Source organism: Janthinobacterium psychrotolerans (assembly GCF_001677885.1).
GTDB classification, from domain to species: Bacteria; Pseudomonadota; Gammaproteobacteria; order Burkholderiales; family Burkholderiaceae_D; genus Janthinobacterium; species Janthinobacterium psychrotolerans.
On the sequence record NZ_LOCQ01000054.1, the window covers coordinates 57,000 to 111,668 of the forward strand.

Here is a 54,669-nt window from a genome sequence, read left to right on the forward strand (position 1 = left end):
TGTTTTTTATCCAAAGACGAAACAGCCAGAACCGAATCCGCGTCCGGCACTGACGCGGGGCGTAGCGGGGAATTCGCCCCGCATGCGGGGTGCCCGCGCAGCGACGTTGCGCTGCAGCGCAACGGCTCCCCGATTCTTCTGACCAGGTTTAGGCAGCAGGCCGCGCTTCGAAAATCATCTAATGCTCAGGCCGTGCCTGAATGGCGGACCTGACCCCGGCCGCGTGCTAAAAACCGGCGCATTCCTTAACTTGGGAAAATTGGCTCGCAAGCGGGCGGGCTCCGATTAATCGCAGGTGATTTCGCTACAGGGATAACCGACGCCAAACCAATCAATGTCAGATCAGGTTGCGACTACTATAGGTAATACTATTCATGGAAAACTACTACATGTTGGGTGTGGCAGTTAAAAACTTGGCTCCGCTTTCTTCTTACGCTGAGCCAAGAAAGCTTGAATATGTGGCGCGTGGATGCGAACCTGAACACTTGGGCGTGCTGGTGCGTTTTGGACGATCAAGGTCTGTTGACGTACAGAAGCACCCCGTCGCTCAGCAGCGACTGCCTCTGCATCCATTCGCATCATTTCACGGATAGCTCGACCAGATGCTGGCGCCAAAAATTGGCCTCCTACTGAAATTCGTCTCATTTACCCCTCCTAGTTCAAACTTTAGCAACAAGACGTGTCATCGACCAACCGTCGAAATCGCTCACGTCAAACTCCATGATACACCCACTTCCATCGCGCTCCCAAAGATCGTAGCGACCACCGTCCAAAAGCGTGGAAATGCGCATTGGCTGGGTCAAGTCAAATCTCCCATCCGCCAACAGGTCAGGCATCATTTTATCAAGGATGTCGTCAGGTATCTCTGCGTCATATCCTAGTTTAGGCCAAACTTTCCACCCTATTGCTGGATCATTTGCGGCTGTAGCAACAATCATCGCAAATCCAAGCTCGTTCGCAGCTAGCGCCTCCGTAAGTAAAGAGTAGCTCGCGATCCCTTGCCCACGATAATTTTCTTTTATGTAAAAAGCAACATTGTCAATGATGGTTACAGACCCGTCTTCATCTTGACGCTCAAGTATCTTTCGCTCCATACGACGCTCAAGTATTTCTGGAGCATCGACTTCCAAAACAAGAGCATCGACGATACCAAACTCAGTACTGGTTTTCTTCCTCTTGACAAAGATCGTAGAGCCATCAAATGCCCCTGCAAGTTTCCAGATCCAATCTGAAATGTCGCGGCCATCGACTACCGGAGGGTTTGTCCCCGCCGCATACTGAATTGTTACTTTCCCGGTAAAACTTACCACAAAACCTCTCCCCAATGGATACAAGAACAGCATCCCAAGAAAATGGCTTTTCGTAAGCGCAACGTCAGTACCGTCATTGCTTTTCCGCCTGCCATTAGCCTAGCCTGCCGGCACACGAGCGCCAGATTATAAATCGATGATTTTCCGCAGCAGTGCCGGCGACACGCGCCATTGCTCGCCATCGCACAACAGGGAGCAGGTCTTGGTGTTGATGCGCACGATGTTGCCGACGCGTTCGCGCAGGTGCTTGTCGGTGAAGGCAACGGTATCGCCGAGTTTGAATTCAGGCAGGTCCGGTGCTCGCGGCCGCAGCGGTGGCGCTGCCGGTTCGCCATGCTGCGCGGGATCGGCCACGATGGCCACATAGGGCAGCTTCCATTGGGTACGCGTGATGTCATCCTGTACTGTCGCCTGCGTCGGCAGCAACTGCAGCACGCGGCCCGGCGCTAGGGTACCCCGGCGGTGATCGAAGTACATCACGTGTGCGCCCAGATGCAAATGGCGGCGCACTTCAAGAATGCGTTTCGGGTCAGTGATCATCTGGTTGATGGCCAGGCTGAGTTCGTACAAGTCAAGGCTGGGCGCATTGCGCAGCGCGTCAAGAAGGCGGTTATCCATGGCGTCAGTGTAGCGCAAATGCCACCGTCTTACCCAGCTGGCAGGCTCAGCTTGGAGCCGTCTCCGGGTTTTTCAGACCTGCCCCCGCTTTTTTTGACCACTGCCTTTTTGACACAACGCAACCGCCTGCCAAGATGCCCAACAGATACTGATCCTGTTTATCAAAAAGATAAACCAGCAACATCTCGATCAACACATCTGTTCAACAGTCCGCGCCATGCCCCTTGAACTCCAACCAAAAGATCATCGTGGATATTTCATCCTGCCTCAAGCGCCAGAAGGCGCAGGCTATTACGTCTATGGAAACCTCAACCACATGCCGAATTCCGGGCATCTGGCTCAACATGCGCATCCCAACATGCTGTCCTTGATTTTCCATATCGAACATCAATGGCAAGCAATCGACGACCGCAAGTTTGGAATAGGGAATATCAGCATCGCGGAAGGCGTAGCCTATGACAAGCACAAAAGCCACCAGAAGGGTATTGAAATGGATATCCGCCCGGTGCGAAAAGACAAGCTCACGGGCCAGGCTGCGCGCGTGTCGCGCTTTGATGAGGTGTATGACCGTGATGCCACGATCAAATTGATACGCCTGTTTCTGCGGCATCCTGGCGTAACCAAGGTATTTTTCAACGACGCAACGATTCAAAAGGAAATAGGCAGTGGGCGGGTGCGTTTTTTAATGGGCCACGACGACCATCTTCATATTGAAATCCGGGAGCATTGATGAACCTCCGTTTGCTTGTCCTTGCAGCCTTCTTGCTCCACATCGTCTCCGTCATGGCGGCCGATACGTCGCCACCAAGCACACCCAAGCCCTTGCGCGGCGATTATCAAATCTATGGCGGCACCTTGTCGGAAATGCTGCCGCCCACGCCCAGCGACAAGAAGGTGGCGTTCATGGTGACGGGACCAGCGGCGAAAGACCTGTTCCTGCAGATTGGGCCGAATATCGCCAAGGAAAATGCCTGCAGCGAGGCAAAGGACTACCGGGAGCGCCGCCGCGGGGACTTATCGTGCGTGCACATGAAAGGCGAAGGCTACAGCTGCTATTTCGGACTCGACCTCAAGACGGGAAAAGGCATGCATGGCGCCATCTGCTAATCAACAGCAGCTCAATTCGCCATCAAATACACAATCGCCCTGCGATACTTCCCCACCCGCTCCAGATCCTTCTGCGATGGTTCCGCAATCCTCGACAAATCACTATTCTCCATCAGATCCGCCAGCTTGACCGCCTTCCCCACCGGATCGAGCGCCGCGCGCGCCACGAAATCCTCGTACGATTCCCCTTCAATCTTGGTCACGGCGCGCAAGCCCTTGACCACCTCGGCCGAAAACCCTTCCCGCTCCAGGTCTTCAAACGTGACCTCGCTATCCTCGACCACATCATGCAGCACGGCCACAATCTGCTGCGCCCCCGGCGCCACGCGCAGCATCACGCGCAAGGGGTGCAAAATATACGGCGCGCCACCCTTGTCGAGCTGGCCGGCATGCGTCCTGGCGGCAATCTCGATCGCACGTTCCAGCGTTCCCTGCCTGATCTCCAGATTCATTTTCACTCCTTGACGAGCACAGCCTTGCGCCAGCCACGGCGCTGCAGATGGCAGACGCTGGTGCACAGTACGGCGGGCAATAATAAATTCAGTACCGGCACCAGCATCAGCAGGCACAGCATCAGCCCCAGGGCAAAGATGGCCGGGCCTTGCAGGCGGCTCAGCGCCTGCCGCTGTTCGCCGTCGAGTACGCCATCGGCCGCCGCGCCATACACCAGCCGCACGTTCCAGGCCAGCAGCCACGCGATCAGCACGAACATGGCCCACAGCGGTATCAGCAAGGACAACAACAGCAGGATGCGCTTGCCCCACGACGGCTTGGAAACAACAGCGGATAGGTCCGCTGGCGGCTGCCACCCCGGATAGCGGCGCGCCACCACCTCGCGGGCGCGCCCGAGCAGGAGCGAGCGCAGCGGCAAACGGGCGGTGCTGATGGCGCCGACGATAAACACCAGCACATAGAAAAAGGTGGCCAGCGCCAGCAGGGCCAGCGCGATCTGGCCGATCGACAGCAGCGATTTGACCAGGCTGCCCAGGCCGCCGGTGATATTGCCCATCTGCGAGATGGTGGCCGGCCCGCTGGCCAAGGTTCCCACGCCATCGAGCACGCCCACGCCCAGGAGGCCGGTGACGGACACCAGCGCCAGCATGCCGCTCAGCTCAAGAAAGAACTGGCCGAAATAGATATACAGGCCCAGCCAAATCAGCACCGCCGCCATGCATAGCAAACCGGAGCGCCCCCATAGTCCCGCATGGCGCGTATCGCGCAAGCCGAGGCCGATGCAGGCAGACGCTTCCCGGAAAGCCTGGGACCAAGTGTGCAGTGTGTTTTTCAAGGCAGGCAAGCTCCGCAATCAAGGGACGGATACAGCGATCCGCATGTTGCTGATTGTACATGGACGAGTCCGGCGCACGGCTGGGCAGCCGGACATGCTGTCCCCTGCTTCAAGCGAAGAGAGAGCCGCATTCAAATCGACGGGGGCGCAGCGAACGATCCTGGCGCCATACCGGAGCGGCCCCGAGACGGGAAAAGCAGCGCCCTTCCCCGCAACACGGGGAAAGGTACTACACCATCAAAAATCCACATTCGCCGACAACCACAGCCTGCGCCCATCCATATTGTTCACATAGCGGCTGGCGTAGGTCAGTGCCGGCCCGGATGTTGCGCGGTACGGCTGGTAGTCGATAAAGTTCTTGTTGAGCAGATTGTACACGGCGGCATTCAGCGTCACTTTCGGCGTCACCTGATAGCTGGCGCCCAGGTGCAGCATGGTGTAACCCTTGTAGTCGCCCAGCGCGGCCTTGGCGGCGCGGGTCGAGGCCGAGGTGCCGGGGTCGCGGAAGCGGTCGCTGCGGTATTCTGCGCGCAGCCAGCTCTTCCATTCACGCGTGATATCCCAGGTCAGGCGCGCGTTGACGGCGTGCTTGGGCGTGTCGCCCAGCGGCTGGCCGGCGTTGCTGCCGCTCTTCTGCTCGCTTTCCGTATAGGTGTAGTTGGCGGTGGCGGCCACCGTCTTGCCCAGCGGGAAGCGGGTATTCATTTCCACCCCGCGCGTGACGGCCTCATCGACGTTGATCGACTGGCCGAAGGCGTCGACCCTGGGCCAGTTGCCGAAGTTCACGCAGCCAGGGCGGTTCGGCGATGGGCTGTAGCTGCAGTTGACCAGGCCGGTGCCGGTGGTGATCTTGTCCTTGAACTCGTTATTGAACACGGAAAAGCTGGCGGTCCAGCCGGCCAGGTTATCAAAATAGGCGCCCAGTTCGGTGGTGGTGCTGGTTTCCGGTTTCAGGCCGGGGCTGCCGACCAGCGGGATCGTGCCCTGGCCGCCGAAGCCGTTGATGCCGGGCGACAGTTGCTCGACGCGCGGCGTCTTGTAGCCTTTGCTGAGGCCGCCCTTGACGGTCCAGTTCGGCGTAGCGTTCCAGACAGCGTAGCCGCGCGGGCTGGTCTGGCCGCCGAAGATGCTGTGATCGTCATAGCGCGCGCCCAGGGTCAGCGCGAAACTTTCCAGCAAGCGCCATTCGTCTTCCGCGAACAGGGCTTTTTGGGTGAATTCAAACATCTTCGGCGCCACGCCGTCGGTCATCTCGGCCTTCCACCACTGCGCGCCGATGGTCGACATGTGATTGCCCCACGGCAGCACCAGCTTGGTGTCGAAAACACGGCTTTCCACTTCCAGGGTGCGGGCGCTGCCGGCCGCGGCGCTAGGTGTGCCCGGCGGTATGGTGCGGCCCAGAGTTTCCGTCTTGTTCACCATATAGCTGCTGTCCAGGGTGCCGAAACCGAGGCGGCCCGTGTGCGACAGGGTCCACTGGTCGCGGTTGTATTTCTGCTCGGGGCCGTAGCCGCCCTGCACTGTCTTTGTACCCAGCTGGCTGTTCGAGTTGTCATAGGTCTGGCGGCCCGCTTCGGCGTCCAGGGTGAAGGTATGAAAACGGTTGGGCGTGAACGCCAGGCGGCCGCCAAAGTTTTCCACGTCCGAACGCACGGGGTTGGCGCCCATTCTTGCGGGCTCTTCCGCGCCGGCCTGCGTTGGTTGGTGGATATTGGCCGCGTCACGGCGCTGCTTGCTGCCGCGCAGCGACAGGCCCAGGGTATCGGCAACAAGCGGTCCGCTCAGGTAAAACTTGCCCGCCTTGACGTCGCCGAACGACGATTCCTGCTGCACGGTGTAATCGGCGCCGACCGAGCCGATCCACTTCTTGCCCACCTTGCGCGTGATGATGTTGATCACGCCGCCCATGGCGTCGGAACCGTACAGGGTCGACATCGGGCCACGGATGATCTCGATGCGCTCGATGGCCGCCAGGGGCGGCATGAAGCTCGTCTGCGTGCCGCCAAAGCCGTTCGGCGTGACATTGCCGGCCGCGTTCTGGCGCCGGCCGTCAATCAGGATCAGGGTGTAGTCGCTGGGCATGCCGCGGATGCTGATGTTCATGCCGCCGGTCTTGTCGCCGGCCGCGCCGACGTCGATGCCTTCCACGCTTTCGAGCGCCTGGGTCAGATTGCCGAAGCGCTCGCGCGACAGCTCTTCGCGCGTCAGCACGGTGATCGAGGCAGGCGCCTGCTTGATGTCCTGCTCGAAGCCGGCGGCCGAGACCACCACTTCAGGCATGGTGTCGGCGGCGATCACTTCGGCGAAGGCGGTGCCGGACAGCGCGGCCAGGCTCAGGGCAAGGATGGTGCGGCGCGGCAGGCGGGGGGTGCGATGAAACATTCAATCTCCAGGGTAACGGTTTTTTCAATTCAAGAATAGGAATCATTTACAATTGATGGTGCAAAGAAGTTCTTAAGAGCTTCTTAACTAGTTGCAACCAAGACACAAGGTAGTGAAAACACCAACACCATGCGCATATTGCTGACAGAAGACGACCCGCAACTGGGCCGCGCCACCCAGATCGGCCTGGAACAAGGCGGCCACGCGGTCGACTGGGTCACCTCGGCCGAACAGGCGCACACGGCGGTGCGGCTGCATGACTACGGCTGCATCCTGCTCGACCTGGGCCTGCCCGGCCAGGACGGCATGGCGGCGCTGTCCATGCTGCGCACGCGCGGCTACCAGGGCGCAATTTTGATCGTCACGGCGCGCGACAATGTGGCCGGACGCATCGCCGGGCTGGATGCGGGCGCCGACGACTTTATCGCCAAGCCATTCGACCTCGACGAGCTGGCAGCACGCATCCGTAGCGCCTGCCGGCGCGCCGCTGGCCGCGTGCGCGAACACCTGGTCCATGGCGACCTGGTGCTCGATATCGCCGAACGGCAAGTGACGCAGGCGGGCACACCCGTGGCGCTGACCCTGAAGGAATTTCGCATCCTGCAGATGCTGGTGGAACAAAGCGGGCGTATCCTGAGCCGCGAACAGCTGGAAAAAAATCTTTATAGCTGGGGCGAGGAAGTGGAAAGCAATGCGATCCAGGTGCATATCCATCACCTGCGCAAGAAACTGGGACGTGGCCTGATCCGCACCGTGCATGCGGTCGGCTATTGCAGCGACAAGCCCGCAGCGACAATCGCCGCGTGATGACCAGACCAAGCTGGTCGCTGCGGCGCACCCTGCTGGCGGGCCTGCTGGGGCTCACCGTCCTGCTGTGGGGCAGCAGCGCGGCCATCATCTACGTGGAGGCGCAGCAGGAAAGCGCCGAACTGTTCGACCAGTCGCTGGTGGAAACCGGGCATCTGCTGCTGTCGCTGGTGGAGAACGACCTGCGCAACCGGGGCGGCAAGGCCACCATCGACCTGCCGCTGCGCGGCTATCCGAACCCGCACCACTACCTGCGCTTCAAGGTACGCGACGCGCAGCAAAACGTGCTGTACCGCAATGACGGCGCCCTGAACACCTCGCTGTCGCGCAGCGCGCCCGATGGCCTGTCGTGGACTACCATCGACGGCCAGCAATGGCGCTTGTTCGTGCTGTGGGACGCGCCGCGCCAGCTGCAGCTGCTGGTTCTTGAACCGACCAGCCACCGCGACGACATCAGCAGCCGCTTCTTCTACAAGATCGCCGTGTTCGGCGCGCTGCTGGTGGCCCTGGCGACGTTGGTCATCTGGTGGAGCATCAACCGCGTGTTTCGCGCGCTGCGCGATTCGGCCCTGGAAGTGGCCGCGCGCACGCCGAACGACCTGGGCGACGTCAGCCTGCACGGCGTGCCCAGCGAAGTGCACCCCTTGCTGCTGGCGATCAACCGCCTGTTCGGCCGGGTGCGCCATACGATGGAATACGAGCAGCGTTTTACGGCCGACGCCGCGCACGAACTGCGCACGCCGCTGGCGGCCATCAAGACCAATCTGCAGGTGCTGCAGCGCGCGCGCAGCCCATTTGAACGCGATGAATTTATCGTCGGCTTGGGCATCAGCGTGGAGCGCGCCAGCCGGCTGGTCGACCAGCTGCTAACCCTGGCGCGGCTCGACCCGCAAGCGGGACCGGCCACCGTTTTGCGGCAAATCGACCTGGCCGGCCTGCTGGCGGAACAGGTCGAGTCATGGCAGGAACAATGCGCGCAGCGTGGTCTCGCGTTGAAGGTCGACCTGCGGCCGGCGCCGTGTCTGCTGGAGCCGGACAGCCTGCGCATGCTGGTGCGTAACCTGGCCGATAACGCGATGCGCTATACGCCGGCGCCGGGACGCATCACGATCAGCTGCGGCCAGCACGACGGTGCGTCTTACCTGCGCGTGACGGATACGGGGCCGGGCATTGCGGCAGCGATGCGCGAGCGCGTCTTCGAGCGCTTCGTGCGCCTGGCCGGCGCGCATATGCATGGCAGCGGACTGGGACTGTCGATCGTGCGGCGCATCGCCGACAGCCATCAGGCCAGCATCACGCTGGCTGCGGGAGAAGAAAATCGGGGACTGGCGGTGACGGTGAGGTTCCCGCCAGCCTGAAGGTCTTCAGGAGATATTCTGCCGCCGCGCCAGCGGCACATATTCGCCGGGCAGGCCGGCCGTTTCCAGCGCGTCGGCAAACGCCAGCAGGAACTTGGCCGGACCGTGTTCCGTGACCAGCAGGGAGGCGCCCTTGTGCCGCAGCAGCTTCAACACTTCCTGTTGGTGCGCCTGGTATTCGGGCGAATGGCCATAAAAGGTCTGGTACATTTCCAGCGTTTCCATGGCCTTGGCGGCCAGGATGAATTCGGGTTTGTCCATGATATCTCCTCGTGGTGAGTGGAAAAAAACCGTACAAAAAGCTGTGACTGTCGATGCCATCATACGCCTGAATGCGGCGCTTGCGGTGCACGCTCAGGTAACATGACCACCTTCGCCTCACAGGACCGCCCATGCCTTATTCATTTAATGCCCTGCCCTGGCTGCGGGCGTTCGCTCTTGCCCTGCCGCTTGCCTCGCTCACGGCCTGCGCCAGCCCGCCCGCGCCCGAGACTTTGTTCGTGGCCAGCGCGCTGACGGCGCCGCACTCGTTCACCAAGGGCATCGAAGGCCCGGCCGTCGATGGTGACGGCAATATCTACGCCGTCAATTTCGCGCGCCAGCAGACCATCGGCAAGGTCACGCCCGATGGCCAAGGCGAGGTGTTCCTCACCCTGCCCGGCGCCAGCATCGCCAACGGCATCCGCTTCGGCAGCCGCGGCCAGATGTACCTGGCCGACTATATCGAGCACACGATCTACGTGGTGGACCCGGTCACGCGCGCCATCGCCATTCATGCACGCGACGCGCGCATGACGCAGCCCAACGATATCGCCATCACGCAGGACGACGTGCTATATGCGAGCGATCCGAACTGGAAGGAAAACACGGGCCGCGTGTGGCGCATCGCGCGCGACGGCACGGTCACGCTGGCCTTGGATACCATGGGCACGGCCAATGGCATCGAGGTCAGTCCCGATGGCAAGATCCTGTATGTGAACGAAAGCGTGCAGCGCAATATCTGGGCCTACGATATCGGCGCCGACGGGGCCTTGAGCGGCAAGCGACTGTTCCGGCGCTTCGACGATTTCGGCATGGACGGCATGCGGGTCGACGTGGACGGCAACCTGTACGTGACGCGCTACAGCAAGGGTACGGTGGTCAAGCTGTCACCGCAAGGCAAGCTGCTGCGCGAGATCAGCGTGCCGGGCGCAAAGCCCAGCAACATCAGCTTCGGCGGCCCGGACGGACGCACGGCGTATGTGACGGAAGTGGTGCAAGGCCGGCTGCTGCAGTTCCGGGTGGACCGGCCGGGGCTGGAGTGGCAGCGGGGGCAGGAGCGGAAGGTGTATCCGCTGGCAGTGCCGGCGATAAAGTAACGCCGGCCGGGTGGACGCAGGTAGGATTACGCGCTACGCGCTAATCCGACCTACGCGACCTGTCTGCGCCCTTTTAAGACGGAATCACCCGCTCTTCCTTCAACCGGTCAAACAAGGTGAAAAAAGCCTCCGGCGTATCCTGGTAATCGAGAAAACCCGCCTTGCGGCTCTTGCCCATGTCGGTCATCACTTCCATCGGCCGGCCAAGGTCGGCGTCGGTATGCCACCATGACGCGAGGCGGCTCACGTCCGCTTCCACCAGCCCGTGCTGCTGCGCGATGGCGCGCCACTGTTCTGCCGCGCCGTCCATGCGCCCGGCCAGCGGCGAGATGGTATCGGGCAGCTCGGCCGCTTCAATGCCGAAGTAGGCGGCCAGGCGCGGCCACAGCCACTTCCAGCGGAACACGTCGCCATTGACGATATTGAAGTCCTGGTTGGCCGCGGCCGGGCTGTCGGCGGCCCAGGCCAGCTGGCGCGCGATCTGGCCGGCGTCGGTCATGTCGGAAATGCCGTTCCACTGCGCGGAAGAACCGGGAAACACGAACGGCTGGCCGCTGGCCTTGCACAGGGTCGCGTAGACGGCCAGGGTCAGGCCCATGTTCATGGCGTTGCCCAGTGCATAGCCGATGATGGTGTGCGGACGGTGCACGCTCCAAGTGAAGCCGTATTCTTCGGCCGCTTCGAACAGGCGGTCTTCCTGCTCGTAATAGAAATTCTCGACATCCTGGCGGCCCTGCTCTTCACGGAACGGCGTGACCGGCACCGAGCCCTTGCCGTAGGCGTCGAACGGTCCCAGGTAGTGCTTCAGGCCCGTCACCAGCGCCGCGTGGCGCAGGTTCCCATTCGGCCCAAGGGCGGCCAGTACATTGGCGACCATGGCGCCGTTGACGCGGATATTTTCTTTTTCAGTTTGCTGGCGCGCCCAGGCCGTGAAGAACACATGGCTGGCGTCGATATTGGCCAGTGCCGCAGCCACGGCCGCGCCATCGGTGGCGTCCAGCTGCAACGCGGTGCAGCCGGCCGGCACGGGGGTGCGTCCGCGCGACACGCCTGTCACTTTCCAGCCCTGCGCCAGCAAGTGGGTGGCCAGGTTGCTGCCGATAACGCCGCTGGCGCCGATAATCAATGCGTGCCTGTTCATAAGCCCTCCAGAATAAACAACCATCATATAACGGACATGAATTCTTATCCGCGATACTATTTCAGCTTATTCATGAAAAAAATTCGCTCATCATGTCCGACCATCTGAAAGGCATCGCCCCTTTTCTCGCCACCGCCGACGCCGGCAGCTTTACCAGGGCGGCCGAACGGCTGCACCTGACCAGTTCCGCCGTCAGCAAGAGCGTGGCGCGCCTGGAACAGCGCCTGGGGGTGCTGCTGTTCGAGCGCAGCACGCGGCGCTTGAAACTGAGCAGCGCCGGCCAGGCCTATTACGCCACCTGCAAGCGCGTGCTGCAGGAACTCGCCGACGCGGAAAACGTGCTGGCCGAGCAGGAAGGCGAACTGGCGGGCGCGGTGCGCATCGGCGTGCCGGCGTCCTACGGGCGCATGCGCGTGATGCCGGCGCTGATCGCCTTGTGCGAAAAATATCCGCGGCTGCAGCCATCGATCGCCTTCAGCGACCGCTTTGTCGACCTGTTCGAAGAGCGCATCGATATCGCCGTGCGCATCGGCGCGCCGGGCCAGTGGCCGGCCACGCTGGGACAACTGCATCTCGGTGAAGAACGTTTGATCTTTTGCGCGGCGCCCGCCTACCTGGCGCGGCGCGGCACGCCTGCCGCGATCGAGGAACTGGAACGGCACGATTGCATCGCCTATGGCCGTGGCGATGGCACGGCCTCGCCGTGGCTGTTTGAACATGATGTAGGAGTGGAGCGGCGCGTGGTGACGCCGCGCTTGATCGTGGGTGACGCCGAAGCGCAGACGGCCGCCGTGCTGGCCGGCCTCGGTATCGCGCAGCAGGCGACGTGGCTGGTACGGGAGCACCTGGCGGCCGGCGCCATCGTGGAAGTGCTGCCAGACTACGCCACGCCAGGCTTGCCGCTGTACCTGGCGTGGCCGCTGGCGCGCCAGCTGACCACCAAGACGGGGACGCTGCTGCAGGAACTGAAGCAGCGCCTGTCGATTGGCGATTAATTCGTCAACAATTAATACAGCACGTTCTTCGCTTCCGGCAGGTCGACATTGGCCTTGGTAACGATCACCACGCCGGTGTTGACGAAAGGCGCGACCTTCTTGCCTTCGATCAGGCTGACGATGGTTTTCACGCCCAGCGCGCCCATCGAGTAGGAGCCCTGCACGGCGGTCGCGTACAGGGTGCCGTCCTTGACGAAGTTTTTCAGGTCTTCATTGCCGTCAAAGCCGACGCCGATCACCTTGCCGGCCTTGCCTGCCTGCGCAAGCGCGCGGCCCATGCCGACGGCCGTCGGCTCGTTGGCGCCGAAGATGCCTTTCAGGTCAGGGTTCGAGGCCAGCACGTCGGTGGTCTGGTTCAGGGCGGTGGCCATCTGCGACTGCGAGTAATAGGTGCCGACGATCTGCAGCTGCGAGTTCTTTTCGATATAGCGCTTGAAGCCGCCCACGCGGCCCGTCTCGGAACCGGCGCCGGCCACATACGACATCACGGCGATCTTGCCGGTCTTGCCGACTTGCGAAATCAAGGCCTTGGCGCTGGCTTCGCCGGCCGCTTCATTGTCGGTCGACAGGAAGGACTGGTAATAGCGCTTGCCGCTGTCGGCCACCAGGGAATCGATCAGCACCACGGGGATCTTCGCTTCCCAGGCTTTTTTCAGGGCCGGCACCAATGCATCCGGGTCCGAGGCGGCCAGCACGATGCCCGCCACCTTGCGGGTGACGGCGTTTTCCACCATGCTGACCTGGTCGGCAATGGCCGACTCCGAAGCCGGTCCCTGGAACGTCATGTTGTACCCCTTGGCCTCGGCAGCGCTGGCAGTGGCGCCCTTTTTCACGTTCTGCCAGTAGTTCGAGTTGGTCGTCTTGACGATCACGGCGATCTCTTTGGGCGCGGCGACTGCGGCGCTGGTGCTCAGTGCAAATGCTGCGGTCGTCAAGCCGAGCAAGATGGTGTTGAAGGTTTTCATTGTCGTCCTCGTTTAATTATAGATTTAATGGATATGACTTCAGGTCTCACTAACTCACTAACAGTGCTGCTTCAGGCGCGGTTGCGCTTCTGATCGATCCAGACGGTCAGCAGAATGACCAGTCCGATAATGATTTGCTGGATAAAACTCGATACGCCGTTCATGTTCAGGCCATTGCGCAGAATGCCGATCACGAACGAACCGATGACGGTGCCCGAAATGGTGCCGATGCCGCCGATCAGGGAAGCGCCGCCGATCACGGCGCTGGCGATCGCATCGAGTTCATACATCACGCCTTCGTTCGGCTGCGCCGTCACCAGGCGCGACATCAGCACGCAGCCGGTCAGGCCCGACAGGGCGCCGGACAAGGTGTACACCAGCAGCGTGACGCGGCCCACTTTTACCCCAGACAGGCGCGCCGCTTCGGCGTTCGAGCCGACGGCATAGATATGGCGGCCAAAGGTGGTGCGGCTGAGCATGACGGACACGGCCACGGCGATCACCACCATCAGCACCACCGGATACGGAATGCCGGGGAAGACCACTTCGGGGAAAGTGCCGCCCGTGTCGCGCTCGATGCGCCACAGCACGCCGTTACCGAGTTCGCCGAACGATTCGCCCAGGCCCGAAATGGCGCGCGCACCGGTCACCTGCAAGGCCAGGCCGCGGGCGATCAGCATCATGCCCAGGGTGGCGATAAAGGGCGGCAGTTTGAGTTGCGTGATGCAGAAACCGTTGACGGCGCCGCACATGGCGCCCACCACGATGCCGCCCAACATGGCGACCGGCACCGGAATACCGCTCTTGACCAGCATGGCGGCGGCCACGCCGGCCAGCGCCAGCACCGAGCCGGAACTGAGGTCGATGCCGCCGGTGATGATGACGCAGGTGGCGGCGATGCCCAGATAGGCAATCGACGTCACCTGCAGCGCCACGCTCATGCCATTGCTGACCGAGAAAAACGCGTCGCTGGTCAGCGAAAACACCAGCAGCAGCAGGGACAGACTGCCCAGCGCGGCAAATTTTTGGATCAGTTCTTTATTCATTTTCTTGTGGCTTTCTGATGTTAATGCATTGCTGCCTGGCGGCCCGATGCGAGATGCATGATTTCCTCCTGCGACGACTCGCGCGTGTTGACGATGCCGCTGATGCGCCCTTCGTGGAACACGGCCACCCGGTCCGTCATGCCCATGATCTCGGGCAGCTCGGAGGTGATCAGCACCACGCCGATGCCCTCCGAAGCCAGCTTGTCGAGCAGTTGATAAATGGCGAACTTGGCACCCACGTCGATGCCGCGCGTGGGCTCGTCGAAGAAGATGATTTTCGATTCGCGGTACAACCACTTGCTGATGACGATCTTCTGCTGGTTGCCGCCCGACAGATTGCGGGCGATCTGCTTCGAGGTCGGCGTCTTGATGCCCAGCGCGGCGATGTACTGCTTGGCCACCGCCTCTTCTTTCGCAAAGTCGATAAAGCCGAAACGGTTGGACAGCGCCGACACATTGGTGAGCGTCAGGTTGGCCGCCACCGACATGCGGATCGCCAGGCCATGGCTCTTGCGGTCTTCGGACAGGTAGGCGATGCCGTGGTCGATGGCGTCGATGGGCGAATCGATCACCACTTCCGTGTCGCCCAGGTGGATGGCGCCGCTGGTGAGCGGATCGGCGCCGAAAATGGCGCGCGCCACTTCCGTGCGCCCTGCCCCCATCAGGCCGGAAAAGCCGAGGATTTCGCCGCGTTTCAGGTCAAAGCTGAGCGGGCCGAACACGTCCTTGCGGCACAAATCGGTCACGCGCAGCAGCACGTCATCGGTCGGTTTTGAATAGCGCTCGGGAAATTTTTCGTCCAGCGTGCGGCCCACCATTTTTGCCACGATGGCGTCGAGGCTGATGGCGTGGAAATCGTCGGTGCTGACAAATTTGCCGTCGCGCAGCACCGTCACCCGGTCGATAATGTGCTGCATTTCTTCCAGCCGGTGCGAGATATACACCACGCTCACGCCATTGCGTTTCAGTTCATTGATGATCGCGAACAGCTGGCCCGTTTCGCTTTCCGTCAGTGACGACGTGGGCTCGTCCATGATCAGCACTTCGGTATTGAGCGACAGGGCCTTGGCGATTTCCACCATCTGCTGCTGGGCGCAGGACAGGTTCTTGACCAGTTGGCGCGGATCGATGCGCAGCTTGAGCCGGTCCAGCAGGGCCTGCGCGTCGGCACGCATCTTCTTGCGGTCGATGAAAAAGCCGCGCACCGGTTCACGCGCCAGGAAAATATTTTCCGCCACGCTCAGGTGCGGGATCAGATTGAGTTCCTGGTGGATGATGGCGATGCCGGCCGCTTCCGCGTCGACGCTGCTGCCAAAGCTGCACACCTTGCCCTTGTAGACCAGTTCCCCCTCGTCGGCCTGGTACACGCCGCTCATCACCTTCATGAGGGTGGACTTGCCGGCGCCATTTTCGCCGCACAGCGCATGCGCTTCGCCGCGGCGCAGGCTGAAGCTGACATTGTCGAGCGCCAGCACGCCGGGAAAGCGTTTGCTCACGCTATTGAGCGCCAGTATCTCGTCGGATTGATTCATGGTGTGTCTCCTCCACTCCACTGCGATTTAACGGCGCGCCGATGTCTGTGCATCGTGTTCCCGCGCCGGTCCTGCCTTGCCTGTTAGCCGTCGATCAGTTCCGGATTCCATGCATGCACGGTCTGGGCCTGCTCACCGAGGCCGGTGATCCCGAGGCGCATGGTATCGCCCGGTTTCAGGTACACGGCCGATGGCTTCTGGCCCATGCCCACGCCAGGCGGCGTGCCGGTGCTGATGATGTCGCCCGGGTACAGGGTCATGAAGCGGCTGATATAGCTGACCAGGCTGGCCACGCCGAACACCATGGTTCTGGTATTGCCGTCCTGGACGCGCTTGCCGTTCACTTCCAGCCACAGGCCCAGGTTTTGCGGGTCCGCCACTTCGTCGGCCGTCACCAGCCACGGTCCGATCGGGCCGAAGGTGTCGCAGCCCTTGCCCTTGTCCCACTGGCCGCCGCGCTCCAGTTGATACTCGCGCTCGGACAAGTCGTTCACCACGCAGTAGCCGGCCACGTGCGACAGCGCATCGGCTTGCGACACATAGCGCGCGGTGGTGCCGATCACCACGCCCAGCTCCACTTCCCAGTCGCTCTTTTTCGAGTCCTGCGGCATCACCACCGCGTCGTTGGCGCCGATCACGGCGCTGGTGGCCTTCATGAACAGCACCGGTTCGGCCGGCACGGCCATGCCCGATTCGGCCGCATGGTCGGCATAGTTCAGGCCCACGCACAAAAACTTGCCCACGCCTTGCCATGGCGGCGCGATGCGGCCCGGGTTGGCCACCACTGGCAGGCTGGCTATATCGAGCGCAGCCAACGTCGCCAGTCCATCGCGGCTCAGCGTGGCGCCGGTAATGTCAAGCAGCACGCCGGACAGGTCCCGCACGGCGCCGTTGGAATCGATCAGTGCAGGTTTTTCAGCGCCCTTGGCGCCATAACGCATCAGTTTCATTGTTGTCTTTCTTTGTAGTGATTAATTTGACCAACCGCCATCGATGACGTGCGTCATTCCAGTGGTGAAGGCAGATTCGTCGGAAGCCAGGTAGACGGCCAGCGCGGCGATTTCATCGGCCTTGCCGACCCGGCCCATCGGCTGGCGCGCGACAAAGGCGGCTTGTACGGTTTCCACGCTGACGCCCGTCGCTTCGGCCTGGGCGGCGATCCGATCCTTGAGCGAGGGCGACTCGATGGTGCCGGGGCAGATCGCATTGCAGCGGATGCCGCGCGTGACAAAGTCCGCCGCCACCGACTTGGTCATGCCCACCACGGCCGCTTTCGAGGTGCCGTAGATAAAGCGGTTCGGCGCGCCCTTCACGCTCGACGCCACCGACGACATATTGACGATGGAGCCGGCGCCTTTTTCCAGCATGCCGGGCAGGACGGCGCGCATCAGGCGATACATGGAGCGGGCGTTGATGTCAAAAGAGCGGTCCCAGGCCGCGTCGTCGCAGTCAAGGATGGTGCCGCCGTCGACAAACCCCGCGCAGTTGAACAGGATATCGACCGGGCCGATCTCGTTCACCAGCGCGGTGATGGCCGCGCCATCGGTCACGTCGAGCAGGCGCACGGTGCAGCCGGTCGCTTCTTTCAAGGCGTCGAGCTGGGCCTGGTTGATATCGGTGGCGATCACGGTCGCGCCTTCGCGCACGAATGCTTCGGCGGTGGCGCGGCCGATGCCCTGGCCGGCGGCGGTCAGTAGTGCGGTTTTGCCTTGTAGTCTGGCGGTCATGCTTGTCTCCTGTTTTTTTGGCTTATGCCATATGAAATACGTGTTCCATCATCGCCCAGTGTTCCCCCTCGGCGCGCGAGGCCAGCGGTTCCTGGCATGGTGCGCAGAAGGTCCACCAGCGCCGCGTTTCGGGGTCGTCGGCGATGGCGGCCATGTCCGCCGCAAAATCGTCGCCGTGGTATTCCCAGTAACCGAACAGCAGGTTTTCCGGCTCGCGCAGGAAGATCGAATAGTTCCTGACGTGCGCTTGCGCCAGCCGCTCCAGCACCTGCGGCCAGACGGCCGCGTGCAGCGTTTTATATTCAGCGATGCGGTCCGGCGCAATGCCGATGACCATGCCCATTCTTTGCATTTCTGCTCCTCTTTGTTGGCTTACGCCGGCCAGGGCCGGCTAAGCCAACCTACAATAACGTCGCAGTGCTTCGTAGGTCGGCTTAGCCGGCACGGCGTAAGCCGGCAAACACCAGCGACGTTTAATCAAAACCATAAAACCGGCAAGCATTGAGACCGAAAATATCGTTCCGGTCCTGCTGGCCCAGGTGCGCCAGCAAGGTTTCGCTGGCCGCCAGCCAGGCGCCGTAGCCGCCGGCCAGGTCCACCACCGGCCAGTCGCTGCCCCAGATCACGCGCTGGGCGCCGAATACTTGCAGTACGTGCGCCACGTAGGGCTGCAGGTCGCCGGTGTTCCAATCGGGTTTGGCTTCCGTCACCAGTCCGGACAGCTTGCAGTGCACATTCGGCAGCGCGGCCAGCTGCGCCATATCCTCGCGCCAGCGGCCAAATCGAGCGTCGGCAATCGGAGGCTTGGCCGCATGGTCAATCACGATGGCAAGTCGTGGGTACGCACGTGCGCATTGCAGCAGCGCCGGCAGATGGCGCGGCAGCACCAGCGCGTCCAGGCGTAAACTGTGTTCCACCATGGCGTTCAAGGCCGGCGCCAGCGCCGGATTGGCGATCCACTGATCGTCGCTGATATCCTGCAGCATCGGCCGCAGGCCTTTGAGCTTCGTGTTCGATGCCAGGCGGGCGATCGCCGCCGGCGCGTCGGGCGCCAGCAGATCGGTCCAGCCCACCACGGCGCGGATAAAATCGGCGCGCTCGGCCAGCGCCAGCAGCCAGTGGGTATCGTCTTCCGACGGCAGGGACTGCACCAGCACGGTTCCTTGCACGCCATGTTCGGCCAGCAGCGGCGCCATATCCGCTGGCGCAAAATCGCGGTAGATAGCGGCCAGGGAAGGCGGCGGCCAGCCACCGGCGCGCGCGGCCAGTTGCCAGAAATGCTGGTGGGCGTCGATGCGCATCATGCCGCTCCCTTTGGCACCGGCGCACGCGCGTCGATCAGGCCTGCGCCTTGCAAGGCCGTCCACAGGGCGTTCGGTATCATTGTGGCGAACCAATCGAGGTTTTGCTTGAGCTGCGCCAGATCCTGGCCGCCAGGGATGCACGATGCGACGGCCGGATGGGCCAGTGGAAACTGCAGTGCGGCCGCCTGCAAAGGCACTTTGAATTCGCGGCAGATGGCGTCCAGCCGCGCCACGCGTTCAAGGATCTCGGTCGGCGCATCGGCGTAATTGAATTTGCCATTGCCGGCCAGGACGCCCGAGTTGAACGGGCCGCCGATCACGACGGCGTTGCCGCGTACCGCGCACAGATCGAGCAGCGGCGACAGCGACGCCTGCTCCAGCAAGGTGTAGCGGCCGGCCAGCAAGGTGCAGTCGAGGTCGAATTCGGCCATCGCGCGCAGCACGATTTCGCATTCATTGACGCCCAGGCCCACGGCCTTGACCTGGCCCGATGCGCGCAGCTCGTCCAGCGCGCGAAAGCCGCCGCCATCCGTCAGTTGGCGCCAGTACTGCTGGTCCATTTCGCCATGCGTGACACGGCCGATATCGTGCACGAACAGGATGTCGATGCATTCGAGCCCCAGGCGCTGCAGGCTGTCGTCGTGCGAGCGCAGCACGCCATCGTAGGTATAGTCGTAATGCGGACGGAACGGCAGCGGTGAACAAAAACCGTCGTCACCGGCGCGCACGGAAGCGTCAGGGCGCATCAGCCGTCCGACCTTGGTGCTGATCACAAACTCCTTGCGTGGCCGCTGGCGCAGGGCCGCGCCCAGGCGGTGTTCGGACTGGGTGTAGCCGTAAAAGGGCGCCGTGTCGAAAAAGCGCACGCCGGCGTCCCAGGCGCCATCAAGGGTGGCGCGTGCCTGCGCTTCGCTGACCGGCTGGTACAGGCCGCCGAGCGGGGCGCAACCCATGCCGATGCAGGGCAGCGACAGGCCGCCACGTGGCAGCGTCAAGCGTTGAGTGACATCCATGACTCAGGCCTCAGGCGGCGCGCAGCGGGAAACAGCCTGGCCCCACCGCGTCGAATTGTTTATAGGTCAGCACGAATTCCTGGTGGCCCAGGTCTTCCGAGCGGCTCAGGGCGCCGTTGGCCACGTCCAGCACGGCGGTGACGATTTCGGCGCCCACCTCTTCCAGGCTCGCTTCGCCGGTGAGGATCTTGCCGGCGTTGACATCCATGTCGTCGGACAGGCGTTCAAAAGTTTGCGGATTGGCGCAGACCTTGATCACCGGCGAAATGGCCGAGCCGACCACCGAGCCGCGGCCGGTGGTAAACAAGGTGATATGGGCGCCGCAGGAAATCAGTTCGACAATTTCGGCGTTGTCCGACACGTTCGGAAAGCCGAAGCGCGGCTCGCCATCGGGCACCACGTCAAGCAGGTACAGGCCGCCGCCGGCCGGCTGGTCGCCCGGCTTCAAGATGCCGACGATCGGCGACGAGCCGCTCTTGGCGTAGGCGCCCAGGGACTTTTCTTCCTGCGTGGTCAGGCCGCCATCGGCGTTGCCCGGCGAGAAGCTGCCGTGGCCCATGATGGTGTAGTAGCGCGCGGCCTTGGCGACCGTTTCGACGATGGCGTTGCCCAGTTCCGGGCTCACGGCGCGGCGCTGCATATGGTATTCGCAGCCCACCAGTTCGCCCGTCTCTTCAAAAATGCAGGGGCTGCCGGCGGCGATCAGGGTGTCGAATGCCACGCCGACGGCCGGGTTGGCGCTGATGCCGCTGGTGCTGTCGGAGCCGCCGCAGATGGTGGCCACCACCAGTTCGTCCAGTCCCATCGGCACGCGGGTTTGCTGGGCCAGGTGCTCCAGCGCCCAGCTGATCCACTCGACGCCACTGCTCACGCTGGGGCGGGTGCCACTGTTTTCCTGGATGGTGATCGTGTGCACGGGACGGTCGCTGTCGGCCACCGCGCTCGACAAGCCATATTTGTTGAAGCCTTCGCAACCGAGCGACACCAGCAGCACCGCGCCCACGTTCGGGTGCGTCAGCAGGCGGCGCATCACCTGGTCCGCGTATTCGTTGGGGAAGCAGCCCGTAAAGCCGATCAGGTGCACCGGCTGGCCGGGAAAGGCGTTGACCATCAGGCGCGCCACGTGATGGGCGCATTCGACCATATAGGCCACCACCACGATATTGCGGATGCCCTTGCGGCCATCGGCGCGCAGGTAGCCCGAGAGGACCGGAGCGGGCGTTGTCGTTGGAGCGTTCATTGTTTGGCGTCCTTGTCCAGGAAATGGTGGCCGTCCTGGCCCAGGGTAAACGTGGGGATGTAGTCGCTTGCCAGGTTGTGCGTATGGATATGCTCGCCGATGGCGACGGGGGCCGTGATGCTGCCGATCAGGGCGCCATAGCGCAGCACCTTGTCGCCGACGGCCAGTGCGCGGCGCGCCACCTTGTGGCCGATCAGGATGTTCTGCGTCAGCGTGATATTCACGCCATCGATGGTGACGATGTCGCCGCTGGCCAGCGCGGTGCGGGCGATCATGCAATTGTCTTCGGGCGACATCAGCAGCAGGCTGGAGACGGGAGTGGCGAGGGGAGTGGCGTGGCTCATTGCGCGCCCTCCCCGGCAACAACGGCGCTTACGACTGCGTCAGTTTTTCGCGCGTGCCGATCGACGCCAGCATGGTGCTGCGCGAGGAATTCAAGTGCGACTTCATGCAGTCGAGCGCCTTCGGTATGTCGTGCTCGGCCAGCGCCCGCAAAATCGCCAGGTGCTCCTGCACCGCATACTTGTTGCGGCCCTTTTCCTCGCCCTTGTCCCACTGGTAGTGATAGTGAAACACGAACGAGACGATATCGTAGAAGCCCTGCGCGAAGCGGTTGTTGAGCAGGCCGATCAGAAAGGTGTGGAATTCGCGGTCCAGCGCCGGAAAGGCATTGTGGCGCGTATCGATCTTGGCCGCCAGCTTCTCGTGCTGTTTGATCAGCCGCGCCAGTTCCGCATACGCCGGATCGCCGTGCGGCAGATGCGCAAAGTGCTCCACGGCCGCCATCTCGAACATGCGCCGCATGTCCGCCAGCTCGGTGGCGAACGAGCGGTCGAACGCGCACAAACGCCAGCCGCCGCGCGGCTTCTTTTCGATCAGGCCGAAGCGCGAAAAACCGATCAGAAATTCGCGCACGCTGACGGTACTGGCGCCCGCCTCGCGCGCCAGCTCGGCTTCCGAAAACTCGGCGCCCGGCGGCATGTCGCGCTGGTACACGCGTTCCATCAGCACCTGCTGGATGCGCTCCGCGCCCGACTGCAGCTCGGCGATATCGAAGTAGTCGCCCGGTATCGGTTTCCGCAGCAAACGCCGCTCGGCCGGGCTGCTGATCAGCCGGCGCGTCGACAGATACGCGATCGCGCTGCGGATCGCCGTGCGGCTGCCCTGGCAGATGGTGGTCAGGAACTGCTCCGTCGGCAGCATTTCGCCCACTGCGACATTCTCTGCGAGAAATTGCAACAGCAGATTGGTACTGCGCTTGAAGACGGTGGCCGGTTTTGACATGGATGGGGGTGCTCGCTATGTCGGCGACAGGAAAAGTGGAAAAGTGGGCCATTTTAGTCGATATCGTATCAAGTCGGCATGCGGACGGGGTCGTCATTGTTGTGCTCCTTGCTGAAGTTCCGGCGCGATCATGGCGCGCAGCTGCGGCTGGGCCAGGCCAGCGCCTAGCTGCCGCGCCAGCGCCACCACGGGCGCCATGCGGCGGCGGATTTTTTCGCCATGGTTCTGCGCGATGTCGGCCAGGCGGTGCGCCAGGAACGGGTTGCTGAAGCGCTCCTTGACCTGTTCCAGGTAGGCCGCGGCGGCAGCGCCTTCGCGCGCGCCCATGGCGGCAAACACGGGCAGCACTTCGTCCTGCCATAGCGACTCGAGCGCGGCCAGCATGGCGCCGTCCTGCATCGCCTGCCGCACCGTCATCGAGGCAGGGCTGCCGCGTTCCAGCCACAGCTGGGCCAGATACGTGTGCCCCAGGTTCAGCAAGAACAGCTTGCGCTGCTCATATTCGCGCAGGCTGGCGGTGACCACCAGTTGCGGGTGGCTGCACGGCAGCACCATGCCCGCTTGCGCTTCGATGGCCCACAGCGCATACGGTTCGGCCACCGCGCCGATTGGTTCGATCGGCTCCGAGACGATGCGGTCGACCAGGGAATTGATCCACACGCAGCCCGTTTCCAGATAGGTAATAAAGGCGGCGTCGAGTTGCCACTGCCGCGCCAGATTGACGATCAGTGCGCGCAGCACCGTGCCGTTGTCAACCACCAGCTCGCACGGGTAAATCGTGACCGCTTCGGCGCCCGCCAGAAAGCGGTCGCGCAGCAGCACCAGCAGCTTGGCGGGAAAACTCTGCGGCGCCACGTCGCCGTCGACCAGGCCGGCATGGTCGGCTTCAAACAGCTGATAGCCGCTGTCGCCGGTATTGGACAGGATCACGCGCGCGGCCACGGCGGCGGCGCGTACCTGCGGCCAGTCGCTGCCGGTCTGCCACGCTTGCGTGACGGCGTGCACGCGCCGCTCGTCATCGACTTGCGCGCCATCGTGCCAGCCGCGGATGCGTACCGGATAGCCGCCGCTCTGGCGAAACGCGGCCACCCGCGCCGCGCCCTGGGCGCTGTTGGTCGTTTGCACGATGGTGATATTGCCCAGCGCCTGGCCTGCTTGCGCCGCCTCGCTGACAAACAGGTCGGCATGCGCCTGCAGGAAGCGGCTGGTGCCAAATTGCAGAATGGGATTGAGCTCGCTCATCTCAGACCTCGACGATGGCCTTGATGACGCCGGCCGACGGCTGCATCCAGTGGTCCAGCACATTGGTAAATTCGTCGAGCGTGGTGCGGTGCGTATTGAGCAGCGCGGTCGGCACCTTGCCCGCCTTCATGGCCGCCACCACTTCCTCGAAGTCGTCGACGGTGGCGTTGCGGCTGCCCAGCAGGGTGGTTTCGCGCTTGTGGAATTCGGGGTCGGAAAACGACAGGCGGTCGCGCACGATGGACACCAGCACATAGCTGCCGCCGTGGGCGACAAAATCGAGGCCGCGTTCCATGGCGGCGATATTGCCGGTGGCGTCGAACACCACGTCGAAGAATTCGCCATCGGTGGCGCTGGATAATTGCTCCTTGTCGTCCTCGCCCAGCTGCACCGTGCGCGTGATGCCCAGCGCGTCGCGGCAGAACTGCAGGCGGTCGGCGCGGCCATCGAGCACCGTCACCTCGGCGCCTTTCAAGGACGAGAACAGCATCACCGCCATGCCGATCGGGCCGGCGCCCACCACCAATACCCGCTTGGCGGCATCGACCGCGCCGCGTTTCACCGCATGCGCGCCGATGGCCAGAAATTCGATCATGGCCGCGTCGTCGAGCGAGATGCCTTCGGTCTTGAACACAAAGCGTTCGGGCAATGCCAGGTATTCGGTCATGCCGCCATCGCGGTGCACGCCCAGCACTTCGATGCGGGTGCAGCAGTTGGTCTTGCCCTGGCGGCAGGCCACGCAGGTGCCGCAGGACAGATACGGCATCACATACACCTGGTCGCCGGCGGCCAGGCGCGAGCCGGCCGGCGCGCTGTGGATATGGCCCGACAATTCATGGCCCATCACGCGCGGATAGCTGAGGAAGGGCTGGGTGCCGCGGAAGATATGCATGTCGGTGCCGCAGATGCCGATACGGCGTATGCGCACCAGCACTTCGCCGGCGGCGGGGACAGGCACGGGCCGCTGCTCCATGCGCAGGCTGCCCGGCGTATCGCAAACGATACTTTTCATCATGGTCGTCTCTCTCGCCGGCCGGTCGTTGCCGGTGGCATATTATATTTAACGTACAAACCGACTGTGAAAAAAATCCGTCTGTGCGGATTGTCTTTCCAGTCCTGCCAATGGCGCTTCTTGCTGCGCCGCACAACGATTTTTCCGTGCTGCCATAGTGTCCGAACGCGTTTATCTTGTTACAGTCGCTGTTCGGTTTTATAAATATACCGTACAAAAAAATGAAGGTCAACGGATTCTTTCAAGACTCTTTTTTGGTCCATCTGCTACATTCCCGCTTGACCCTGACGCAAGGTCAGGCGCCATTGTGGATGTACGCAACGAAGACCAGGAGAAGACGATGCTGTTGAAAATAGGCGAGCTGGCCAGGCTGACCGGCCTGACCGTGCGCACCCTGCACCACTACGACAGCATCGGCCTGCTCTCGCCTTCGGCGCGCACGCAGGCCGGCTACCGCCTCTACCAGCACAGCGACATGGACCGGCTGCACCGGATCATGGCGCTGCGCAGGTTCGGGCTGACGCTGGCCGAGATCGCAACCTCACTGGCCAGTTCCGACCTGCCCCTCTCCAGCATCGTGGCCAGACAGATCGCCATGCTGGACCAGCAGCTGGCGCAGGCAAGCGGCCTGCGCGCGCGCCTGCTGGTGCTGCAAACGCAGCTGGAGCAAGGACAGGAACCGGAACTGGCCGACTGGCTGGTCACAATGGAGCAGATGAACATGATCGACAAATATTTTACGCAGGACGAAGTGCGGCAACTGCCGATGTTGAATGACGCGGCGGTGGAACAGGAATGGCAGGCGCTGGTGGCGCGCGTGCGGACGCTGATGAACGCCGGTGCCGCCGCCACCTCGCTTGACGCGCAGGCGCTGGCCACCGAATGGATGGTCAAGCTGGTGCGCGACACCAGCGCCCACCCGGGCCTGTTTGCACGCTTGAATACCATGCATGCGCAAGAACCGGGCATGCAGGCCAAGACCGGCATCGACGGGGAGCTGATGGGTTTTGTCACCAGCGCGTTTGGCGCCTCGCGCATCGCGCTGTACCGCCCTTTTCTCGATGACGATGAATACGCGTATTTGCAGGCCAACTACGGCAAGCGCGCCAGTGAGTGGCCGGCCCTGATCGCCGCCGTGCGCGCCGCGCTTGACAGCGGCACGCCGGCCGATGATCCGGCGGTGCTGGCACTGGCGCGGCAATGGCGGGAGCTGTTCCAGTCGTATGCGGGCACGAACCCGGCCACGCAGCTGAAATTTCGCCAGGCGCACCAGCAGGAACCGCGCCTGCTGCAGGGCAGCTTTGTCACCGTGGCGATGATCGGCTATCTGGCGCCGGCGATGGCCATCGTGGCGCAGGAAAGCCGGGGCGCCCTGTAGAATCGGCGCATGTTCAACGCCCGGGAAAAATCAATGCGCCGCCTTGCTGTTTGTTTGCTGTCCCTGTCCATCATGCCGCTTGCCATGGCCGCCGACGCTTCCCTGCAAGGCGTCTGGCAGGGCACGCTCGGCGGCGCCGATATCGTGGCTTGTTTCAACCAGCCGGGCAGCGGCTCGGACAGCAGCGGCAGCTATTACTACACCCGCTACAAGGCACCCATCATGCTGTCCAAGGACCAGGGCAAGACCGCGTGGAAAGAAACCGATGCGAACAATCAGGTCACTGGCAACTGGAGCCTGAATCCGCCTCAGGGCGGCAACATCACGGGCAGCTGGACGCATCCGAAAACCGGCAAGTCGCTGCCGGTCGCCTTGAGGCTGCTGGCGGCGGCCGGCGGCCTCGATCACCCCACCTGCGCCAGCGATGCGTATAACACGGCGCTGGAAGCCATGCCGCCCCTCAAAACCGCGAAACCGACAAGCTTCGAAGGCCGCCAATACCGCAATCTGAGCCTGGCCGATGCGATAACGGTGGAGCTGCTGGCGCCAGGCGACGGCGTGGCCAAAATCAATGCGCAATTGCGCGAGGTGCTGCCCCAGAACAAGGCCGAGCTGGCCGGCTATTTCAAGGCGCGCCGCCAGCACCTGGGCCAGAACGGCTGGGCGGCCGAAGACGAAGTCCATGCCGACCCGACGTACTGGTCGGCGCGCTGGGTCACGATCAAGTTCTATCGCTGGGCGGCCGGCTACGGCAGCAGCGGCATCTCGATGAATTACCGCACCTGGAACCTCAAGAGCGGACAGGAAACGGATGTCTGGACCTGGTTCGGCACGCGCGCCAGCCAGGGCGACGACAAGAGCGAACTGCCGTCGCGCCTGCGCCAGGCGCTGTTCAAGGATGCCGTGGCCGACCCCGAATGCAAAGGCGATTACCCGGGCAAGGGCCGCTACCACCTGACGCTGAAGGCGGACGGCGTGTCCTTCCGGGAGGACGCGCGCGGCAGCGGCTGCGAAGAGGATTTCCTGCTTCCCTACGATAAAGTCGCTCCCTTCCTCACGCCGCAGGGCCGCGCCGCGCTGAGCGACCTGCTGCCCAAGGCCACACCGAAAAACTGACCATGGACCGAACGATGCGCCGACTTTCTTTTTTACTCGCCTGCCTGCCCGCACTGGCGCAGGCCGCCGCCACCGACAACGGCGACCTTGCCGGCGTCTGGCAGGGCAAGCTGGGGAACAACGAGATCACCGCCTGCTTCAATTTGCCCAGCAAATACGACAACCGCGGCAATTACTACTACGCGCGCCACAAGACGCCGATCGGCCTGCTGCAAGCCGAAGGCAAGCAGCCGTGGGCCGAAGTGACGGACGGCGACGACAAGACGGGCAGCTGGCAGCTGGCGCCGGCCCAGGACGGCCAATTGAGCGGCACCTGGCATCATCCAAAAAACGGCAAGACGCTGCCTGTCAAGCTGCAGCTGATACGCCCGCCGGCCGGCGAAGAGCAGCCCTGCGCCAGCAGCGCCTACAACGCCGCGCTCGAGGACTTTCCAAAACTGGTGACCAGCCGCGCCATGCTGTTCAAGGACAGCAAGGCCTACACCTTCCGCAGCCTGCGCCTGGCCGACCAGATCACGGTTGAATTGCTGACGCCAACCGCGCCGGCGCTGGCCAGTATCAACCAACAGCTGCGCGCCGTGCTGCCCAGGAACAAGGCCGACCTGGCCGAGTATTTTGACAAGCGCCGCAATTTCCTGCGCATGGATGGCAACGTGATGGAAGACGAAGTGCATGCGGAACCAACCTTCTGGTCATCGCGCCATGTGACAATCAGCTTTTACCGCTGGGCCGCCGGCATGGGCCGCAATGGCATCAGCAACCAGTTCCGTACCTGGGATCTGCAGACCGGCAAGGAGGTCGATGTCTGGCAATGGTTCGGCACGAAATCGCAGGCAGGCAGCTACGACGTGAGCGCCCTGCCTCCCAAGCTGCGAGCGACATTATTCAAGGATGTGGAGATCGGCGACGAGTGCAAGGCCGATTACCAGGGCCGGGGCTACTACCACCTGAGCCTGACGGAGACCGGCATGCGCTTCTGGGAAGAAGCGTATGGCAGCGGCTGCGAGCAGGATTTCAACGTGCCGTATGCGAAAGTAACGCCGTTGTTGACGGCGCAGGGACGGGCAGCGCTTGGCGGCGTACTACCGAAACCCGGGGCATAAAAGCAGGCGCCTGCACGCTGGAAAAATCACGATGGCGACGGCCGGCATTTATCAGCGCGCCTGCGCCAGCACGGCGTCGCCGACCATTTCGGCCGTGGCCGCCGCCAGGGTCCAGCCCAGGTGGCCGTGGCCGGTGTTGTAGAACACGCCGGCGGCCCTGCCCGGCCCCACTTTCGGCAGCATGCCAGGCAGCATCGGGCGCAGGCCGGCCCACGGCACCACCCGCCGTGTGTTCACATCGGGGAAATGCTGTTCGACCCAGCGCTGCAAAGGCGCCACGCGGTCGGCGCGGATGTCGCGGTTTTCGCCATTGAATTCGGCCGTGCCGGCCACGCGCAGGCGGTCTGCCCCGAGGCGGCTGCTGACCAGTTTGGTGGCGTCATCGAGCAGGCTGACGGTGGGCGCCGCCGCGCGGCTGGCCGCGTCGTCCAGGTGCACGGTGATGGAATAGCCTTTGACCGGATACACATTCACATGGTCTCCCAGCATGGCGGCCATGGCGCGGCTGGCGGTGCCGGCGCAGATCACGGCCGCATCGAACACCGTGCTGTCGGCATCGGTGGTGACCCTCACGCGGCCGTTTTCACGCTTCAATGAGGTGAGGGACTGGCTGTACCGGCACGCCACGCCACGGCGCAGGCAAGCCTCGGCCAGGCCCGAGGTGAACTTGTGGATGTCGCCGGTGGAATCGCTGTCGGTGTAGTAGCCGCCAAAGAATTCGCCGGCCAGGGCCGGCTCGATGGCGCGCATTTCATCCGGCGTGACGGCGCGGCGCAGCAGCCCCGCTTTGGCCAGCAGCTGCGACACGCCGGCCGCGCGGTCAAAACCGGCGCGCTCGCGGTAGACGTGCAGGATGCCGGCACGGCGGTGGTCGAAATCGATGGCCTCGTCGGCTGCCCACGCAAACAGGTGTTCGCGCGCGGCGATCGCCATGCGCGCGGTGGCGATGGTATTACGTTCGTAGTGCGGCATGGCGGCCAAAAATTCGGCAAACCACGACAGCTTGTGCCAGCTGGGGCGCGGATGCAGCAGCAGTGGCGCGTCGCGCCTGGCCATCCATCTCAATGCGTTCAGGATCGTATATTTGTGGTTCCATACTTCCGCGTGCGAGGCCGACAATTGCCCGCCATTGGCGAACGAGGTTTCCATCGCCGCATAGCGGTGCCGCTCGATCAGGGTCACGTCCACGCCCCGCTTCGCCAGCGCATAGGCGGTGGTCACGCCCGTGATGCCGGCGCCGATCACGGCCACCCGCGTCAAGCTTGCACCTTGCGCACCACGGTGTCGCCCACCTGCAGCACCCTGCCGTCATCGCCCTGTACCTGTAGTGTGCGCAAAGGTGCGCCGGAGCCGCGTTCAAGCAAAGTGGAATGGGCTTCGCCCGCTTCAAACAGCTGCGCCTCGCCCCACTGGCGCAGACCCACCACCACCGGGAACAACGCCAGCCCTTTGGGCGTGAGCACGTATTCCTGGTAGGCGGTGCCGTCCGACGCCGGCGCGATGGTAAAAATGCCCTCTTCCACCAGCCCCTGCAGGCGGTCGGCCAGGATATTGCGCGCCACGCCCAGGCTTTTTTGAAATTCGCCGAAGCGGCGCATGCCATCAAAGGCGTCGCGCACGATCAGCAGCGCCCAGCGCTCGCCGACCACGTCGAGCGCGCGCGCCACCGGGCAGGAATCGGACCGCAAACTTTTGCGCTTGGCCATCGGGATCTCCAGGAATGAGTGGTTGCATTTTAAAACTTGTCGGCATAAACTCCAACTGGTTTTAATTTGAAACCAGTTTACAGGATACCTATGCGCGATACCAACTCTCACACTGCCACCGTTTCCAGGCCGCTGGTCTGGCTGTTTGCCTGCGCCGCCGCGCTGTCGGTGGCCAATGTGTATTACGCCCAGCCCCTGCTTGACACCCTGGCGCAGGAATTCGGCATGCACCCGTCCAGCAGCGGCATGGTGATCACGGCCACCCAGGCCGGCTGCACGCTGGCGCTGCTGCTGGTGGTGCCGCTGGGCGATATGCTGAACCGGCGCCGGCTGACCTTGCTGCAACTGGGGCTGCTGGGCATCAGCCTGGCGGCGCTGGCCTGCGCCACTTCGACCGCCGCCCTGCTGGCCGGCATGCTGCTGGTGGGCTTATTGGGTACGGCCATGACGCAGGGGCTGATCGCCTATGCGGCCAGCGTGGCGCCCAGCCATGAACGGGGCCGCGTGGTGGGTACGGCCCAGGGTGGCGTGGTGATCGGGCTGCTGCTGGCGCGCACCCTGTCGGGCGTGGTGACGGATTTGGCCGGCTGGCGCGCCGTGTATCTGCTGTCGGCCGGCTTGTCGCTGGCCCTGCTGTTGCTGCTGTGGCGCATGCTGCCGCCACCGGTGGCGCCGGCCCGCAAACTGTCGTACGGCGCCCTGCTGGCGTCGATGTTTGATCTGCTGAAAACCCATCGCGTGCTGCGGGTGCGCGGCGTGCTGGCGCTGCTGCTGTTTGCCGTCTTCAGCATTTTCTGGAGCGCGCTGGTATTCCCTTTGAGCGCGCAGGGCTACAGCCATGCGGCCGTCGGCGCCTTCGGGCTGGTGGGTGTGGCCGGCGCGCTGGGCGCGGCGCGCGCGGGGGCGATGGCCGACCGTGGCCGCGCGCAATGGACCACCGGCGCGGCGCTGTTGCTGCTGCTCGCGTCCTGGCTGCCCTTGGCGTTTGCCGGCAGCGCGCTGTGGCCTTTGATCGCCGGCATTATCGCGCTGGACCTGGCCGGCCAGGCGATACACGTCACCAACCAAAGCCTGATCTTCAAGCACGACAGCGACGCCCACAGCCGCCTGGTGGCGTGCTACATGCTGTTTTATGCGGTGGGCAGCGGACTGGGAGCGATTGCCGCCACCAGCGTGTATGCGCTGGCGCTCTGGCATGGGGTGTGCGCGCTGGGCGCGGCGGTCAGCTTGATGGCCTTGGTGTTCTGGCGGCTGACCTTGCCGAGCAACTAACTGCTGGGGTCAGCCCCCCGTCACTGTTGGCGATGACCTTTACGTTAGCGGTGTTGAGGGTCTGCATGGTCGGCGAGCAGCTGCAACGCCGCCATCGGCATTTTCTCGGGCTCGCGTCTCCGGCCCGCCATTTTTACGTTTGTAAGCCTTCTGCATTGACATGCGTCGGACAGCTTAACTGAACGGGACCAGGTTCTGCCCCCTGCTTCAACTCAATTGAGCAACGCCGTTGGCGAACCATGGCGATAGGTTTTCAATGCATCGGGCTCGATCTGGATCAGCGAGCCGCTGACCTTGATCAGGTGCAGATCGGTCAGCTGGTGCAGCACGCGCGACAAGGTGGCGGGCGCCAGATTCAGGAACGACGCCAGCAGGCTCTTTTTCAGGTCCAGCTTGACTTCGTTCGAGCGCTGCTGGTCCGACGCCTGCAGCAGGTATTCGACCACGCGCTGGGTGGCGTTCTGCACCGAGCAGCGTTCCACATTGCGGATAAAACCCATCAGGTGGTGCGACAGGCTGTTCATCATCTGGCGCGCGATGCGCGGCGACTGGTCCAGCAGGCGCAGCAGCGCGTGTGGCGGGATGCGCAGCAGCAGGCAGTGTTCCAGCGCTTCGGCGCAGAATGGATAAGGTTCGTCGAGGAAGATCATGGCTTCGCCAAAGCTCTGGCCGGGGCGGATCAGTTCGAGCACCTTGTCGGTGCCTTCCATCGAAAACACGCTCAGCTTGACGAGACCGAACACGACCACGTACGCGCCTTCCGCCACTTCGCCCTTGCGGAACAGGACCTTGCCTTTTTCCAGTTCGACACGCACCACATCCTGGCGCAATTGTTCGAGCTGCGAAGGGGAAATATGGCGAAACAGAGCTTGGCTCGACAACAAGCCGTCGACGTTGACCTTATGCATGACACTCTCTTCATTTGATTAGCGAATAACTAAGTGTAATGGGAGGGCAAGGTCAAGACCATACGTCAAAGGGAGTAGGGGCAGCTAGCCAAAAGCGGCATGCAGATCAATTTTTGCGGCTTTTTATTGGCTATGTCACCAGCAAATGTGGGAACGAGCCCAGCGTGGCCCTTAGCAAGCTTTCGGGGGACAATATTCTTCGGGCGTCCAGTATCCAGCGCCAGCCCAGGTAGTTCGGCAGGTAGCGCGTGGCCACGCCATGAAAGGCGCGCAGCCAGCCACGCAGCCGGCTGTGATAGGCGTTGACGTTCTGCACATGCACCGTACCGCGCACGCGGATGCCGGCCCGCAAGTTGACGGACGCATGCTCGATGCCGATCTCCCTGGCAAACACGGGATAGGCCGGATGACCATCGCTCACCAACAAAATGTCACGGTCGATCACCGGCGGCAGGCAGGCGTGCAGCTTGGTTTTGGTCAGCTGGCCCAGGCCGGTCACGAAATCGACGGTTTGCCCGGTGCGGTCGCGCGCCACCAGCACGCACACCTGTTCATTGGAAATGCCCCGTTTGCCCGCGCAGCCACCACGTCGGCGTGCCGGACGCGTCATGTGTCTTGAACCTTTTTGCGACTCCAATACATACATCTCGTCAGCTTCTGCGATGCCGTGCAGGCAGCGTGGCCGGTCGGTCTTGGCCAGGGCGAGGAAGCGATGGCGCCAGCGAAAACTGGTGTTGCGATGGACATTTACGTCCGCAGCGGCCTTGCGCACCGAAAACGAGTTGAGCAAACAGTCGGCGTAGGCCAGCCATCGCTCCTTGTGGTGCAGATGCGCCAGCGGCGTGCCGCTCAAGGCATTGAAAGTTTTACGGCAAGGCACGCAGCGATAGCGCTGCAGGCCGTGGGCCTGGCCGTGGCGGTGGAAATGTGTCGATAAACATGCCGGACAATGCAGTTGCGCTTGTGCTGTCTGCTCGATCAGGAGGACGGCCGCATTCTGTGGCGCGCTGGTGCGCAATAAATCGCTGCTGGCAAGGCGCTGGCGGTGCGACAGTTGCGGAAATTGCCTGGCGAAGGCCTGCCACTGGGCGGTGTCCATGATCGGCTCCTGAAAGGAAATACCTGATCAGTCAGACATCAGCAACTGCGGCGCGTTCCCACAGCTTTGGGTGACATAGCCTTTTTATTTGCCCAGGTTGCGCTCGACAGCATACACGGCGATCTGTACCCGGCTGCTGAGCTTGAGTTTTTTCAGGATATTTTGCACATGGATCTTGACGGTGCTTTCGGCCACGTCGAGCTGGCGCGCGATTTCCTTGTTGCTCATGCCTTGCGCCAGGCAGGCCATCGCTTCGCGTTCGCGCGGCGTGAGCTTGTCGTAGTCGGCTTCAGGCGCGGCTTGTCCGCTGCGGAACTGCGACACCAGCTTGGCCGTCATGGCGTCGGCGATCACGGACTCGCCGGCGGCGGCGCGCAAAATCGCCTGGCCCAGCTGCTCGGCTTCGATATTTTTCAGCAGGTAGCCGCGCGCGCCGGCGCGCAGGGCCGCACCGAGGTCGGCCGCGTTCTCGGACACCGTCAGCATCAGCACCACCATCTCGGGCCACTCCAGCAAGATCTGCTGCAGCGCTTCGACACCGGACAGGCCCGGCATGTTCAGGTCCATCAGCACCACGTCGGGCTGCAATTGGCCCGCCAGCGCAATGCCGTCAAGGCCATTGGCCGCTTCGCCCACCACCAGAAATTGTGGATTGCGCTGCAGCAGCAGCTTGACGCCGCTGCGCAGCAAGGTGTGGTCGTCGACCAGCAGGATGGTGATGGGGGCGTTGATTGTATCGTTCACTGTGCTAAGTTACCTGGTTATCTGTTAGGCGGTCTGGCGCCGTGTTTCGGGCAAGGCCAGCGAGATCGTCGTGCCGCCGCCCGGCGTGCTGTCGATGACAAAGCGCGCGCCGAGACGCTCGGCCCGTTCCTGCATGATGCGCAGGCCGATCCGCACTTCGGTTTTCTGGTCGCGCATGTCGGCCGCAAAGCCTTCGCCGTCGTCGCGCACCTGCAACGAAAAATCGCGGCCGTTGTCGACCATGACCTGCACCTTGCCGGCCTGCGCGTGCTTGCGGATATTCGACAGCGCCTCCTGCACGATGAACAGCACCTGCAGCTGCTGCTCGGGCGCCAGCGGCGCGCCGTTGCCCGTCATCTGCAAGGCGCTGGCGATGCCCGTCTGCAGTTCGAATTTGCCCAGCACTTCGGCCAGCTTGCTTTCCAGATCGCTGCCATGCCAGCGCGTGCGGAAGTTGACCAGCAGTTCGCGTACATCCTGGTAGCTCTGCTCGACGCCCATACGCATCAGCGGCAGCACGTCGGCCGCTTCGCCCAGTTCGCCGCGGCGCACCGAATCGTCGAGCATCTGCACTTGCAGGCTGATGAAATTGAGGCTTTGCGCGATGCTGTCGTGCAGGCCTTCTGCCAGCAGGCTGCGTTCGCGCGCGACGGCAAATTCCTTTTCGCGTGCGATCAGGCGCTGGTTGTCGATGGCGATGCCCAGGCTGTGGCCCAGGGTGGCCAGCCAGCCGTGCTGCTGCTCTCCCAGCACGGTGGTTTTGACAAAGTGCAGCGAAAAACTGCCGATCGGCTTGTCGCGCACCACGATGGGAAACACCGCAATCGCGCTGAAGCCTTCTTCCTGGCAGCGGAAGCGCTCGATCGCCCCGACCTTGCGAAAGTCGCGGATCTGGATCACGCCCTGCGCCACGGCCGCGCCGCACAGGCAGTCGTTATTGCGCATGCAGTGCTCTTCCTCGAGCATGGCGTCGGAGATGCCTTCATGAACGACGATATGCACGGTGTCGTTGTGCGGATCGAGGATGCGCACGGTGCCGCCCACGGCGCTGGAAAAATCCATCACATGGCGCAAAAAGCCGCGGCACAAGGCATCGATGGCGTGCTGCCCGGCCAGCAGGGCGGAAATGGCTTGCAGGGTCGCCAGCTGCCGCTCCTGCGCGGCGGTAAGGCTTGCCGGCGCCTGGGCCAGGCGGCGCTGGCGCCAGCGCGAGGCGGGCAGTTGTTTGCGGGAGGAGGAGCTACGCGGCAGGTGCATGACTGAATCGATTCATCCAAAAATCCCGGCGCGGCGGCACGCCGGGAGGAACAACATTTACAGGCGGATCTCGGTACCGAGCAGCTTGACGAATTGCGCCAGCCAGGCCGGATGCGCGGGCCAGGCCGGTGCCGTGACGAACTGGCCGTCCGTCACGGCATCGGTCACCGCGATGTCGGCATACTCGCCGCCGGCCAGCTTGACTTCGGGCGCGCAGGCCGGGTAGGCGGAAATGCGCTTGCCGCGAATGACATCGGCGGCGGCCAGCAGTTGCGCGCCGTGGCAGACGGCGGCCACCGGCTTGCCGGCTTCGGCAAAATGGCGCACGCAGGCGATCACCTTGTCGTTCAGGCGCAGGTACTCGGGCGCGCGTCCGCCGGCGATCATCAAGGCGTCGTAGTCGCCTGGCGATACGTCATCGAAACTGGCGTTGAGCGCAAACAGATGGCCCGGCTTTTCGGTATAGGTCTGGTCTCCCTCGAAATCGTGGATCGCCGTCTTGATGGTGTCGCCGCTTTTCTTGCCAGGACAGACGGCATGCACGGTGTGGCCCAGCATCAGCATGGCCTGGAACGGCACCATCGTTTCATAATCTTCCGCAAAATCGCCGGTCAAAAACAGAATTTTTTTCGCTGCCATTTGGTTCTCCCATGAAAAAACGTTGCGTTAAAACCTAGCGTTAACATGCACCACATGCACCACCAGCGTGCGCCCGACCCTCTTACCCCGTATCTTACTGCGATCAAGACCGCTTGCCTGCCTTTTCCAACATGATCAAACAAATTACATTGCACTGCACAACAGGCAGCCGCCGCCCTGCCCGCACAAATGGCGGCAAGTTATGGCAACATCGAGCTCCCTCAATGTTTCAGTGGAAATGCCATGATTTTTGAAATTGCCCATATCCAGATCAAGACCGGTAGCCACGCCGCCTTCGAAGCGGCCGTCACCCGCGCCGTGCCGCTGTTCAGAAGCGCGCAGGGCTGCGAGTCGATGCGCCTGGAGCGCTCGATCGAGCATGCGGATGGCTATCGCCTGGTGGTGGGCTGGACGACGCTGGAAGACCATACCGTGCATTTTCGCGGCAGCGAGGCATTCCAGTCCTGGCGCGCGCTGGTCGGTGAATTTTTTGCCGCGCCACCGCAGGTCGAACACATGAATACCGTGGTGGTCGGTTTCTAGCAAATCTCAGGCTGCGGGGTGGTGAAACACCTGGCGCAAGTACGCCAGGAAAGTCTCGTCCTTGCACAGGGTCTTGCCCGGCGAATCGGACAATTTGGCCACCGACTGGCCATTGCAGCGCACCAGCTTCATGACGATATTGAGCGGTGTCAGGCCCAGGTCGTTGGTGAGGTTGGTGCCGATGCCAAAGCCGGTCATGATGCGGTCGGCAAAATGCTGGTACAAGGCGATGGCTTTGTCCAGGTCCAGGCCGTCGGAAAACACCAGCCGCTTGGTATTGGCGTCGATGCGCAGGGCAGCGTAATGGGCCAGCGCCTTTTCGCCCCACTCGACCGGATCGCCCGAATCATGGCGCAAGCCGTCGAACAGCTTGGCGAAATACAGGTCGAAGTCGGCCAGAAAGGCGTCCATGCCGACCACGTCGGTCAGCGCGATGCCCAGGTCGCCGCGGTACTCCTGCACCCAGTCTTCCAGCGCGGCCTTTTGAAAGTCGCGCAGGCGCACGCCAAACGACTGGAACGACTGCATGTATTCATGCGCCATGGTGCCGATCGGCACGATGCCGAGCTGCTTGGCCAGGTAGACGTTCGAGGTGCCCTTGAAATACTCGGGTACTTCACGCGCCAGGCGCTGCACCACTTCGTCATGCCAGGCGCCGGAAAAACGGCGGCGCACGCCGAAGTCGGAAAATTCGAAGGGATGCTTGCGGCGCGGCACCTTGCCCAATTCCTTCAGCGCCGCCACCTTGGCGTCCAGGCGCGCGCGCCCTTCCGTCAGCGCTTCGTCGAGATTGAAACGGCGGAAATACAGCTCGTTGACGATGTACAGCACAAAGATTTCAAAGCCCATCACATGCACTTGCGGCCCGGCCGCATGCACGATCAACTGGTCGCCATCGGTGCTGACGTCGATGAATTTGCGCTGGAAGCGAAACACCGTGAGGAAGTCGACAAAGTCGCTTTTCATGAAGCGCAGGGTGCGCAGATAGGCCAGCTCGTCGTCGGCGAACGACATCGAGCACAGATGATCGAGCTGCTCTTCGACTTCCTGTTTCAGTTCGGCCAGCGGGAAGGCCGGCGTATTCCTGCAGACGAATTCGTATTCGGTATGGGTATTCGGATGGCCATGCAGCAGGGCCTGCCACATCGTGAATTTGTACAGATCGGTTTCCAGCAGGCTGCGTACTATCGGGGTCATGTATTGTTTCTCCACTTTACGGTAGCCAGAATAGTACGCCTTTGCCGCGATTTCGGTTGTGCTCGCCTGCACGACGCCGTGTGCGCTAGGCGTTGGCCTGCCATTCCGGCAGGATTTCAGCGGACGTGGCCAGCCGCGCGCCGCGCGCCAGCATGGCGGCCAGAAAATCGCGCTGCTGGTCTTCAAAGCCTGGAACCGGGCTCATGCAGTCGGTCAGCAGCACCAGCTTGGCCAGCGCTTGCCTGCCCTGCCGCGCTTCCAGGTAGTCGGCGATATGTTCGGTGCTGGCCTTGACGCAGTGGCTGCCGGCCTCGCCACAGATATAAATCCGCTCGGCCGATACCAGCGTGTCGAGAAAGCCGGTATTGAGCTGGGTGGCCGGGTCCTGCGGGTCGGGCACTTCGGCCATCACGGCCGAATAATGCTCGGTCCACGGGTTCGAACCCTTGGACAGCTTGGCTACCACCTGCAATTGCGCCACTTCCCAGCCGTTGTAGGCGGCGCGCACGGCGCCGTGGATATTCTGGCCCCAGGAGCCGATCTCGCAATGCACGGGCCACACCATCAGCTGGTAGCGCCCGGCGCTTTCCAGCGCATCGAGGTAGGCTTGCGCGCGCGGCAAGGCGCCGTCCGCGGCCGGCACATAGACGCCGTCGCGCAGCTGCTGCGCGCCGATCTGGGTAAATGGCGAAACAGGTTCACCGTTGCCGCTGCGCCAGAAGGTCGGGTGGGCGATATCGTAGCGGTGGTGGGCGTCGAGCGTGACGCTGATCTGCGTGAGGCCGGCGCCGCCATCGCGGATCAGGCCGGCCACGCGCAGCATGTCCTGGTGGGCGCCGGTCACGGGCAGGCTGGGCGCACAGCCGTCCGGCATCAGGTCTGCGGGCAGGTCGCAAAAATCGTTTTGCGGGTCGATCACAAGCAGGTGCAACTGGCGTTTCATGGCGATCCTCGTGCGTGTCGGGAATGTCGATGATAATAGGAACTTCGCCACCACGCCAACTCGCGCCCGCCCATGCACCTTCCCGCCCGCAATCCCTTGAGCGCCAACAAGCTGCTCAATAGCAAATGGACCGCCGCCCTGCCCGTCAACAAGGAAAAACACTTTATCGTCATCAAGGTGATCGAACCGGACACGCCGGGCGCGCCGGTAACGGAAGTGGAGCTGCAGGCAGTGCACTCGCAGCGCATCCAAACCTTGCCATGGCGCGCGCTGCGGGACGCCAGCGTGTGGCGCCAGGGCTGGGTGTGATCAGGCGCCCGTCGAGTATTTGCGCTGGCGCGATGCGACCAGCGACTGCGCCGCGTCCGCCGCCTGCTCCTGCGCTTCCGCCTCGGTGGCAAACAGCTGGTCGGCCCTGACGCGCTGCTTGCTCGTTACATTGTAGCGGTGCATGGGATTGGGCGACTGCGTAAAGATGGCCACATAGGCGCCCCAGCTACCGCAGCCACGCAGGCGTTCGGCGGTATAGTCAATTTCATAACAGCCAACATATTTGATCGGCACGAGGTTTGCTCCATAAAAGAAAGATGGATTAATTCCGGTCGCGCTCACGCAGGAAGTTTACGGAAAGTCAAGGGACTATAAAATATATCACTTTTGCGGTGCAGCAAAGGGGCGCCACGACACGAATGTGGATTTACTTGATCTGCGGCCGTGAAATGGAAAACAGCCGCCAGGACAGGCGGCAGAAAGAAAAACGGCGCCGTGAGCACGGCGCCGCAAGGCAAGGCAAGACGCAATCAGGCGGCCAGCGCTTCGATGGTGTTGCGGCCTTTGGCCAGGGTGGCGGCCAGGGCTTCTTCGCCCATCGCCACGCCTTCGGCCTGCACGAAGGTGATGTCGGTAATGCCGATAAAGCCCAGCACCGCGCGCAGATAAGTGCTCAGGTGGTCATAGGCGGCAGCGGCGCCTTCGCTGTACACGCCGCCGCTGGCCGTGAAGATATAGGCTTTCTTGCCGGTGGCCAGGCCAACCGGGCCGGTCGCCGTGTAGTGGAAGGTGCGGCCGGCGCGGGCGATATGGTCGATCCACGCTTTCACGGTCGACGGCACGGAAAAATTGTACATCGGCGCGGCCAGCACCAGCACGTCGGCGGCCAGCAGTTCATCGACCAGGGCGTCGGAAATCTTGATGTCGGCGGCCGCTTGCGCGCCGCGCTGGTCGGCTGGCGTGAAAAAGGCGCCCATCATCGCTTCGGTCAGGTGCGGCACCGGCTGGGCGGCCAGGTCGCGCGTGACGATGGTGTTGCCTTGCGCGGCCAGCTTGGCGACGAATTCGCCCGACAACTGGCGCGACAGGGAACCGTTGTTGCGCACACTGCTATTGATGTGGAGTACGTTTGCCATGTTCTGTCCTTTAAACGATGTGGGATGCGCTGCTGCGCTTGCACTTATCTTAGTCCACATCTAATATCGATGAAACCATATAAATTTCAATTTTTATTATCGATTTTTTAGATATGGATTGTGTATGAGAGAGCCAGGCCAACCATCGCTGGACCAGCTGCGGGTGTTTGTCGCCGTCATCGACGCGGGCGGCTTCGCCCATGCGGCGCGCCAGCTGCACCGCACGCAATCGGTGATCAGCTACACCATCGCCAACCTGGAAGAGCAGCTCAATGTGGTGCTGCTCGACCGCGGCAAGCGCAAGCCGACCCTGACCGACGCCGGCAAGGCCCTGCTGGCCGATGCGCGCACGGTGGCGCTGAAGGTCGACGCCATGCGCGCGCGCGCCAAGGCGCTGGCCGGCGGGCTGGAAGCGGAAGTGTCGGTGGTGGTCGACGTGATGTTCCCGACCTGCGTGCTGGTGCGCATGCTCGAAGCGTTCCAGGCGCAGTTTCCCACCGTCGCCCTGCGCCTGCGCATCGAAGGCATGGGCATGGTCACGCAGCTGGTGATGGACGGCAGCTGCCACCTGGGCGTGGGCGGCTGGATGTCGTCCAGCGCCGACGCCTTCGAGCGCCTGGCCGTCGGCCATGTGCAGCTGATTCCGGTGGCCGCGCCGGCGCATGCGCTGGCGCAGATGGCCGGACCTATCTCGCCGGCGGTGGCGCGCGAACATGTGCAGCTGGTGCTCAGCGACCATAGCAGCCTGACCGCAGGCCAGGATTTCGGCGTGCTGGGCCTGCGCAACTGGCGCCTGGGTGACCTCGGCTCCAAGCACGCCCTGCTGCGCGCCGGTCTGGGCTGGGGCAATATGCCCGAGTCGATGGTGCGCGACGACCTGGCCACCGGCCGCCTGGTACCGCTGCAATTGTCGGTCGACAGCGGCGAGAATTATCCGATCTACCTGATCCAGCGCGCCGACACGCCGCCGGGACAGGCGGGCAAGTGGCTGGCGGAGCGGTTTGCGGAGCAGTTGCCGCTGTTGCTGGAACACGGCTTTTAAGACCGGGCGGTGGGCGGTATCATGCGGAGTTCACTTCAACAAGGAATCAACATGGCCGGCATCGACGACTTCGTCAACAAGCAACAACCAGGCGCGCGCTTTGTCATCACGGCGCCGATGCTGCGCATGACGCCGCAGCAGTTCGACAGCGTGGCGCAGGAATGGATGGAAGACGGCGGGCCCGGCTTCGATATCGCCGGCATCCCGCACCGCGTGGTGATCGGCGGGCAGTTCTATATCGCCCGCGTCACCGTGCAGCGGCACGCCGAAGACGCCTAACTACTCGACGCCCAGCACGTGCAGGCGCCGCCGCAGGCGCGCCACTTCCTCCGACAGGTCGACCACCAGCGCCGCCAGGTCGGCGTTGGCGTCGAACACGGCTTCGATTTCGCGCAGGCGGCGCGCGCGGGCCAGGTCGACGCTGGTAAAGCGCCAGCTGGCCGCCTGCACCGGCGGCGGGCCATCATGCAGCAGCACGCCGGTCTGCACGCGCTGCACCACCCAGTCCGGCTCCACCGCGCAGGCGCGCGCCAGTTCTTCCAGGCTCAGGGCGGCGTCTTCGAGCAGTACGCCGATCACATTGTTGGTCGCGAGGTTTGCCATGCGGTCTGTCATGATTAAGCTCCCAGCTTCTGGCGCGGATTGAAGGCCATCTCGCGCGCCATGGTTTGATACAGTGCGCGCGCCTTGTCATCGCGCGCAGGCGGCAGCACCACTTCGAGCAGCAGATACAAGTCGCCAGGCTCGCTGGCGGGAATGCCGCGCCCTTTGAGGCGCAGCTTGCGTCCGGTTTGCGATTCCGGCGGCACCGTCACCGACACCGTGCCCGAGGGCGTGGGCACATCGATCGCGCCGCCCAGCGCCGCTTCCCATGGCGTGACCGGCACGGTTTCGAACACATCGCGCCCTTCCACCCGGTAGCGCGGGTCCTGTTCGAAACGGATTTCCAGGTACAGGTCGCCGGCCGGCGCGCCGCCGCTGCCGGGATTGCCCTGGCCTTTCATGCGCAGCTGCTGGCCCTCCGTCACGCCTTTCGGGATCGTCACTTCCAGCGTGCGTTCGCGCGTGACGACGCGGCCCTGCGCATCGGCTTCGGGCACGCGCATGACGATGGTGCGCGTGGCGCCGTGATAGCTGTCGCGCAGCGCGATGGAAATCGCCGCATGGCTGTCTTCGCCCTGCATCTGGAAGTTGCTGTTGGCGCGGCGCCGTCCGCCCACATGGGCGAACAGGTCGGCAAAGAAGTCGTTGTCGTCGACACCGGACGATTCGAAGCCCGCGCCCCAGTCGGGTGGCGGACGAAAGCCGCCACCGGCGCCTGGCCCGCCCTGGGCGCTTTGCTGGCGGCCCAGGTCGTCATAGGCGGCGCGCTTTTCCGCGTCGCCGAGCACGCCATAGGCCTCGTTCAGGGCCTTGGTGCGCTGGTCGGCATCGGTTTCCTTGCTGACGTCGGGATGGTATTTGCGCACCAGCTTGCGGTACGCCTTCTTGATGTCGGCCTCGCTGGCCGACTTGTCGACCCCGAGTTCCTTGTAGTAGTCCTTGTAATCCACCGTGCCTGCTCCCCATGGTTGAATCGTCAGGAAAGATTACACGAATTGCCGCGCCCATGCAGTACGGCTGCATGCGCGCGGCGCAGGCCGGTCAGCAGCGTTTAACGTACCCGGCGCAAGGAGGAAATACGGCGCTCGAGGCCACCGTCGAGGCGGTGGTAGTTGCCCGGCCCCATCACCACGCAGCGGCCGCGGAAGTTGGCGTCGGCGCACAGTTCCCAGCGGCCGTAGTTGATGACGATGGACTGGGCGCGGTCGTTGAAACGGTAGCGGTTCAGGTCGCGCACCTCGCCATCGAGGCGCACCGGCTGGCCGCGCATGCCGGCGTCGGGAAACAGCAGCACGGCGCCGCTGTTGCCGGGGCGTCCCGGATGGTTGCCGCCATGGCCGCCATCGTGCCAGCCGCCGCCACCGCCACGGCGCACTTCGCGCACCGAGGAAATCGCGTCGTTCATGCCCGGCATGCTGGCGTAGCGGCCCGGCTGCAGCACACGGCAGCTGTTGCGAAAGTTCGCGTCCTTGCATACTTCCCAGTTGCCCGAGCGCACGATGATGCTCGAAGTCTTGTCGTTGAAGCCCAGCTGCGACAGATTGCTCACATCGGAGCGCACATGGACGGAGCGGCCGCGAAAGCCATCATCCTGGAACAGGGTCATTTCGCCTGCCTGGGCGGCGCCAGTGGCAAACAGGGCGGTCGTGCACAGCAGTGCGTGTTTGATTGGTTTCAGCATCACAAACTCCATTTGTTACCTGCGGCCAGTGTAGTCCGGCGCAGCGGCCGCAAGTGTAACAAATGGCAAGCAAATGTCAGCGCACGCGTCGCAGCGACGAGATCTTGTTGTCGAGCGCATTGAGGCGCGCGTATTGTCCCGGCCCGATCACCTCGCAGCGACCGCGGAAGTTCGAATCGCTGCATACTTCCCACTGCCCTTCGTTGACGATGATGGAGCCGGCGCGGTCATTGAAGTTCTGGCGCACCAGGTCGTCCGTGTCGCGCTCGAGCACCAAAGGCTGGCCGCCCATATCCGCATCCGGGAACAGCACGATGGCGCCGCGCTGCTGGTACTGCTGCTGCGGATATTGCTGGTACTGATCCTGCTGATACTGATCTTGCTGATACTGATTCTGCTGGTACTGGTTCTGTTCATACTGCTGCTGGCGGCGCGCTTCGCGCTCGTCGACCACGCGCGCCGACGAGACGCGCCCATCAAGGCCGCGTCCCAGGTCGTCGTGGCGGCCCGGCCCGAAGATGCGGCAGGTACCCTGGTAATTGGCGTCGCTGCACAGCTGCCAGTAGCCATTGCCGATCACGATGCTGGTGGTGCGGTCGTTGAAGCCGATGGTGGCGAAGTTGCCGTTGTCGCGGTCCAGGCGCGCCGCGCCGCCATTCTGGCCGGCGCCGGAATACACTTCCAGGCTGGCCTGGCGGCCATAGTTGCCACGGTCAGGACGGCCGTCATTGCGCCAGTCGTTGCGGCCGTCGCCGCGGCCATCGCGCCCAACTTCGCGCACCGACGAAATGGCGTCGTTCATGCCCGGCATCGAGCGGTATTCGCCTGGCGTGAGCGTCTTGCAATTGCCGCGAAAACCGGAGTCCGTGCACACGTCCCACGTGCCCGAGCGCACCATGATGCTCGACGCCTTGTCGTTGAAGCCCACGCGCGACAAATCGTCGGCGGTCTCGCGCACGGTCACGGCGCGGCCGCGGAAATTGTCATCTTCGAACAGGGTCAGTTCGCCGGCCTGGGCGATCGCGGCATGGGTCAGGAAGGCGGCTGCGCACAGCAGGGCGTGGGTAAGCGGGCGGTTCATGGGGATGTCTCCGTGGGTGATCAATACTGCCAGACGTGAGTGTAGCCGCCCGGCGAAAAAACGGTGTAACAAAGTATGGGAAAAACACCATCAATTGTTACCAAAGGAAATAGATACAAGCACAAGGCGGCCGGACAGGCACCCGAATTCACAGTAGAATCGCAGGTTCGACTCAGCCAGTGCCCTTTCATCCCATGCCCCACACCACCGCGTTTACCGTGCCCGCCATCCGCCAGGAAGTATCGTCCCTGTGGAAGCTGGCCTGGCCCATCCTGATCGGCCAGCTGGCCACCGTCGGCATGGGCGCGGCCGACGTGGCGATGACGGGACACACCACGCCCGACGAGCTGGCGGCGGTGTCGCTGGGCGCGGCCATCTGGTCGATCGTGCTGGTCACCGTCAGCGGCATCATGATGGCGATCAATACGCTGGTGGCGCATGAAATCGGCGCCGCGCGCCACGGCAAGGTGCCGCACCTGGTGCGCCAGTCGCTGTGGAAGGCGCTGGCCGTCGGCATGGTGGCCTGCGTGCTGACCAATATGGCGGCGCTGGTGTTCGACCACCTGATGCTCGAAGCGCATGTGGCGGCGAAAGCCAAGCTGTTCGTGCACATCATCAGCTGCGCCCTGCCGGCGTTTGCCGCCTACCGCGCGCTGTACGGCTACAGCACCAGCATCAACCAGACCAAGCCCGTGATGGTAATTGCGCTGGCCGCGCTGGCGCTGAACATTTTCGTCAATTACCTGCTGATCTACGGCCACTGGGGCATGCCCAAATTGGGCGGCATCGGCTGCGCCGTGGCCACCACCTGCTGCGTGTGGATGATGCTGCTGGCGATGCTGGCCTGGATCAAGTACGCGCCGGCCTACCGCGCCACCTATCCGTTCACGCACTGGGAGTGGCCGCAGGCGTCGGCCATCGGCCCCATGCTGCGCCTGGGCCTGCCGATCGGCGTGACGTATTTTGCCGAAGTGAGCGCGTTTGGCGTAATCAGCCTGCTGGTGGCGCGCTTTGGCGTGGTGCAGGTGTCGGCGCACCAGATCGCCCTCAATTTTTCGTCCGTCGTGTTCATGGTGCCGCTCACCTTCGGCATTGCGCTGGTCACGCGCGTCGGCCATGCGGTGGGCGAAGCCAATTTGCGCCGTGCGCGTTTCATCTCGTGGGTCGGGGTGGCGATGTCGCTGGCGGCGGCCATCGTCTCGGCCGCCTGCATCACGCTGTTTCGCCACCAGATCGCGCAGGCCTATACGTCGGACCCGCAGGTGCAGGCCCTGTGCGCGCAACTGCTGCTGTTCGCGGCGCTGTTTCAATTGTCCGACGCAACGCAAGTGGCCACCTCGTGCGCGATCCGCGGCTACAAGGTGACGCGCCAGCCGATGCTGATACAGCTGCTGGCCTTCTGGGGCTTTTCGCTGCCGATCGGCTATGTGCTGGGCCTGGCGCCGCAAGGCTTCATCTGGTCGCCAAGCGCGCCGATGGCCGCCGCCGGCTTCTGGATCGGCCTGGTGACGGGGCTGACGGTGGCGGCCGTGCTGCTGACCTGGTATCTGAACCGTTTGTCGCTGGAAAGGCTGCGCGCGGCCATATAAAACACGGAGTATTCCTGGGATATGCCGAAGGAAAGCCGGCAATCGATAGCGTATTCCGTGTCCCGCCCTATCGCATTGCCCGTCATGCTCTGGTATTGTTTGCCGTCAAGAATTAGCTTGACCTCTTTCCCACTACCGAGACATCCATGCGTTTTATTCTTTGTTTTCTGGCCGCCATGGCCAGTGTTCCCGCTTCGGCCGAAAAGCTGACGCTCGAGCGCATCCACGCCGATCCGGCGCTGGCCGGCCCAGGCGTGCGCAACCTGAAGGTGTCGCCCGACGGCGAGCGCGTTACGTTTTTGCGCGGCCGCGCCGACAACCAGTTCCAGCTCGACCTGTGGGAATTCAAGCTGAAAGACAAGCGCACGCACCGCCTGGTCGACTCCAGGGCGCTGGTGCCGCATGAAACCATCTCGCCGGCCGAACAGGCGCGCCGCGAACGCGAGCGCACGGCCAGCCTGGCCGGCATCCTGAACTACAGCTGGTCGCCGGACGGCAAGCAGCTCTTGGTGCCGCTGGCTGGCAATCTGTACCTGGTCGACGCGGCCAACCCCGAGAAAGCGCGCCTGGTCGCCAAGGGCAATGTGCTCGACCCGAAAATCTCGCCCAAGGGCCGCTACCTGTCCTTCGTGCGCGAGCAGAACCTGTTCGTGATCGACCTGAAAACGGGCCAGGAACGCCAGCTGACCACCGACGGCAAGGACACCATCCACAACGGCGAAGCCGAATTCGTGGCGCAGGAAGAAATGGGCCAGCGCACCGGCTACTACTGGGCGCCGGACGACAGCGCCATCGCCTACAAGCGCTACGACGAAGCGCCGGTGCCGGTGGTGCGCCGCTTCGAGATCTTCGCCGACCGCACCGACGTGGTGGAACAGCGCTACCCTGCCGCCGGCGACGCCAACGTGCTGGTGCAGCTCCACATCGTCTCGCCGGCAACCGGCGTGCAGCGCCAGGTCGACCTGGGCAGCAACCCCGACATTTACCTGGTGCGCGCCGACTGGAGCGCGGACAGCAAATCGCTGCTGTACCAGCGCCAGTCGCGCGACCAGAAAACCCTGGAACTGATCGCCGTCGACGCCGCCACCCTGGCACAGCGCACGGTGCTGACGGAAACGGCGAAAACCTGGGTCAGCATCCACGATGACCTGCGCTTCCTGGCAGACGGCAAATCGTTTTTATGGTCGTCCGAGCGCACCGGCCGCAATCATCTGTACCTGTATGACATGAGCGGCAAGCTGCTGCATCCGGTCACGTCGGGCGAGTGGGGCATCGACAGCCTGCTGGCCGTCAATGAAAAAACCGGCAAGGTGTATGTGGCATCGAATCGCGACGCGGTGATCGACAAGCAGACCTACGCGCTGGCGCTCGATGGCAGCACGGCCGACAAGCCGCAGCGCGTGACGAAGGCCGACGGCTGGCACGACACCACCTTCGCGCGCAACGGCGCCGTGTTTGTCGACACCTATTCCGATCCGGCCACGCCGCCGCAAGTGAGCATCCGCCGCCCTGACGGCGCGATGGTGGGCTGGCTGGAAGAAAACGCCTTGAACGCCAGCCACCCGTACGGCAAATACCAGGCCGATCACCTGCCGACCGAATACGGCAGCATCAAGTCCGACGATGGCCAGACCTTGTACTACTCCCTGGTGAAACCATCGAACTTCGATGCCTCGAAACGCTATCCGGTCTTCCTGTCGACCTATGGCGGGCCGCACTCGCAGCACGTGGCGCGCCGCTGGGGCAATACCTTCGACCAGTACATGGCGCAGCAGGGTTTTGTCGTGTTTCGCCTCGACAACCGCGGCTCGTCGCGCCGCGAGCGGACGTTCACTGACGCCATCTACCATAACCTGGGCAAGGCCGAAGTGGCCGACCAGCTGGCGGGCATCGCCTGGCTGGGCCAGCAGAGCTTTGTCGACGCCAGGCGCATCGGCGTGTTCGGCTGGAGCTATGGCGGCTTCATGAGCTTGCGCCTGCTGTCGGCCGCATCCGACAAGATCGCCGCCGGCGTGTCGGTGGCGCCCGTGACCGACTGGTCGCTGTACGACACCCACTACACGGAGCAATTCCTCGGCATGCCGAAGGAAAACGTGGACGGCTACAAGGACAGCACCGTGTTTGCCCACCTGGACGGTTTGCGCTCGCCGCTGCTGCTGGTGCACGGCATGGCCGACGACAATGTGCTGTTCTCGAACAGCACCCGCCTGATCGACGCGCTGGTCAATCGCGGCGTGCAGTTCGACCTGATGACCTACCCTGGCGCCAAGCACGGCATCTCGTCGCGCGCCGGCCAGCGCCATGTGTACGCGAAGATCGCCGCCTTCTTCAAGAAGAACCTGAACGTGGACGACGCAAAATAAAAGTCCGCGTCCAATGAGAAACCGCCGCACGGTCTTTCGACAGTGCGGCGGTTTTTTTACCTGGTGCTCAGATTATGGCTTGCGGGTGATGGTTTCTACCGCATCCTTGACGTCGCCAACTTTCTTCTGCACTTGGCCTTCGACCTGGTTTGCCAGGCCCTTGGCTTGCTGTTCTTCGCTGCCGACGACTTTGCCAGCTGTTTCCTGGATTTTACCGCCGACTTCTTTCAACTTACCTTCGACTTGATCTTTGTTCATGATTAACTCCTCAATGTAGTTGGTCCATCTGTTCTCCAGCCCAGGGGCCGGTACTGCGGCTCAAACGCTGCGTTTTGCTTGCTGCGTTTCGATGAGTTGATATTACGCCCGAGGCCGCAAAAACTATGTACGGTTCCTAACACATGGGAAAATATTGCTATCTTTCACTTATCCTTGCGCCAGACGGTAGCGAGCCACGGTTGCTGTTCACGCGGCAGGCCGGGCGGACGATAGTAATGGTCGAGCAAGCTAAAACCGGCCGCCTGCACATGCGCGCTCCAGGTATCGAGGTCGTAGTAGCTGCCATAGCGCGCGCCGCTCCAGCCTTCCTGGTTGTGGCCGCGCGGATTCGAACTGAACAGTACCCCACCCTCTTTCAGGCATCCATGCAGGGCGCGCAGCACGCCGGGCAAGGCGCTGCTGGGCACGTGGAACAGCACGGCATTGGCAAATACGCCGTCAAAGCGTGCGGCAGGCAGGTCGAGGTCGAGAAAGTCCTGCTGCCAGACGGTACAGCCGCTGTAAGCCTGTGCCATCTCGACAAAGCGGGCCGAACCATCGACGCCGGTGGCATGATGGCCCAGTTCGGTGAACGCCTTCAGGTCGCGCCCGGGACCGCAACCGAGGTCGAGGATGTCCAAGGGCGCCACGCCATCGATGGCGTTCAGCAATGCCGCCATGTTCTGGCGCACATCGTGATCGCGCGTGCCTTCGAAGAACTGTTCGGCGCTGGCGTCGTAATGGTCGAGGGTGCGGCGGGTAATCGTGTGCAGCGGGTCATGCGGGGTATCGCTCATTATGGTGCTCCCGTAAAAGATGCCGCCATTTTAGACGTTCGCCAGCATCCATGCGGGTTTGCGGCCGGCTTGAGCATGCTTGAAAATTATTTTGAATTATTTTCAAAAAAACCCTCAAGTTCTGGCCGAGGCCGCCGTTAATCTAGACAAGCGTAAAACCATTGATAAAAATACAGGTGTGCTCATGAACTCCAACGACGTGCTGTCGATGTATGAAAATATTGCCGGATTGACCAACCAGATGGTCGTGGCCGCACGTTCCGAGGACTGGGAAAGCTTGGACGCGCTGGAACATCAATGCGCCAGCGCCGCCAGCGCCACTCAGGTCGGCACCGTGCCTGCCCTGTCGGGCTCCTCGCGCATGCGCAAGCTTGAGCTGATCAAGCAGATCCTGGCCAACGACCGCGCCATCTGCAATATCACCGAACCATGGATGGCGCAGCTGTCCCGCGCCATGCCGGCGCCGCGCGCCCACCGCTAAGACCGCAGCAGCATAAGACGACAGCGCCCACGGGCGCTTTTTTTACGTCCGCCGGCGGCCGATTGCGCTCAGCGCGAAAAAGGTTCGGGCTCCGGCACCAGTGCCGGCTCATCGCGTTCAGCTGGCATATCGCCAGGCGGTACCGCCGGCGCGCTCTTGCGGCGAAACGGCTTGCGCAGCAAGACCCAGTATTTCGATGGCGGCCGGGGTTCGGCCTGCCCACGCCCCTTGCGCTTGCGCACGACAGTCACGATGGCCCCCGCCACCAGCAGGAACAGCAAGCTGCCCAGGCCCAGCCACAACATGCCATTGCCGCCGGCTTTCTTGTCCGCCGCCCCCGGCCTGGCCTTGACCTTGGCCTGCGGCGGCCCGGACACGGCGGCCGCTGCCGCTGCGGGCGCGGCCAGCGCCTGCTGCAAGGCCGAAACTTTGCCTTCCAGCACGCCAATCTTCTCATTCAAGGCCGTGTTTTGCCGGTCCAGCGCCATGCACGCTTCGGCCGGCATGCCGGCCGCTTGCGGCGCGCAGGCCGCTACCGGCGCAGCGGCGCGCCGCAACGGCGGCGGCGCCACCGGCGCCGCCGCAGGCCTGGGACGCAGTGGCGCCGCAATGAACATGGCCGGCGGGCGCACCATGCCTTCGGCGCGGGCGCGGGCGGCCAGCGCGGCGGCGTCCGGCACCTCGACCCGCTTGGCAACGGGCCGGGCCGCCACCGGCGGCGTGATGGCCTTGGGCGCCGGCGCGGGCACAAGCACCGGCGCGGGCACGGGCACGGGGGGAGCTTGGGCCAGCCAGACGGTTGCCAGCCGCACCACGCTGCGGCTGCCATTGCCCAGCATCAGAAACACATGCACATGGCCGGCATCGATGGCTTGCCTGGTAGCGAGGTGGACAAAGCGCCGCCCATCGCGTTCCACCTGGCTGATCGCCAGGGTTTGCAGGGCGGGGTCCATGCTGATGCCGCCGCCCTGGTAGACATTGATCGAGGCCAGGCGCACCGGCAAGCCCTGCAGCTCATCGGGCGCCAGCGCCGTCAATTCGATATCGGCCGACAGTGGCTGGCCCCTGTGCGACTGCACGCTGATGTCGCCCAGTTCGGCAGCGAAGGCGGCCGGCATGGCCAGACAGGCAGTGGCGGCCAAGGTGGCGGTCCAGCGGGAAAAGACGGGGCTAGGCATGAAATGATCGCTTTGACAACGGAAGCATGGGAAAACGTTCTTTATTAACGGCAGGAAATTGAAAAAGCTTAGCTGGCTGCGGGCGCGCTGTGCGTTTCCGGCGCCTGGAGTACACTCGATCCACCATAAGCCATGAAAGGAATGCCATGAGCAGCAGAATCGAACGCGACAGTTTCGGCCCGATCGACGTCCCCGCCGGTCAATTGTGGGGAGCGCAGACACAGCGCTCGCTCGAGCACTTCCATATTTCAACTGAAAAAATGCCGCCCGAACTGATCGCCGCGCTGGCCACCGTCAAGCGCGCGGCCGCCCACGTCAACCTGGAACTTGGTTTGCTCGGCGGCGAAAAAGCTGTCGCCATCACCCAGGCGGCTGATGAGGTGCTGGCTGGCAAGCACGCGAGCGAGTTTCCGCTGGCCGTCTGGCAGACCGGCTCCGGCACGCAAAGCAATATGAACATGAACGAAGTGCTGGCCAACCGCGGCTCCGAGCTGATGGGCGGCCTGCGCGGCGCCGAGCGCCTGCTGCACCCGAACGACGACGTCAACCTGGGCCAGTCCTCGAACGATATTTTCCCGACCGCCATCCATGTGGCCGCCGCGCTGGCCGTCGCCAATACCGTGCTGCCGCCGCTGCGCCAGCTGCGCACCACGCTGGAGGCCAAGTCCGCCGCCTTTGCCGACATCGTCAAGATCGGCCGCACCCATTTGCAGGATGCCACGCCATTAACCCTGGGCCAGGAATTCTCGGGCTATGCGGCGCAGCTGGAATTTGCCGAACAGATCATCGAAGCGTCGCTGCCGCCGCTGCTGCAGCTGGCCGCCGGCGGCACGGCCGTCGGCACGGGCCTGAACGCGCACGCCGAATTTGCCGACCGCATCGCCGCCGAACTGGCGCACCTGACAGGCCAGCCTTTTGCCAGCGCCAGCAACAAGTTCGCCGCCCTGGCCGCCCACGATGCGCTGGTGGCGGCCCATGGCGCGCTGAAAACCCTGGCCACGGCGCTGATGAAAATCGCCAACGACGTGCGCTGGATGGCGTCCGGTCCACGCTCGGGCCTCGGTGAAATCACCATCCCCGAAAACGAGCCGGGCAGCTCCATCATGCCGGGCAAGGTCAATCCGACCCAGTGCGAGGCGCTGACCATGCTGTGCTGCCAGGTATTCGGCAACGACGTGGCCATCACGGTGGGCGGCGCCTCGGGCAACTTCGAACTCAATGTGTTCAAGCCTTTGATCGCCCACAACTTCTTGCAAAGCGCGCGCCTGCTTGGTGACGGCATGCGCAGCTTCGACGAGCATTGCGCGCACGGCATAGCACCGAATCGCGAGCGCATCGCCGAACTGATGGAGCGCTCCCTGATGCTGGTGACGGCACTGGCGCCGCATATCGGCTACGACCGCGCGGCGCAGATCGCCAAGCAGGCGCAGCATGAAGGCACGACACTGAAGGAAGCGGCGCTGGGCCTCGGTTTCGTGACGGAAGACCAATTTGCCGAGTGGATCGTGCCGCTCGACATGACGCGCCCCAACAAAAGTTAAAGCGCCTTCCCGCATGCCCGCTTGCAGTCATGTAAACTAGATGTTTGGCCCGCCTGGCGGGCCGCACGTGTTAAAAACACATTACTGCAATTGAGGATAGAATGCAAAAAGTAAGCTTTGATTTGACATCCGAGTTCGTCGAGCTGAACCAGCTGCTCAAGCTGGTCGGCCTGTGCGACAGCGGCGGCGCGGGCAAGGTCATGGTCGACAGTGGCGTGGTCAAGGTCGATGGCAAGAAGGAACTGCGCAAGACCGCCAAAATCCGCGCCGGCCAGGTGGTCAGCGTGGCCGATATCCGCATTACCGTGGTGGCGCCCGCCTGATGCCCTTGTAGCGTGCTCCTGTGTCAGATCAAAACCTGCCCGGCTGGATTGCCTATGTTTATATTATTGCCATATATTCATCAATGAGCGGAAAGGGATGCCATGGACAACGCCGAGCACGGCACACGCAGCCAGGAACGCCTGATCGCCGACTTGCGCCAGGTCATAGAAAACGCGGAAGACCTGCTGCGCACCACCGATAAATACACGAGCACCCTGTACCAGGGCGCGCGCGCCAAGCTCGAAGTGGCGCTGGTGGCGGCCACGGCCGAGCTGGCGCATTTCGAAGACGAACAACTGGCGCGCATGATGGAAGCGACCCTGGCGGCCAACGCGGCCTGCTGCGACCAGACCGGCGAAGCGCGCATCCTGCGCGCCTTTCAATAGGTTCAGCCCGGGAGCATGGCGGTCAGCACGCCATGCTCGAGCCAGCGGCGCAACTGCCCGCCCAGGTCAAAATCCTCGTCCAGCCCAAAGGCAGCGTCCAGCGCCGCGCCAAAACATTCCCCTTGCAGCAAACACTGCAGCGCCGCATGGGCAGCCGCATCGAGCGCCATGACCTGCGCCTGCCATTGCGGCCGGCATACCAGGGCGTGCGCCGGCCAGTCCAGTTGCCGGGGAAACGCTGCATTTTCCTGTTGATGCGCCTGCCATAACGCCGCCACTTGCCAGTCGGATCTGATCAGTGCGCACGCCGGGTGCAGGGCAAAGCGGGCATTTTCCAGTTGCTCGGGCAACAGGCTGGCCAGCACATCGAACGGCAAGCCTGGCGCGTCCGGCGCGTAATGGGCCAGGTGCAGCGCCCATTCCAGGCGCGCCATGTCGGGCAGATACGGCAGTTGCGCCACAGGAGGAAAATCGGCGAGGAAAGTGGGAAAGTCGCTGCCGAAACGGTTCAGGTCGGCGTCTTGCGAAGGATAACGGCGCCCGTATTCGCGCGCCATGCCCGTAAAAAATTCCTCGCCCACCAGCGCCAGCACCACCGGATAGGCCTGGCCCAGCACGCGGCGCCAGGTGGCGTTCAGGTTGCCCCGGTACAAGCCCAGGCGCTGCCCGACCAGCACGCCGCGGCACTGATTAATCGCATTATCGGCCTGGCCAGCATCGAGCAGCGCGTCGGCAAACGCTTGCTGCTTGTGCGCCAGTTGCTCGCCCGGCGGCGGCGCTGTCACGCCAGTGCGCGAACCGCGCCATGGCGCCGCAGCATGATGCATTTGCTGCAGCGCGCGCGCCCGGTCGGCCTCGGCCAGCAACACCGCCAGCTCGGGCACATCGGTATCCCACTCGATCAGAGTCGGCACCTGGCCAAAGCGCTGCAAGGCCGCCTTATACAAGGCCCAGACCGGTTCGGCCACGGCGGCGCCATGGTGGTCGATCACGGCGAGCGGCGTGAGCAGGTGGCCGCCGAGGTGCAGCTCGCCAACGATATCGGCGGGAATATCGCGCAAAGCCGCCAGCGCGTCCTCGCCGTGATTGCACTGGTTCACATACAGGTTATTGACGTCGAGCAACAGGCCACAGCCGCTGCGGCGCGCCAGTTCGGCCAGGAACTGCGCTTCGTTCATGGCGTCGGCGTGGAAGCGCAGGCTGGTCGAGACATTTTCCAGCAAGATGGGCCGGCGCAAGGCGTCCTGCACCCGCCCTACCCTGGCGCACAGCAGGTCCAGCGCGGCATGGTCCAGGGTCAGCGGC

The 54,669-nt window shown here is 63.2% G+C and carries 59 protein-coding genes (1 of these 59 cut by a window edge); 20 read left to right on the forward strand and 39 right to left on the reverse strand.

Annotation, left to right across the window (positions count from 1 at the left end):
- Nucleotides 1-659: 659 nt before the first annotated feature.
- Entirely contained in the window at nt 660-1,343 is a 684-nt protein-coding gene (locus ASR47_RS11970; protein ID WP_065308011.1) for a GNAT family N-acetyltransferase, read from the reverse strand.
- Nucleotides 1,344-1,436: 93 nt separating this feature from the next.
- On the reverse strand, nt 1,437-1,928 hold the full coding sequence (locus ASR47_RS11975) for a hypothetical protein (RefSeq protein WP_065308012.1): 492 nt from the start codon (nt 1,926-1,928) through the stop codon (nt 1,437-1,439).
- Nucleotides 1,929-2,145: 217 nt separating this feature from the next.
- Between ASR47_RS11975 and ASR47_RS11980 the strand changes: the two genes are divergently transcribed.
- On the forward strand, nt 2,146-2,658 hold the full coding sequence (locus ASR47_RS11980) for a penicillin-insensitive murein endopeptidase (RefSeq protein ID WP_082988885.1): 513 nt from the start codon (nt 2,146-2,148) through the stop codon (nt 2,656-2,658).
- The gene (locus ASR47_RS11985; RefSeq protein WP_150127777.1) at nt 2,658-3,035 is read left to right on the forward strand and encodes a hypothetical protein; all 378 of its coding nucleotides are present in this window, start codon (nt 2,658-2,660) and stop codon (nt 3,033-3,035) included. The genes ASR47_RS11980 and ASR47_RS11985 overlap by 1 nt, the downstream gene beginning before the upstream one ends.
- A gap of 11 nt (nt 3,036-3,046) precedes the next feature.
- On the opposite strand, the gene ASR47_RS11990 is transcribed toward ASR47_RS11985, so the two are convergent.
- The 3 genes from ASR47_RS11990 to ASR47_RS12000 form a co-directional block, all read right to left on the reverse strand.
- A complete protein-coding gene (locus ASR47_RS11990; RefSeq protein WP_065308015.1) occupies nt 3,047-3,487 on the reverse strand; it encodes an HD domain-containing protein in 441 nt (146 codons plus the stop codon).
- Between the two features lie 2 nt (nt 3,488-3,489).
- Nucleotides 3,490-4,323: a hypothetical protein gene (locus ASR47_RS11995; protein WP_150127778.1), complete on the reverse strand. Its 834-nt coding sequence runs from the start codon at nt 4,321-4,323 to the stop codon at nt 3,490-3,492.
- Between the two features lie 237 nt (nt 4,324-4,560).
- Nucleotides 4,561-6,705, reverse strand: a complete 2,145-nt coding sequence (locus ASR47_RS12000) for a TonB-dependent receptor domain-containing protein (protein WP_065308017.1) — start codon at nt 6,703-6,705, stop codon at nt 4,561-4,563.
- 129 nt (nt 6,706-6,834) lie between these two features.
- Here ASR47_RS12000 and ASR47_RS12005 point away from each other — a divergent pair, with 129 nt between their 5' ends.
- Nucleotides 6,835-7,512, forward strand: a complete 678-nt coding sequence (locus tag ASR47_RS12005; protein ID WP_065308018.1) for a response regulator — start codon at nt 6,835-6,837, stop codon at nt 7,510-7,512.
- Nucleotides 7,512-8,870: a sensor histidine kinase gene (locus ASR47_RS12010; RefSeq protein ID WP_065308019.1), complete on the forward strand. Its 1,359-nt coding sequence runs from the start codon at nt 7,512-7,514 to the stop codon at nt 8,868-8,870. The genes ASR47_RS12005 and ASR47_RS12010 overlap by 1 nt, the downstream gene beginning before the upstream one ends.
- 6 nt (nt 8,871-8,876) lie before the next feature.
- Here ASR47_RS12010 and ASR47_RS12015 read toward each other — a convergent pair whose 3' ends face one another.
- Entirely contained in the window at nt 8,877-9,131 is a 255-nt protein-coding gene (locus tag ASR47_RS12015; RefSeq protein WP_065308020.1) for a hypothetical protein, read from the reverse strand.
- 131 nt (nt 9,132-9,262) lie between these two features.
- Here ASR47_RS12015 and ASR47_RS12020 point away from each other — a divergent pair, with 131 nt between their 5' ends.
- Entirely contained in the window at nt 9,263-10,228 is a 966-nt protein-coding gene (locus ASR47_RS12020; protein ID WP_065308021.1) for an SMP-30/gluconolactonase/LRE family protein, read from the forward strand.
- 73 nt (nt 10,229-10,301) lie between these two features.
- Here ASR47_RS12020 and ASR47_RS12025 read toward each other — a convergent pair whose 3' ends face one another.
- On the reverse strand, nt 10,302-11,369 hold the full coding sequence (locus tag ASR47_RS12025; protein ID WP_065308022.1) for an SDR family oxidoreductase: 1,068 nt from the start codon (nt 11,367-11,369) through the stop codon (nt 10,302-10,304).
- A 92-nt stretch (nt 11,370-11,461) separates the two neighbouring features.
- Between ASR47_RS12025 and ASR47_RS12030 the strand changes: the two genes are divergently transcribed.
- Nucleotides 11,462-12,364 (forward strand): LysR family transcriptional regulator, encoded by a 903-nt coding sequence (locus tag ASR47_RS12030; protein WP_065308023.1) that lies wholly within the window; start codon nt 11,462-11,464, stop codon nt 12,362-12,364.
- 11 nt (nt 12,365-12,375) lie between these two features.
- Here ASR47_RS12030 and ASR47_RS12035 read toward each other — a convergent pair whose 3' ends face one another.
- The 13 genes from ASR47_RS12035 to ASR47_RS12095 form a co-directional block, all read right to left on the reverse strand.
- The gene (locus ASR47_RS12035) at nt 12,376-13,329 is read right to left on the reverse strand and encodes an ABC transporter substrate-binding protein (RefSeq protein WP_065308024.1); all 954 of its coding nucleotides are present in this window, start codon (nt 13,327-13,329) and stop codon (nt 12,376-12,378) included.
- 71 nt (nt 13,330-13,400) lie between these two features.
- The gene (locus tag ASR47_RS12040; protein ID WP_065308025.1) at nt 13,401-14,375 is read right to left on the reverse strand and encodes an ABC transporter permease; all 975 of its coding nucleotides are present in this window, start codon (nt 14,373-14,375) and stop codon (nt 13,401-13,403) included.
- Between the two features lie 20 nt (nt 14,376-14,395).
- Nucleotides 14,396-15,907 carry a sugar ABC transporter ATP-binding protein gene (locus ASR47_RS12045; protein WP_065308026.1) on the reverse strand — a complete coding sequence of 504 codons (1,512 nt, stop codon included), beginning with the start codon at nt 15,905-15,907 and terminating at the stop codon, nt 14,396-14,398.
- 83 nt (nt 15,908-15,990) lie between these two features.
- Nucleotides 15,991-16,857, reverse strand: a complete 867-nt coding sequence (locus ASR47_RS12050) for a fumarylacetoacetate hydrolase family protein (protein ID WP_065308027.1) — start codon at nt 16,855-16,857, stop codon at nt 15,991-15,993.
- A gap of 21 nt (nt 16,858-16,878) precedes the next feature.
- On the reverse strand, nt 16,879-17,634 hold the full coding sequence (locus ASR47_RS12055; protein ID WP_065308028.1) for an SDR family oxidoreductase: 756 nt from the start codon (nt 17,632-17,634) through the stop codon (nt 16,879-16,881).
- A gap of 22 nt (nt 17,635-17,656) precedes the next feature.
- Nucleotides 17,657-17,986, reverse strand: a complete 330-nt coding sequence (locus ASR47_RS12060; RefSeq protein ID WP_065308029.1) for an L-rhamnose mutarotase — start codon at nt 17,984-17,986, stop codon at nt 17,657-17,659.
- 121 nt (nt 17,987-18,107) lie between these two features.
- Nucleotides 18,108-18,938, reverse strand: coding sequence for an amidohydrolase family protein (locus ASR47_RS12065; RefSeq protein ID WP_217270558.1), 831 nt, complete (start codon nt 18,936-18,938; stop codon nt 18,108-18,110).
- Nucleotides 18,935-19,951, reverse strand: a complete 1,017-nt coding sequence (locus tag ASR47_RS12070) for an aldo/keto reductase (protein ID WP_065308030.1) — start codon at nt 19,949-19,951, stop codon at nt 18,935-18,937. The genes ASR47_RS12065 and ASR47_RS12070 overlap by 4 nt, the downstream gene beginning before the upstream one ends.
- Nucleotides 19,952-19,961: 10 nt before the next feature.
- The gene (locus tag ASR47_RS12075) at nt 19,962-21,191 is read right to left on the reverse strand and encodes a UxaA family hydrolase (RefSeq protein WP_065308031.1); all 1,230 of its coding nucleotides are present in this window, start codon (nt 21,189-21,191) and stop codon (nt 19,962-19,964) included.
- Complete coding sequence (locus tag ASR47_RS12080) at nt 21,188-21,535, reverse strand: UxaA family hydrolase (protein ID WP_065308032.1); 348 nt, start codon at nt 21,533-21,535, stop codon at nt 21,188-21,190. Before ASR47_RS12080 ends, ASR47_RS12075 begins: the two co-directional genes overlap by 4 nt.
- Nucleotides 21,536-21,563: 28 nt before the next feature.
- Nucleotides 21,564-22,475 (reverse strand): GntR family transcriptional regulator, encoded by a 912-nt coding sequence (locus tag ASR47_RS12085; RefSeq protein ID WP_065308033.1) that lies wholly within the window; start codon nt 22,473-22,475, stop codon nt 21,564-21,566.
- A 93-nt stretch (nt 22,476-22,568) separates the two neighbouring features.
- Nucleotides 22,569-23,717 (reverse strand): mannitol dehydrogenase family protein, encoded by a 1,149-nt coding sequence (locus tag ASR47_RS12090; RefSeq protein WP_065308034.1) that lies wholly within the window; start codon nt 23,715-23,717, stop codon nt 22,569-22,571.
- A gap of 1 nt (nt 23,718) precedes the next feature.
- Nucleotides 23,719-24,729: a zinc-binding alcohol dehydrogenase family protein gene (locus tag ASR47_RS12095; RefSeq protein ID WP_065308164.1), complete on the reverse strand. Its 1,011-nt coding sequence runs from the start codon at nt 24,727-24,729 to the stop codon at nt 23,719-23,721.
- A gap of 340 nt (nt 24,730-25,069) precedes the next feature.
- On the opposite strand from ASR47_RS12095, the gene ASR47_RS12100 reads away from it, so the two are divergent.
- From ASR47_RS12100 to ASR47_RS12110, 3 genes are read left to right on the forward strand one after another with little or no spacing between them, the layout of a single operon-like run.
- Nucleotides 25,070-26,107, forward strand: coding sequence for a MerR family transcriptional regulator (locus tag ASR47_RS12100; protein WP_065308165.1), 1,038 nt, complete (start codon nt 25,070-25,072; stop codon nt 26,105-26,107).
- A gap of 33 nt (nt 26,108-26,140) precedes the next feature.
- A complete protein-coding gene (locus tag ASR47_RS12105; RefSeq protein ID WP_150127779.1) occupies nt 26,141-27,223 on the forward strand; it encodes a hypothetical protein in 1,083 nt (360 codons plus the stop codon).
- A gap of 14 nt (nt 27,224-27,237) precedes the next feature.
- Nucleotides 27,238-28,326, forward strand: coding sequence for a DUF2147 domain-containing protein (locus ASR47_RS12110; RefSeq protein WP_065308036.1), 1,089 nt, complete (start codon nt 27,238-27,240; stop codon nt 28,324-28,326).
- A 51-nt stretch (nt 28,327-28,377) separates the two neighbouring features.
- Here ASR47_RS12110 and ASR47_RS12115 read toward each other — a convergent pair whose 3' ends face one another.
- Nucleotides 28,378-29,586, reverse strand: coding sequence for a D-amino acid dehydrogenase (locus ASR47_RS12115; protein WP_065308037.1), 1,209 nt, complete (start codon nt 29,584-29,586; stop codon nt 28,378-28,380).
- Nucleotides 29,583-30,032: a winged helix-turn-helix transcriptional regulator gene (locus tag ASR47_RS12120; protein WP_065308038.1), complete on the reverse strand. Its 450-nt coding sequence runs from the start codon at nt 30,030-30,032 to the stop codon at nt 29,583-29,585. Before ASR47_RS12120 ends, ASR47_RS12115 begins: the two co-directional genes overlap by 4 nt.
- Nucleotides 30,033-30,122: 90 nt before the next feature.
- On the opposite strand from ASR47_RS12120, the gene ASR47_RS12125 reads away from it, so the two are divergent.
- The gene (locus ASR47_RS12125; RefSeq protein WP_065308039.1) at nt 30,123-31,304 is read left to right on the forward strand and encodes an MFS transporter; all 1,182 of its coding nucleotides are present in this window, start codon (nt 30,123-30,125) and stop codon (nt 31,302-31,304) included.
- A gap of 212 nt (nt 31,305-31,516) precedes the next feature.
- On the opposite strand, the gene ASR47_RS12130 is transcribed toward ASR47_RS12125, so the two are convergent.
- The 5 genes from ASR47_RS12130 to ASR47_RS12150 form a co-directional block, all read right to left on the reverse strand.
- Entirely contained in the window at nt 31,517-32,212 is a 696-nt protein-coding gene (locus ASR47_RS12130; protein WP_065308040.1) for a Crp/Fnr family transcriptional regulator, read from the reverse strand.
- Nucleotides 32,213-32,342: 130 nt separating this feature from the next.
- Entirely contained in the window at nt 32,343-33,311 is a 969-nt protein-coding gene (locus ASR47_RS12135; RefSeq protein WP_065308041.1) for an IS1595 family transposase, read from the reverse strand.
- Between the two features lie 84 nt (nt 33,312-33,395).
- On the reverse strand, nt 33,396-34,055 hold the full coding sequence (locus ASR47_RS12140; protein WP_245714336.1) for a response regulator: 660 nt from the start codon (nt 34,053-34,055) through the stop codon (nt 33,396-33,398).
- A 24-nt stretch (nt 34,056-34,079) separates the two neighbouring features.
- Complete coding sequence (locus ASR47_RS12145; RefSeq protein ID WP_065308042.1) at nt 34,080-35,312, reverse strand: GAF domain-containing sensor histidine kinase; 1,233 nt, start codon at nt 35,310-35,312, stop codon at nt 34,080-34,082.
- Between the two features lie 57 nt (nt 35,313-35,369).
- The gene (locus ASR47_RS12150; RefSeq protein ID WP_065308043.1) at nt 35,370-35,951 is read right to left on the reverse strand and encodes a DJ-1/PfpI family protein; all 582 of its coding nucleotides are present in this window, start codon (nt 35,949-35,951) and stop codon (nt 35,370-35,372) included.
- A gap of 243 nt (nt 35,952-36,194) precedes the next feature.
- Between ASR47_RS12150 and ASR47_RS12155 the strand changes: the two genes are divergently transcribed.
- On the forward strand, nt 36,195-36,494 hold the full coding sequence (locus tag ASR47_RS12155; protein ID WP_065308044.1) for a putative quinol monooxygenase: 300 nt from the start codon (nt 36,195-36,197) through the stop codon (nt 36,492-36,494).
- 6 nt (nt 36,495-36,500) lie between these two features.
- Here ASR47_RS12155 and pncB read toward each other — a convergent pair whose 3' ends face one another.
- Nucleotides 36,501-37,691, reverse strand: a complete 1,191-nt coding sequence (gene pncB, locus ASR47_RS12160; protein ID WP_065308167.1) for a nicotinate phosphoribosyltransferase — start codon at nt 37,689-37,691, stop codon at nt 36,501-36,503.
- Between the two features lie 85 nt (nt 37,692-37,776).
- Nucleotides 37,777-38,634, reverse strand: coding sequence for a cysteine hydrolase family protein (locus ASR47_RS12165; protein ID WP_065308045.1), 858 nt, complete (start codon nt 38,632-38,634; stop codon nt 37,777-37,779).
- 72 nt (nt 38,635-38,706) lie between these two features.
- Here ASR47_RS12165 and ASR47_RS12170 point away from each other — a divergent pair, with 72 nt between their 5' ends.
- A complete protein-coding gene (locus ASR47_RS12170) occupies nt 38,707-38,943 on the forward strand; it encodes a TIGR02450 family Trp-rich protein (protein ID WP_065308046.1) in 237 nt (78 codons plus the stop codon).
- On the opposite strand, the gene ASR47_RS12175 is transcribed toward ASR47_RS12170, so the two are convergent.
- Nucleotides 38,944-39,198, reverse strand: a complete 255-nt coding sequence (locus ASR47_RS12175) for a hypothetical protein (protein WP_065308047.1) — start codon at nt 39,196-39,198, stop codon at nt 38,944-38,946. It abuts the gene before it with no gap.
- Between the two features lie 236 nt (nt 39,199-39,434).
- On the reverse strand, nt 39,435-40,040 hold the full coding sequence (locus tag ASR47_RS12180; RefSeq protein WP_065308048.1) for an FMN-dependent NADH-azoreductase: 606 nt from the start codon (nt 40,038-40,040) through the stop codon (nt 39,435-39,437).
- 124 nt (nt 40,041-40,164) lie between these two features.
- On the opposite strand from ASR47_RS12180, the gene ASR47_RS12185 reads away from it, so the two are divergent.
- Nucleotides 40,165-41,082 carry a LysR family transcriptional regulator gene (locus tag ASR47_RS12185; protein WP_065308049.1) on the forward strand — a complete coding sequence of 306 codons (918 nt, stop codon included), beginning with the start codon at nt 40,165-40,167 and terminating at the stop codon, nt 41,080-41,082.
- A gap of 51 nt (nt 41,083-41,133) precedes the next feature.
- On the forward strand, nt 41,134-41,361 hold the full coding sequence (locus tag ASR47_RS12190; RefSeq protein WP_065308050.1) for a hypothetical protein: 228 nt from the start codon (nt 41,134-41,136) through the stop codon (nt 41,359-41,361).
- Here ASR47_RS12190 and ASR47_RS12195 read toward each other — a convergent pair whose 3' ends face one another.
- The 4 genes from ASR47_RS12195 to ASR47_RS12210 form a co-directional block, all read right to left on the reverse strand.
- On the reverse strand, nt 41,362-41,685 hold the full coding sequence (locus ASR47_RS12195; protein WP_065308168.1) for a chaperone modulator CbpM: 324 nt from the start codon (nt 41,683-41,685) through the stop codon (nt 41,362-41,364). It abuts the gene before it with no gap.
- A gap of 14 nt (nt 41,686-41,699) precedes the next feature.
- The gene (locus ASR47_RS12200; RefSeq protein WP_065308051.1) at nt 41,700-42,635 is read right to left on the reverse strand and encodes a DnaJ C-terminal domain-containing protein; all 936 of its coding nucleotides are present in this window, start codon (nt 42,633-42,635) and stop codon (nt 41,700-41,702) included.
- Nucleotides 42,636-42,736: 101 nt separating this feature from the next.
- On the reverse strand, nt 42,737-43,366 hold the full coding sequence (locus tag ASR47_RS12205) for a beta/gamma crystallin-related protein (RefSeq protein ID WP_065308052.1): 630 nt from the start codon (nt 43,364-43,366) through the stop codon (nt 42,737-42,739).
- Nucleotides 43,367-43,442: 76 nt separating this feature from the next.
- Nucleotides 43,443-44,447 carry a beta/gamma crystallin family protein gene (locus tag ASR47_RS12210; RefSeq protein ID WP_065308053.1) on the reverse strand — a complete coding sequence of 335 codons (1,005 nt, stop codon included), beginning with the start codon at nt 44,445-44,447 and terminating at the stop codon, nt 43,443-43,445.
- 194 nt (nt 44,448-44,641) lie between these two features.
- Between ASR47_RS12210 and ASR47_RS12215 the strand changes: the two genes are divergently transcribed.
- Nucleotides 44,642-46,036, forward strand: a complete 1,395-nt coding sequence (locus ASR47_RS12215; RefSeq protein WP_065308054.1) for an MATE family efflux transporter — start codon at nt 44,642-44,644, stop codon at nt 46,034-46,036.
- Nucleotides 46,037-46,182: 146 nt separating this feature from the next.
- Nucleotides 46,183-48,399, forward strand: coding sequence for a S9 family peptidase (locus tag ASR47_RS12220; RefSeq protein WP_065308055.1), 2,217 nt, complete (start codon nt 46,183-46,185; stop codon nt 48,397-48,399).
- 72 nt (nt 48,400-48,471) lie between these two features.
- Here the strand turns inward: ASR47_RS12220 and ASR47_RS12225 are convergent, their stop codons facing one another.
- Together ASR47_RS12225 and ASR47_RS12230 are read right to left on the reverse strand one after the other, a co-directional pair.
- Nucleotides 48,472-48,657, reverse strand: a complete 186-nt coding sequence (locus ASR47_RS12225; RefSeq protein WP_065308056.1) for a CsbD family protein — start codon at nt 48,655-48,657, stop codon at nt 48,472-48,474.
- A gap of 164 nt (nt 48,658-48,821) precedes the next feature.
- Nucleotides 48,822-49,454: a class I SAM-dependent methyltransferase gene (locus ASR47_RS12230; RefSeq protein WP_065308057.1), complete on the reverse strand. Its 633-nt coding sequence runs from the start codon at nt 49,452-49,454 to the stop codon at nt 48,822-48,824.
- A 79-nt stretch (nt 49,455-49,533) separates the two neighbouring features.
- On the opposite strand from ASR47_RS12230, the gene ASR47_RS12235 reads away from it, so the two are divergent.
- Nucleotides 49,534-49,935 carry a flagellar protein FliT gene (locus ASR47_RS12235; RefSeq protein ID WP_245714337.1) on the forward strand — a complete coding sequence of 134 codons (402 nt, stop codon included), beginning with the start codon at nt 49,534-49,536 and terminating at the stop codon, nt 49,933-49,935.
- Nucleotides 49,936-50,003: 68 nt separating this feature from the next.
- Here the strand turns inward: ASR47_RS12235 and ASR47_RS12240 are convergent, their stop codons facing one another.
- A complete protein-coding gene (locus ASR47_RS12240) occupies nt 50,004-51,113 on the reverse strand; it encodes a type IV pilus assembly protein FimV (protein ID WP_150127780.1) in 1,110 nt (369 codons plus the stop codon).
- Between the two features lie 146 nt (nt 51,114-51,259).
- Between ASR47_RS12240 and fumC the strand changes: the two genes are divergently transcribed.
- From fumC to ASR47_RS12255, 3 genes are all read left to right on the forward strand, one after another.
- On the forward strand, nt 51,260-52,654 hold the full coding sequence (fumC, locus tag ASR47_RS12245; RefSeq protein ID WP_065308060.1) for a class II fumarate hydratase: 1,395 nt from the start codon (nt 51,260-51,262) through the stop codon (nt 52,652-52,654).
- A 101-nt stretch (nt 52,655-52,755) separates the two neighbouring features.
- Complete coding sequence (locus ASR47_RS12250; RefSeq protein ID WP_065308061.1) at nt 52,756-52,977, forward strand: RNA-binding S4 domain-containing protein; 222 nt, start codon at nt 52,756-52,758, stop codon at nt 52,975-52,977.
- Nucleotides 52,978-53,079: 102 nt separating this feature from the next.
- Complete coding sequence (locus ASR47_RS12255; RefSeq protein WP_065308062.1) at nt 53,080-53,364, forward strand: hypothetical protein; 285 nt, start codon at nt 53,080-53,082, stop codon at nt 53,362-53,364.
- 2 nt (nt 53,365-53,366) lie between these two features.
- Here ASR47_RS12255 and bufB read toward each other — a convergent pair whose 3' ends face one another.
- Nucleotides 53,367-54,669, reverse strand: partial view of an MNIO family bufferin maturase gene (bufB, locus tag ASR47_RS12260; protein WP_065308063.1) — the 3' portion only. Its footprint extends 338 nt past the window's final position; only the last 1,303 of its 1,641 coding nucleotides appear in the window; the start codon falls outside the window, past its right edge; the stop codon is at nt 53,367-53,369.

Bases quoted from the DNA above. Each gene is read 5' to 3' on its own strand.
- ASR47_RS11970 (WP_065308011.1), bottom strand. From the start codon at position 1,343: ATGCTGTTCTTGTATCCATTGGGGAGAGGTTTTGTGGTAAGTTTTACC.
- ASR47_RS11975 (WP_065308012.1), bottom strand. From the start codon at position 1,928: ATGGATAACCGCCTTCTTGACGCGCTGCGCAATGCGCCCAGCCTTGAC.
- ASR47_RS11980 (WP_082988885.1), top strand. From the start codon at position 2,146: ATGCCCCTTGAACTCCAACCAAAAGATCATCGTGGATATTTCATCCTG.
- ASR47_RS11985 (WP_150127777.1), top strand. From the start codon at position 2,658: ATGAACCTCCGTTTGCTTGTCCTTGCAGCCTTCTTGCTCCACATCGTC.
- ASR47_RS11990 (WP_065308015.1), bottom strand. From the start codon at position 3,487: ATGAATCTGGAGATCAGGCAGGGAACGCTGGAACGTGCGATCGAGATT.
- ASR47_RS12000 (WP_065308017.1), bottom strand. From the start codon at position 6,705: ATGTTTCATCGCACCCCCCGCCTGCCGCGCCGCACCATCCTTGCCCTG.
- ASR47_RS12005 (WP_065308018.1), top strand. From the start codon at position 6,835: ATGCGCATATTGCTGACAGAAGACGACCCGCAACTGGGCCGCGCCACC.
- ASR47_RS12010 (WP_065308019.1), top strand. From the start codon at position 7,512: ATGACCAGACCAAGCTGGTCGCTGCGGCGCACCCTGCTGGCGGGCCTG.
- ASR47_RS12015 (WP_065308020.1), bottom strand. From the start codon at position 9,131: ATGGACAAACCCGAATTCATCCTGGCCGCCAAGGCCATGGAAACGCTG.
- ASR47_RS12020 (WP_065308021.1), top strand. From the start codon at position 9,263: ATGCCTTATTCATTTAATGCCCTGCCCTGGCTGCGGGCGTTCGCTCTT.
- ASR47_RS12025 (WP_065308022.1), bottom strand. From the start codon at position 11,369: ATGAACAGGCACGCATTGATTATCGGCGCCAGCGGCGTTATCGGCAGC.
- ASR47_RS12030 (WP_065308023.1), top strand. From the start codon at position 11,462: ATGTCCGACCATCTGAAAGGCATCGCCCCTTTTCTCGCCACCGCCGAC.
- ASR47_RS12035 (WP_065308024.1), bottom strand. From the start codon at position 13,329: ATGAAAACCTTCAACACCATCTTGCTCGGCTTGACGACCGCAGCATTT.
- ASR47_RS12040 (WP_065308025.1), bottom strand. From the start codon at position 14,375: ATGAATAAAGAACTGATCCAAAAATTTGCCGCGCTGGGCAGTCTGTCC.
- ASR47_RS12045 (WP_065308026.1), bottom strand. From the start codon at position 15,907: ATGAATCAATCCGACGAGATACTGGCGCTCAATAGCGTGAGCAAACGC.
- ASR47_RS12050 (WP_065308027.1), bottom strand. From the start codon at position 16,857: ATGAAACTGATGCGTTATGGCGCCAAGGGCGCTGAAAAACCTGCACTG.
- ASR47_RS12055 (WP_065308028.1), bottom strand. From the start codon at position 17,634: ATGACCGCCAGACTACAAGGCAAAACCGCACTACTGACCGCCGCCGGC.
- ASR47_RS12060 (WP_065308029.1), bottom strand. From the start codon at position 17,986: ATGCAAAGAATGGGCATGGTCATCGGCATTGCGCCGGACCGCATCGCT.
- ASR47_RS12065 (WP_217270558.1), bottom strand. From the start codon at position 18,938: ATGATGCGCATCGACGCCCACCAGCATTTCTGGCAACTGGCCGCGCGC.
- ASR47_RS12070 (WP_065308030.1), bottom strand. From the start codon at position 19,951: ATGGATGTCACTCAACGCTTGACGCTGCCACGTGGCGGCCTGTCGCTG.
- ASR47_RS12075 (WP_065308031.1), bottom strand. From the start codon at position 21,191: ATGAACGCTCCAACGACAACGCCCGCTCCGGTCCTCTCGGGCTACCTG.
- ASR47_RS12080 (WP_065308032.1), bottom strand. From the start codon at position 21,535: ATGAGCCACGCCACTCCCCTCGCCACTCCCGTCTCCAGCCTGCTGCTG.
- ASR47_RS12085 (WP_065308033.1), bottom strand. From the start codon at position 22,475: ATGTCAAAACCGGCCACCGTCTTCAAGCGCAGTACCAATCTGCTGTTG.
- ASR47_RS12090 (WP_065308034.1), bottom strand. From the start codon at position 23,717: ATGAGCGAGCTCAATCCCATTCTGCAATTTGGCACCAGCCGCTTCCTG.
- ASR47_RS12095 (WP_065308164.1), bottom strand. From the start codon at position 24,729: ATGAAAAGTATCGTTTGCGATACGCCGGGCAGCCTGCGCATGGAGCAG.
- ASR47_RS12100 (WP_065308165.1), top strand. From the start codon at position 25,070: ATGCTGTTGAAAATAGGCGAGCTGGCCAGGCTGACCGGCCTGACCGTG.
- ASR47_RS12105 (WP_150127779.1), top strand. From the start codon at position 26,141: ATGCGCCGCCTTGCTGTTTGTTTGCTGTCCCTGTCCATCATGCCGCTT.
- ASR47_RS12110 (WP_065308036.1), top strand. From the start codon at position 27,238: ATGCGCCGACTTTCTTTTTTACTCGCCTGCCTGCCCGCACTGGCGCAG.
- ASR47_RS12120 (WP_065308038.1), bottom strand. From the start codon at position 30,032: ATGGCCAAGCGCAAAAGTTTGCGGTCCGATTCCTGCCCGGTGGCGCGC.
- ASR47_RS12125 (WP_065308039.1), top strand. From the start codon at position 30,123: ATGCGCGATACCAACTCTCACACTGCCACCGTTTCCAGGCCGCTGGTC.
- ASR47_RS12130 (WP_065308040.1), bottom strand. From the start codon at position 32,212: ATGCATAAGGTCAACGTCGACGGCTTGTTGTCGAGCCAAGCTCTGTTT.
- ASR47_RS12135 (WP_065308041.1), bottom strand. From the start codon at position 33,311: ATGGACACCGCCCAGTGGCAGGCCTTCGCCAGGCAATTTCCGCAACTG.
- ASR47_RS12145 (WP_065308042.1), bottom strand. From the start codon at position 35,312: ATGCACCTGCCGCGTAGCTCCTCCTCCCGCAAACAACTGCCCGCCTCG.
- ASR47_RS12150 (WP_065308043.1), bottom strand. From the start codon at position 35,951: ATGGCAGCGAAAAAAATTCTGTTTTTGACCGGCGATTTTGCGGAAGAT.
- ASR47_RS12155 (WP_065308044.1), top strand. From the start codon at position 36,195: ATGATTTTTGAAATTGCCCATATCCAGATCAAGACCGGTAGCCACGCC.
- pncB (WP_065308167.1), bottom strand. From the start codon at position 37,691: ATGACCCCGATAGTACGCAGCCTGCTGGAAACCGATCTGTACAAATTC.
- ASR47_RS12165 (WP_065308045.1), bottom strand. From the start codon at position 38,634: ATGAAACGCCAGTTGCACCTGCTTGTGATCGACCCGCAAAACGATTTT.
- ASR47_RS12170 (WP_065308046.1), top strand. From the start codon at position 38,707: ATGCACCTTCCCGCCCGCAATCCCTTGAGCGCCAACAAGCTGCTCAAT.
- ASR47_RS12180 (WP_065308048.1), bottom strand. From the start codon at position 40,040: ATGGCAAACGTACTCCACATCAATAGCAGTGTGCGCAACAACGGTTCC.
- ASR47_RS12185 (WP_065308049.1), top strand. From the start codon at position 40,165: ATGAGAGAGCCAGGCCAACCATCGCTGGACCAGCTGCGGGTGTTTGTC.
- ASR47_RS12190 (WP_065308050.1), top strand. From the start codon at position 41,134: ATGGCCGGCATCGACGACTTCGTCAACAAGCAACAACCAGGCGCGCGC.
- ASR47_RS12195 (WP_065308168.1), bottom strand. From the start codon at position 41,685: ATGGCAAACCTCGCGACCAACAATGTGATCGGCGTACTGCTCGAAGAC.
- ASR47_RS12205 (WP_065308052.1), bottom strand. From the start codon at position 43,366: ATGCTGAAACCAATCAAACACGCACTGCTGTGCACGACCGCCCTGTTT.
- ASR47_RS12210 (WP_065308053.1), bottom strand. From the start codon at position 44,447: ATGAACCGCCCGCTTACCCACGCCCTGCTGTGCGCAGCCGCCTTCCTG.
- ASR47_RS12215 (WP_065308054.1), top strand. From the start codon at position 44,642: ATGCCCCACACCACCGCGTTTACCGTGCCCGCCATCCGCCAGGAAGTA.
- ASR47_RS12220 (WP_065308055.1), top strand. From the start codon at position 46,183: ATGCGTTTTATTCTTTGTTTTCTGGCCGCCATGGCCAGTGTTCCCGCT.
- ASR47_RS12225 (WP_065308056.1), bottom strand. From the start codon at position 48,657: ATGAACAAAGATCAAGTCGAAGGTAAGTTGAAAGAAGTCGGCGGTAAA.
- ASR47_RS12230 (WP_065308057.1), bottom strand. From the start codon at position 49,454: ATGAGCGATACCCCGCATGACCCGCTGCACACGATTACCCGCCGCACC.
- ASR47_RS12240 (WP_150127780.1), bottom strand. From the start codon at position 51,113: ATGCCTAGCCCCGTCTTTTCCCGCTGGACCGCCACCTTGGCCGCCACT.
- fumC (WP_065308060.1), top strand. From the start codon at position 51,260: ATGAGCAGCAGAATCGAACGCGACAGTTTCGGCCCGATCGACGTCCCC.
- ASR47_RS12250 (WP_065308061.1), top strand. From the start codon at position 52,756: ATGCAAAAAGTAAGCTTTGATTTGACATCCGAGTTCGTCGAGCTGAAC.
- ASR47_RS12255 (WP_065308062.1), top strand. From the start codon at position 53,080: ATGGACAACGCCGAGCACGGCACACGCAGCCAGGAACGCCTGATCGCC.